General features: G+C 65.2%; 27 protein-coding genes (2 of these 27 running past the window's edge). 11 read left to right on the top strand and 16 right to left on the bottom strand.

What is annotated here, in order from left to right; all coding sequences use genetic code 11:
* The 9 genes from ccoG to ccoN (IF103_RS16040) form a co-directional block, all read right to left on the bottom strand.
* Nucleotides 1-214: the 5' portion of a cytochrome c oxidase accessory protein CcoG gene (gene ccoG / locus IF103_RS16080; protein WP_104881444.1), read on the bottom strand. The gene continues 1,202 nt to the left of window position 1, outside the view; only the first 214 of its 1,416 coding nucleotides appear in the window; its start codon is at nucleotides 212-214; the stop codon falls past the left edge of the window.
* Nucleotides 215-504: 290 nt separating this feature from the next.
* The gene (gene ccoP, locus IF103_RS16075) at nucleotides 505-1,482 is read right to left on the bottom strand and encodes a cytochrome-c oxidase, cbb3-type subunit III (protein WP_023381409.1); all 978 of its coding nucleotides are present in this window, start codon (nucleotides 1,480-1,482) and stop codon (nucleotides 505-507) included.
* Nucleotides 1,479-1,676 (bottom strand): CcoQ/FixQ family Cbb3-type cytochrome c oxidase assembly chaperone, encoded by a 198-nt coding sequence (locus tag IF103_RS16070; protein ID WP_023381408.1) that lies wholly within the window; start codon nucleotides 1,674-1,676, stop codon nucleotides 1,479-1,481. The genes ccoP (IF103_RS16075) and IF103_RS16070 overlap by 4 nt, the downstream gene beginning before the upstream one ends.
* A 5-nt stretch (nucleotides 1,677-1,681) precedes the next feature.
* Complete coding sequence (ccoO, locus tag IF103_RS16065) at nucleotides 1,682-2,290, bottom strand: cytochrome-c oxidase, cbb3-type subunit II (RefSeq protein ID WP_023381407.1); 609 nt, start codon at nucleotides 2,288-2,290, stop codon at nucleotides 1,682-1,684.
* Entirely contained in the window at nucleotides 2,290-3,732 is a 1,443-nt protein-coding gene (ccoN, locus tag IF103_RS16060) for a cytochrome-c oxidase, cbb3-type subunit I (RefSeq protein ID WP_023381406.1), read from the bottom strand. The genes ccoO (IF103_RS16065) and ccoN (IF103_RS16060) overlap by 1 nt, the downstream gene beginning before the upstream one ends.
* A 597-nt stretch (nucleotides 3,733-4,329) precedes the next feature.
* Nucleotides 4,330-5,271: a cytochrome-c oxidase, cbb3-type subunit III gene (gene ccoP / locus IF103_RS16055; protein ID WP_023381405.1), complete on the bottom strand. Its 942-nt coding sequence runs from the start codon at nucleotides 5,269-5,271 to the stop codon at nucleotides 4,330-4,332.
* Complete coding sequence (locus tag IF103_RS16050; RefSeq protein ID WP_023381404.1) at nucleotides 5,268-5,459, bottom strand: cbb3-type cytochrome oxidase subunit 3; 192 nt, start codon at nucleotides 5,457-5,459, stop codon at nucleotides 5,268-5,270. Before IF103_RS16050 ends, ccoP (IF103_RS16055) begins: the two co-directional genes overlap by 4 nt.
* 5 nt (nucleotides 5,460-5,464) lie before the next feature.
* The gene (gene ccoO / locus IF103_RS16045; RefSeq protein WP_023381403.1) at nucleotides 5,465-6,073 is read right to left on the bottom strand and encodes a cytochrome-c oxidase, cbb3-type subunit II; all 609 of its coding nucleotides are present in this window, start codon (nucleotides 6,071-6,073) and stop codon (nucleotides 5,465-5,467) included.
* Nucleotides 6,074-6,086: 13 nt separating this feature from the next.
* The gene (gene ccoN / locus IF103_RS16040) at nucleotides 6,087-7,511 is read right to left on the bottom strand and encodes a cytochrome-c oxidase, cbb3-type subunit I (protein ID WP_023381402.1); all 1,425 of its coding nucleotides are present in this window, start codon (nucleotides 7,509-7,511) and stop codon (nucleotides 6,087-6,089) included.
* Between the two features lie 49 nt (nucleotides 7,512-7,560).
* Here ccoN (IF103_RS16040) and IF103_RS16035 point away from each other — a divergent pair, with 49 nt between their 5' ends.
* Nucleotides 7,561-8,253: an alpha/beta family hydrolase gene (locus IF103_RS16035; RefSeq protein ID WP_104882349.1), complete on the top strand. Its 693-nt coding sequence runs from the start codon at nucleotides 7,561-7,563 to the stop codon at nucleotides 8,251-8,253.
* A gap of 105 nt (nucleotides 8,254-8,358) precedes the next feature.
* Here the strand turns inward: IF103_RS16035 and ppnP are convergent, their stop codons facing one another.
* Together ppnP and IF103_RS16025 are read right to left on the bottom strand one after the other, a co-directional pair.
* Entirely contained in the window at nucleotides 8,359-8,643 is a 285-nt protein-coding gene (gene ppnP / locus IF103_RS16030; RefSeq protein WP_023381400.1) for a pyrimidine/purine nucleoside phosphorylase, read from the bottom strand.
* Nucleotides 8,644-8,720: 77 nt separating this feature from the next.
* Entirely contained in the window at nucleotides 8,721-9,272 is a 552-nt protein-coding gene (locus IF103_RS16025; protein WP_023381399.1) for a 3'-5' exonuclease, read from the bottom strand.
* Between the two features lie 163 nt (nucleotides 9,273-9,435).
* On the opposite strand from IF103_RS16025, the gene IF103_RS16020 reads away from it, so the two are divergent.
* Both IF103_RS16020 and IF103_RS16015 read left to right on the top strand, forming a co-directional pair.
* Entirely contained in the window at nucleotides 9,436-10,236 is an 801-nt protein-coding gene (locus tag IF103_RS16020) for a substrate-binding periplasmic protein (protein ID WP_023381398.1), read from the top strand.
* Between the two features lie 65 nt (nucleotides 10,237-10,301).
* Complete coding sequence (locus IF103_RS16015; RefSeq protein ID WP_023381397.1) at nucleotides 10,302-11,315, top strand: GNAT family N-acetyltransferase; 1,014 nt, start codon at nucleotides 10,302-10,304, stop codon at nucleotides 11,313-11,315.
* 106 nt (nucleotides 11,316-11,421) lie between these two features.
* Here IF103_RS16015 and IF103_RS16010 read toward each other — a convergent pair whose 3' ends face one another.
* Entirely contained in the window at nucleotides 11,422-11,952 is a 531-nt protein-coding gene (locus IF103_RS16010; protein WP_023381396.1) for an RNA polymerase factor sigma-70, read from the bottom strand.
* Between the two features lie 339 nt (nucleotides 11,953-12,291).
* Here IF103_RS16010 and IF103_RS16005 point away from each other — a divergent pair, with 339 nt between their 5' ends.
* Nucleotides 12,292-25,245: a non-ribosomal peptide synthetase gene (locus IF103_RS16005; protein WP_202675474.1), complete on the top strand. Its 12,954-nt coding sequence runs from the start codon at nucleotides 12,292-12,294 to the stop codon at nucleotides 25,243-25,245.
* 212 nt (nucleotides 25,246-25,457) lie between these two features.
* Here IF103_RS16005 and dsbG read toward each other — a convergent pair whose 3' ends face one another.
* Genes dsbG through dsbD form a run of 3 tightly spaced genes read right to left on the bottom strand, consistent with a single transcriptional unit; the run spans nucleotide 25,458 to nucleotide 28,766 of the window.
* Nucleotides 25,458-26,216, bottom strand: a complete 759-nt coding sequence (gene dsbG, locus IF103_RS16000) for a thiol:disulfide interchange protein DsbG (protein ID WP_104883443.1) — start codon at nucleotides 26,214-26,216, stop codon at nucleotides 25,458-25,460.
* A gap of 1 nt (nucleotide 26,217) precedes the next feature.
* Nucleotides 26,218-27,054, bottom strand: coding sequence for a TlpA disulfide reductase family protein (locus IF103_RS15995; RefSeq protein ID WP_104883444.1), 837 nt, complete (start codon nucleotides 27,052-27,054; stop codon nucleotides 26,218-26,220).
* Complete coding sequence (gene dsbD, locus IF103_RS15990; protein WP_023381392.1) at nucleotides 27,054-28,766, bottom strand: protein-disulfide reductase DsbD; 1,713 nt, start codon at nucleotides 28,764-28,766, stop codon at nucleotides 27,054-27,056. The genes IF103_RS15995 and dsbD overlap by 1 nt, the downstream gene beginning before the upstream one ends.
* Nucleotides 28,767-28,944: 178 nt before the next feature.
* Here dsbD and IF103_RS15985 point away from each other — a divergent pair, with 178 nt between their 5' ends.
* The 3 genes from IF103_RS15985 (at nucleotide 28,945) to IF103_RS15975 (ending at nucleotide 32,517) form a co-directional block, all read left to right on the top strand.
* Nucleotides 28,945-29,628, top strand: coding sequence for a response regulator (locus IF103_RS15985; protein ID WP_023381391.1), 684 nt, complete (start codon nucleotides 28,945-28,947; stop codon nucleotides 29,626-29,628).
* Nucleotides 29,625-30,947 (top strand): ATP-binding protein, encoded by a 1,323-nt coding sequence (locus IF103_RS15980; RefSeq protein ID WP_023381390.1) that lies wholly within the window; start codon nucleotides 29,625-29,627, stop codon nucleotides 30,945-30,947. Before IF103_RS15985 ends, IF103_RS15980 begins: the two co-directional genes overlap by 4 nt.
* Nucleotides 30,948-31,125: 178 nt before the next feature.
* Nucleotides 31,126-32,517, top strand: a complete 1,392-nt coding sequence (locus IF103_RS15975; protein WP_202675473.1) for an aspartate aminotransferase family protein — start codon at nucleotides 31,126-31,128, stop codon at nucleotides 32,515-32,517.
* An 84-nt stretch (nucleotides 32,518-32,601) separates the two neighbouring features.
* Here IF103_RS15975 and IF103_RS15970 read toward each other — a convergent pair whose 3' ends face one another.
* The gene (locus IF103_RS15970) at nucleotides 32,602-33,573 is read right to left on the bottom strand and encodes a siderophore-interacting protein (RefSeq protein ID WP_202675472.1); all 972 of its coding nucleotides are present in this window, start codon (nucleotides 33,571-33,573) and stop codon (nucleotides 32,602-32,604) included.
* A 166-nt stretch (nucleotides 33,574-33,739) separates the two neighbouring features.
* Here IF103_RS15970 and IF103_RS15965 point away from each other — a divergent pair, with 166 nt between their 5' ends.
* The 4 genes in view from IF103_RS15965 to IF103_RS15950 are tightly spaced (at most 28 nt apart) and all read left to right on the top strand, a layout consistent with a single transcriptional unit that may run on beyond the window.
* Nucleotides 33,740-41,644, top strand: coding sequence for a non-ribosomal peptide synthetase (locus IF103_RS15965; RefSeq protein ID WP_202675471.1), 7,905 nt, complete (start codon nucleotides 33,740-33,742; stop codon nucleotides 41,642-41,644).
* Nucleotides 41,645-41,672: 28 nt separating this feature from the next.
* Nucleotides 41,673-44,996, top strand: a complete 3,324-nt coding sequence (locus IF103_RS15960; RefSeq protein ID WP_502709918.1) for an amino acid adenylation domain-containing protein — start codon at nucleotides 41,673-41,675, stop codon at nucleotides 44,994-44,996.
* Between the two features lie 14 nt (nucleotides 44,997-45,010).
* The gene (locus tag IF103_RS15955) at nucleotides 45,011-51,484 is read left to right on the top strand and encodes a non-ribosomal peptide synthetase (RefSeq protein WP_202675469.1); all 6,474 of its coding nucleotides are present in this window, start codon (nucleotides 45,011-45,013) and stop codon (nucleotides 51,482-51,484) included.
* On the top strand, nucleotides 51,484-57,671 hold the 5' portion of the coding sequence (locus tag IF103_RS15950) for a non-ribosomal peptide synthetase (RefSeq protein ID WP_202676174.1). 5,650 nt of this gene lie beyond the right edge of the window; 6,188 of the gene's 11,838 nt are visible here — the first part of the coding sequence; the start codon lies at nucleotides 51,484-51,486; its stop codon lies beyond the right edge, outside the window. Before IF103_RS15955 ends, IF103_RS15950 begins: the two co-directional genes overlap by 1 nt.

Below are 57,671 nucleotides of genomic sequence, written 5' to 3'. Positions count from 1 at the left end.
GGTTCCACCACACGGCCTGGTGCCCGCCCCAGTTCAACCACACGGCGCCAAAGTACAGCAGGAACAGTACCGCGCCGCCAACCATGCGCAGCCTGCGGAACACACCGGTGAAGGCGCGGGTGTAGATTTTCTCTCGGGAGGCGTAGAGGTCGACGGAATCCTTCCCTTTGCTGGCAGGCGGGGTGACGTCATGTACCGGAATTTGCTTGCTCATCATCAAGTCCCACGGCAGTGGAGAAATGCCTCGGCCAGTGCTTGCCGGCCGCGGTCTCGCGCATTCTGCTAGCGCTCTGCGCCCCATGATACGCCGCTGATGGCGCGCCGGGGTCGCGCTGCGACACTTAGTCGCGTTGGGTTCGTGGTATGAATCGTGTTATGGCGGGTGTCAATTGATCCAGATCATCAGCTTGCTAGAAATGCGGTACCTGCGGCGGCCTCTTCGCGGGTGTGCACGATCCCTGTGGGAGCGGTTTCACCCGCGAAGAGGCCAGCCCTGCTTATTGCTTATTCAGCCTTGGCCGGTTCCGCTTGGTGCGACAGGCTGTACACATAAGCCGCCAGCAAGTGCACCTTGTCATTGCCCTGCAACTGCTCCTGGGCCGGCATCTGTCCCTGGCGACCATAGCGAATGGTTTGTTGCAGCTGGGCGAAGCTCGAACCGTAGATGAACGCCTGAGGGTGGGTCAGGTTAGGCGCGCCCATGGCCGGTGTACCCTTGCCTTCAGGCCCGTGGCAGGCCACGCAGTTGGCGGCGAAGATCTTCTGGCCGTTCTCTGCATCGGCTTTGACACCTTCAGGCAACGCACGGCCATCGAGTTTGCTGACCACGAATGCGGCCACGTCGGCCACGCCCTGCTCACCGATCACCTCGGCCCAGGCCGGCATTACGCCGTGGCGGCCGCCCATGATGGTGGTCTTGATGGTCTCGGGCTCGCCGCCCCAGCGCCAGTCGCTGTCGGTGAGGTTGGGGAAGCCGTAGGCGCCCTTGGCGTCGGAGCCGTGACACACCGAGCAGTTGGAGGCGAACAGTCGCGCGCCCATTTTCAACGCTTGCGGGTCCTTGGCCACTTCCTCGATGGGCATCGCGGCGAACTTGGCGAAGATCGGCCCGAAGCGGGCATCGGCCTTGGCCATTTCCTTTTCCCATTCGTGCACGCCGGTCCAGCCTGCCTGGCCATTGGCGAACTCGGTCTTCTTGTCGTTATCCAGGTATGAATAGCCTGGCAACACGCCCTTCCAATTGCCCAGCCCCGGGTAGAGCACCAGGTAACCGAGGGCGAAGATGATGGTGCCGACGAACAGCCAGAACCACCACTTGGGCAGTGGGTTGTCGTATTCCTCGATGCCATCGAAGGCGTGTCCGACGATCTCGTCGGTGACCTCTTCGCGCTGGCCCTTGCGGGTCGACAGCAACAGCCAGGTCAGCGAGAAGATGGTGCCCAGGGTCAGGACGGTGACGTACAGACTCCAGAAGGTTGTCATTGTTGTTTGCTCCCAGAAGCTTTCTCTTGCGCTTGTTCGACGTGCCGGGTGGCCTCTGGATCATCCGCGAAGGGCAACAGGGTCGCCTCGTCGAACTCCCGCTTGCGCCGTGGGCTGAATACCCACAGCGCCAGGCCCACGAAGGCCACCATCACCACGACGGTGCCCAGGCCGCGAATCATCCCGATATCCATCAGCGTCACCGTTTGCTCTTGATGATGGTGCCAAGGCCTTGCAGGTACGCGACGATCGCGTCCATCTCGGTCTTGCCCTTGACCGCGTCGCGGGCGCCGGCGATGTCGGCATCGGTGTACGGCACGCCGAGGGTGCGCAGTACTTCCATCTTCTTCGCGGTGTCTTTGCCGTCGAGTTTGTTCTCCACCAGCCACGGGTAAGAGGGCATCTTCGACTCAGGCACTACGTTGCGTGGGTTGTAGAGGTGCGCGCGGTGCCAATCATCCGAGTAGCGACCGCCGACACGGGCCAGGTCCGGCCCGGTGCGCTTGGAGCCCCACAGGAACGGGTGGTCCCAGACGCTCTCGCCTGCGACCGAGTAGTGGCCATAGCGTTCGGTTTCGGCGCGGAACGGGCGGATCATCTGCGAGTGGCAACCGACGCAACCTTCGCGGATGTAGATGTCACGGCCTTCGAGTTCCAGCGCGGTGCGCGGCTTCATGCCCTCAACGGGTTTGTTGGTGACGTCCTGGAAGAACAGCGGGACGATCTGGGTCAGGCCACCGACACTCACGGCGATGACCATGAAGAAGGCCAGCAGGCCTATGTTCTTCTCGACTGCTTCATGCTTCATCAGTGCGCTCCCACGACGACGATCTTGGCGGCTTCTTCAGCCTGCGCCGGGTTGGCGGCGCGTACGGTGCGGAACACGTTGTAGGCCATCAGCAGCATGCCGGAGGCGAAGAACGCACCGCCCAGGGCACGGACGATGTAGCCCGGGTGACTGGCTTGCAGGGCTTCGACGAACGAGTAGGTGAGCGTGCCGTCGTCGTTGATCGCCCGCCACATCAGGCCCTGGGTGATGCCGTTGACCCACATCGAGGCGATGTACAGTACGGTGCCGATGGTGGCCAGCCAGAAGTGCGCGTTGATCAGGCCGACGCTGTGCATCTGCTCGCGGCCATACAGTTTGGGGATCATGTGGTAGACCGCGCCGATAGAGATCATCGCTACCCAGCCAAGGGCGCCGGCATGGACGTGGCCGATGGTCCAGTCGGTGTAGTGCGACAGCGAGTTCACGGTCTTGATGGCCATCATCGGGCCTTCGAAGGTGGACATGCCATAGAACGCCAGCGATACCACCAGGAAACGCAGGATCGGGTCGGTGCGCAATTTGTGCCAGGCGCCGGAGAGGGTCATCATGCCGTTGATCATGCCGCCCCAGCTCGGTGCCAGCAGGATGATCGACATCACCATGCCCAGCGACTGGGCCCAGTCCGGCAGGGCGGTGTAGTGCAGGTGGTGCGGGCCTGCCCAGATGTACAGGGTGATCAGCGCCCAGAAGTGGACGATCGACAGGCGATACGAGTAGATCGGCCGCTCGGCCTGCTTGGGCACGAAGTAGTACATCATCCCCAGGAAGCCGGTGGTGAGGAAGAAGCCCACCGCGTTGTGGCCGTACCACCACTGGATCATCGCATCGGTGGCGCCGGAGTAGGCCGAGTACGACTTGAACAGGCTTACCGGCAGGGACATGTGGTTGACGATGTGCAACATCGCGGTGACCACGATGAAGGCACCGTAGAACCAGTTACCGACGTAGATGTGCTTGGTCTTGCGCTTGACGATGGTGCCGAAGAACACCAAGGCGTAGGTGACCCAGACGATGGCCAGCAGAATCGCGATCGGCCATTCCAGCTCGGCGTATTCCTTGGTGGTGGTGTAGCCCATCGGCAAGGTCACCAGTGCCCCGATGATCACTGCCTGCCAGCCCCAGAAGGTGAAGGCGGCCATGCTGTCGGAGATCAACCGCGTCTGGCAGGTTCGCTGCACCACGTAGTAGCTGGTGGCGAACAGTGCACAGCCGCCGAAGGCGAAAATCACCAGGTTGGTGTGCAGGGGGCGCAGGCGGCCGAAGCTCGTCCAGGGCAGGTCGAGGTTCAGCTGTGGCCATACCAGCTGCGAGGCGATGTACACCCCAAGCCCCATGCCAAGGATCCCCCAGACCACCGTCATGATGGCGAACTGGCGGACGACCTTATAGTTATAAGCAGTCGGACTGATTGCTGTGCTCATTGCTAAGGTTCCACGGTTTTGGTGTTCTTGTTGGTTGAAAAAATCGGCGCCAGTATCAATAACCACCTGGGTTATGGCAACGCAAGGATCCTTGCGCCGACCCGTGTCCACACCCGTCCACCGATGTCCCGCGGTGTTGGGGCTTGGTCGATTGTACACAAATAAATATTTGTAATGTGTACCATTTTTCGCTTTTTTCTGATCGAACGGTCAAGCTTTTTCTGCTGGCGGCGTCAGGCTGTGCGTCGCGTCTGTCTCGCTGGATTGGCAGCGAGGGCTACTGAGGCAACAAGCTTAGTTCTGATCGGAGGGGGTGCAAGGGAGGGGCTGCGGCTTGGGGCGTGGGAAGGGGAAGGGGAAGGGGAAGGAGAGAGGGGGCTTGGTTTTTGCTGAGAGGCGTAGATCGAGCGCCGCCCGCGCGGCGCATCGCGAGCAAGGCTCGCTCCTACGTTTGTTTCAGGCCAGTTATTCCCGCGAGGGTTGCGCGGGACGCTATGACGCTTGGCTCGATGTCGCAGACGTGGGTGCTAGGCTTGCTCGCGATGCGCCGCGCGGGCGGCACTCGATCTCACTGGCGCGAGATTTCCCGCAAGGTAATTACTTGGCACTCACCGTTTCGGTACCGTTGCCCTGCGACAGGCTGTACACATAAGCCGCCAGCAGATGCACCTTGTCGTTGCCCTGGATCTCGGCCTGCGCCGGCATCTGGCCCTGGCGACCATAGCGAATGGTCTGCTGCAACTGGGCAAAACTCGACCCGTAGATGAATGCCTGCGGATGATTCAGGTTCGGCGCGCCCATGGCGGGAGTACCGTTGCCCTCAGGCCCGTGGCAGGCCACGCAGTTGGCGGCGAAGATCTCCTTGCCCTTGGCTGCGTCGGCCTTGATACCCTCGGGCAGGCTGCGGCCGTCGAGGTTGGTCAGCACGTAGGCCGCCACATCGGCCACGCCTTGCTCGCCGATCACCTCGGCCCAGGCCGGCATCACGCCGTGACGGCCGTTCATGATCGAGGCCTTGATGGTCTCCGGCTCGCCGCCCCAACGCCAGTCCTTGTCGGTCAGGTTGGGGAAGCCATACGCGCCCTTGGCATCCGAGCCATGGCAAACCGAGCAGTTGGAGGCGAACAGACGACCGCCCATCTTCAGGGCCTGCGGGTCCTTGGCCACTTCTTCCAACGGCATCGCGGCGAACTTGGCGAAGATCGGACCGAACTTGGCGTCCGCCTTTTCCATTTCCTTCTGCCATTCGTTGGCGCCGGTCCAGCCGTTCTCGTAACCGGGCAGGATGCCTTTCCAGTTACCCAGGCCCGGATACAGGATCAGGTACCCCACGCCAAAGGCCAGGGTGCCGACGAACAGATAGAACCACCACTTGGGCAGTGGGTTGTCGTACTCCTCGATGCCATCGAAGCTGTGGCCCATGGTCTGGTCGGTAGTGTTGTTGCTCTGACCCTTGCGGGTGGCCAGCAGCAGCCAGGCCAGACCGACCAGGCTGCCAAGGGTCAGTACGCTGATGTAGGTACTCCAGAAGGTGGTCATTGCCGTTCATTCCTCATGGCAGGTTCCTGCCCGGCCGGGGGCAGGCGGTCGTCGACGAAGGGCAGAAGGCGCGCTTCGGCGAAATCACGGTCGCGGCGGCGGTTGAATACCCAGAGCGAGAGGCCGATGAAGGCGATCATCACCACCAGGGTGCCCAAGCCGCGGATCATGCCGATGTCCAGTTCCATCGCACTTACCTCTTGTTCTTGATGGCGGTGCCCAGCACCTGCAGGTAGGCGACCAGGGCATCCATCTCAGTCTTGCCCTTCACTGCGTCACGGGCACCGGCGATGTCTTCGTCGGTGTACGGCACGCCGAGGGTGCGCAGGGTGCGCATCTTGGTGTCGGTATGGCTGTTGTCGACCTGCTGGGCGACCAGCCATGGGTACGACGGCATTTTCGATTCAGGTACCACGTTGCGTGGGTTGTAGAGGTGCGCACGGTGCCAGTCGTCCGAGTAGCGACCGCCGACGCGGGCCAGGTCCGGGCCGGTGCGCTTGGAGCCCCACAGGAACGGATGGTCCCAGACGCTCTCACCCGCGACCGAGTAGTGGCCATAGCGCTCGGTCTCGGCGCGGAACGGGCGGATCATCTGCGAGTGGCAACCGACGCAACCTTCGCGGATGTAGATGTCGCGGCCTTCCAGCTGCAGCGCGGTATAGGGCTTCATGCCTTCGACCGGTTTGTTGGTAACGTCCTGGAAGAACAGCGGGACGATCTGGGTCAGGCCGCCGATGCTGACGGCGAACACCATCAACAAGGCCAGCAGGCCAACGTTTTTCTCGATGACTTCATGTTTCATCAGGCAGGTCTCCTCAGGCCAGCTGGGCGTTGGCAGGGGTGGCTTCAGCAGCCGGCGCGCGCACGGTGCGCCAGGTGTTCCAGGCCATCAGGAACATGCCACTGAGGAAGATCGCGCCACCGACGAAGCGAACGATGAAGCCTGGGTGGCTGGCAACCAGGGTCTCGACGAACGAGTAGGTGAGCGTGCCGTCGCTGTTCACCGCGCGCCACATCAGGCCCTGAGCGATGCCGTTGACCCACATCGAGGCGATGTACAGCACGGTGCCGATGGTCGCCAGCCAGAAGTGCGCGTTGATCAGGCCGATGCTGTGCATCTGCTGCTTGCCGAACACTTTGGGAATGGTGTGGTAGAGCGCGCCGATGGAGATCATCGCGACCCAGCCGAGGGCGCCGGCATGGACGTGGCCGATGGTCCAGTCGGTGTAGTGGGACAGGGCATTGACCGTCTTGATGGCCATCATCGGGCCTTCGAAGGTGGACATGCCGTAGAACGCCAGGGATACCACCAGGAAACGCAGGATCGGGTCGCTGCGCAATTTGTGCCAGGCACCGGACAGGGTCATCATGCCGTTGATCATGCCGCCCCAGCTTGGTGCCAGCAGGATCAGCGACATCACCATACCCAGCGATTGTGCCCAGTCGGGCAGAGCGGTGTAGTGCAGGTGGTGCGGACCGGCCCAAATGTACAGGGTGATCAGCGCCCAGAAGTGCACGATCGACAGGCGATAGGAATACACCGGGCGTTCGGCCTGCTTGGGCACGTAGTAGTACATCATCCCCAGGAAGCCTGCAGTCAGGAAGAAGCCCACCGCGTTGTGGCCGTACCACCACTGCACCATCGCATCGGTGGCACCGGCGTACACCGAGTACGACTTGGTCAGGCTCACCGGCAGTTCCAGGTTGTTGACGATGTGCAGCATCGCCACGGTGAGGATGAACGCCCCGAAGAACCAGTTGCCCACGTAGATGTGCTTGGTGGTGCGCTTGATCAGCGTGCCGAAGAACACGATGGCGTAGCAGACCCAGACGATGGTGATCAAGATGTCGATCGGCCATTCCAGTTCGGCGTACTCCTTGGAACTGGTGTAGCCCAGCGGCAGGGTGATGGCCGCGAGCAGGATCACCAGTTGCCAGCCCCAGAAGGTGAACGCAGCCAGGCCCGGAGCGAAGAGGGTGGTCTGGCAGGTGCGTTGCACCGAATAATAGGAGGTGGCGAACAGCGCGCAGCCGCCGAAGGCGAAGATCACCGCATTGGTATGCAGGGGTCGCAGGCGGCCGAAGCTGGTCCAGGGGAGGTCGAAGTTGAGGGAAGGCCAGGCGAGCTGGGCGGCGATGAAGACGCCGAGCCCCATCCCGACGATTCCCCACACCACCGTCATGATGGCGAATTGGCGGACCACCTTGTAGTTATAGGCGGTACTGCTGGTTGTGTTCATGTATGGGTTCCCATCCACGGTTATTGGCAGGCTATACAGCGAGGCAAGCATGAGTAATGGGCAAAGTGCCGGTATTGACGGGGATCAATGGGCGAATATCGGAAATGTCCCAGGCTTGCGCTGCAATCCTCCGCGCCCAGGGCTGGGTGAAGGCCCCGCGGGCGGCCTGATCCTGGCCCATGGCGCGGGCGCGCCAATGGACAGCACGTTCATGGAGGACATCGCGCAAAGGCTGGCGGCGCTTGGGGTAGGCGTGATCCGCTTCGAGTTTCCCTACATGGCCGAGCGCAGGGTGAGTGGCGGCAAACGACCGCCCAATCCTCAGAAGGTATTACTGCAATGCTGGCGCGAGGTGTACCAGCAGGTGCGACCTTTGGTCGCGGGCAGGTTAGCCATTGGCGGCAAGTCGATGGGCGGGCGCATGGCCAGTCTGTTGGCCGACGAACTGGGGGTCGATGCGCTGGTATGCCTGGGGTATCCGTTCTATGCCGTGGGCAAGCCGGAAAAGCCCAGGGTCGAGCACTTGGCTGGGTTGCGTACGCCAACGCTGATCGTGCAGGGCGAGCGGGATGCGCTGGGTAATCGGGAAGCGGTGCAGGGGTATGCGCTGTCGCCTTCGATCGAAGTGAGCTGGCTGGTGGCGGCGGATCATGACTTGAAGCCGCTTAAGGCTTCCGGGTTCAGCCATGAGCAGCATTTGCAGGCGGCGGCTGAGCGGGTGGCGGGGTTTCTGAAGGGATAGTCTTGGTTTCATCGCCGGCAAGCCGGCTCCTACAGTTATTTCCGAAGTCGGCGCGATCCCTGTAGGAGTCGGCTTGCCGGCGATGAGGCCAGTGCGGACTAACGCTTAGTCGCGGTACTCACACAGGTAGGCAGTGTCCACCGCCACTTTCAACTGGAACTTGCTGTCGGCCTGCACGTTGAACTTGTCGCCAGCGTTGAAGGTTTCCCAGTTGTCGCTGCCTGGCAGCTTGACGGTCAGGGCGCCGGAAACGACATGCATGATCTCGCGCTTGGCGGTGCCGAACTCGTATTCGCCCGGTGCCATGACGCCAACCGTGGCCGGACCTTCAGTGCCTTCGAAGGCGATCGACTTGACGGTGCCATCGAAGTACTCATTGACCTTGAACATAGGGCGACTCCTGAAATGAGGGGGGATGAAAAAGGGCTGGCCAGTATGCCCAAGGCCACTGGCGCCGTCATCTGCTTTCAGGTGCCGTGGGCCGGCAGTGTCAGGGGCAGCAGGCGCGCCGTATTGCGCGCATCTTCCAGGGCCCGGTGCTGTTGACCGCAAAATTGCAGCCCGGCCAGTTGCAAGGCACCGTTGAGCCCGGTCGGCCGCTGCAGGTGGCGAGCCTTGGCGAAGCGTTGCTTGAGGTTGATGTGCGGCAGGTCTCGCAGCAGGCTGTCGACCTTGTGCTGTTGCCATTCCTGCAATAATTGCTGGCGATCGTAGTCGCCCCAGCTGACCCAGGCCTGCAGCTGGCCCCGATGGTGCCCCAGCCAGCGTTCGAAAGCGACCCACACTTCGGCGAAACCGGCGGCGCTGTCCACGCTGGCCTGGCTGATGTGCGTAAGCTCTCGGCAGAACGGCGTCAGCTGCGGGCGCCGTCTGGGCTTCACGAAGCGCTGGAAATGGTCGACCTCGCGGCCTTCGCGGGTCACCAGGCTGGCGCCGATTTCAATGACTTCCATCTCTGTGACCGGCCAGCCACCGTCATCGGTGGTGGCTTCCAGGTCGATCACCAACCAGTGGCCCATACCAGGCTCCCTTGCCATTCATGCCAAAGCAGCGTAGCCAATGTCTGCCCCCACGGCATCCCCTGGCAAAATGCCGTCACTTTGGCATAACCAGCGGTTGTGCGCCGCTGGGAAAACGCCTAGTTTAGGCGCATCCAGGTACGAACCGTGATGAGTGTCCGTCTTGACTCCAGCGCCCGGCCTAAAAGTGTTGTCTTCCCTGTTGGTACTCGCCGCGCTGTGGCTGGTCACGCCTGCCTGCGTTGCCGGGGCCATCGAAGTGAAGATCGGCGCCGCGCATTTCCCTCCTTATACGGTCCGCCCCGAGCAGGGCGCGGACACCGGCTTGCTGCCACAACTGGTGGAAGCGCTCAACCGGCTGCAGCAGGACTACCGCTTCGTGCTGGTGCCGACCTCCATTCAGCGGCGCTTCGGCGACTTCCAGCAAGGTCGCACCGACATGGCGATTTTCGAGAACCCGCAATGGGGCTGGCAAAGCATTCCGCATCAGACCGTGGACATGGGCCTCGAGGATGCCGAGGTATTCGTCGCCAAGAAGCTCGACAACCGTGATCAGCGCTACTTCGATGACCTGAGGGGGAAGCGGCTGGCGCTGTTCAATGGCTACCACTACGCATTCGCCGCTTTCAACCCCGACCCGAACTACCTACGCAAGACCTACAACGCGACGCTGACCTATTCCCATGACAGCAACCTGTTGATGGTTCAGGCCGGCCGCTCCGACATCGCCCTGGTGACCCGTTCCTACCTGAGCGATTTCATGGTGCGCAACCCGGAAAGCCTGGCGCAGTTGATGGCCTCGGAGCGGGTCGACCAGGTCTACCACCACTACGCGTTGCTCCGCCCCGATGCCCCCATCAGCGACAAGGCGTTCGCCGGGTTGCTGCGTGACCTGCGAGAGACCGGCGAACTGTCGCGGATCTTCCAGCCATACCGCATTACCGTGGAAACCCCCGGCGACTAAATTCCTGCAGCGTGGTCACGTTTTCAGGTGTGAGCCTTTCTATTCTCTACCTGTGAGCCATGACCATGCCGTTCGATGCCGCTTCGCAGCCCTTGTCCCTGCCACGCTGGCGCAGCCTGAGCGCCGATGAGGGAGACTGCTGGCTGAGCCTGACCCTTGAAGGTCGCCCGTTGATCCGGGTGCGCCTGGAGCCGGCTGAAACCCTGCACGTTCACCTCGAACGCCTTTGCCCGGAGCGTCCGTACCAAGCCTTGTGGGCCGCGTGCTATTGGTTGCTGTCGCGCGACCCCGCGCGCCAGCGCCTGGCCTGGCGTCTGCCCGAGCCTGTGCCGCAGGCATTGACCAGCGGCCTATTGCTGAGTGCCGACCAGCCGGGGCACTACCTGTGCGAACGCACCCTGTTCTGGCAATTGCCCCAGCCCTGGCTGGGCCAGGTCGCCAGCGAGCCCTATCCGCAGCAGATGCAGATCAGCCATGGCAAGCGTCACCCCCGCCGTGCACCGAAACCCCGTGGTGAGGTGTATCGCCGTTTCGATGCCCGCCTGGGCAGCTGGGTATCGTTGCGCACCCTGGAAATCGACCAGGACCTGGAGCGCTTCAACCGCTGGCAGAACAATCCGCGCGTCGAGCGGTTCTGGCAGGAGGGCGGCTCCCTGGAGCAGCATCGCGAATACCTGACCAAGCTCGACGCCGACCCTCATACCCTGACGCTGATCGGCTGTTTCGATGACCAGCCTTTTGCCTACTTCGAAGCCTACTGGGCGAAAGAGGACCGCATCGCTCCGTTCTACCCTGCGGACGATTACGATCGAGGCGTGCATATGCTGGTGGGCGAGGAGACGCACCGAGGGCCGCACAAGGTCGCGAGCTGGTTATCGGCCCTGGTGCATTACCTGTTCCTGGACGACCCGCGTACACAGCGGGTGGTGGCCGAACCACGCGCCGACAATGGCAAGATGATCGGCTACATGCACGACCAGTGCTTCCACTGCGAGAAAGAGTTCGACTTCCCGCACAAGCGTGCGGCGCTGATGATCCTGGGGCGCGAGCGCTTCTTCGATCATTGCAAGCTGGTTTGACGGTATCTCAACAAGAACTGCGCAGCCCGGGTGGGAGCGCCGGGTGGGAGCGGCCTTTTATCGCGAAGAGGCCGCTCCCCGGGGGGCGGAAAACGGCCTGAAAAACTCAGGCCTGTCGGCTGGCCGTCTTGCGGCAATGTACCAGGGCGTCGCGAATCATGAAATTCACCAGCGTTGGCGACACGCCCAGTTCCTTGGCGATGTCCTTCTGTGGCACGCCGTGCAGGCGGTACATCTCAAAGGCGTAGCGAGTGCGCTGCGGCAGTTCGTTGAGCGCATCGGCAATGTGCTCCAGGGTGGCGAGGTTGATGTGCGTAGCTTCCGGCGAGGCGTTCTGGAGGACCACATTCAGGCCTTCCTCTTCACTCCCGGAGTACTTCAGTTCCATCGCCTGCTTGCGGTAGTGGTCGATGGCCAGGTTACGCACGATCTGAAACAGGTAGCTGAGCTGGGCCTTGAATGACGAGGTGATCTGCGGAGCAGCGCTCAGACGGAAGAAAGCGTCCTGTACGACATCTTCAGCGCGTGAGCGACAACCCGTGATGCGGGCGGCGATCTTCACCAGAATGCTGCGATTGTCGACGAATGCCTGGAGTAATGGTGAATCGCACTTACTTGTGGATAGTTGTTCCGCCATGGAAATCACCTTGTCTCAGATGGGAGAGGTCGCACCCCATGTGGGGTAGCTTCCTACGACGTGCGACAAGCTATTCGTAATGATAATTAATGTCAAATACGAAACGTAATTAGTAAATATAACCTTCGGGAATATCCGCTACGAAGCCGCCGTGGGCGCGAGCGTGCTCACGATGCGCCGTGGGCGGTGTTCTGCCCGCGCCCTATTTCCATCCCTCCCGACGCTAATTTCTTCCCCCACCAATCCGTTCACCTGTGTACATCCGGCCGCCGAGCGCTGCCCGCCGACCACCGCGTGGGCAGCTGGCCCGACTTACCCAGACACTGGCAGGAACCCCCCATGACGGACGCCTTCGAACTCCCGCTCACGCTGGTCCAGGCCCTGGCGCAACGCGCCGCGCAGACACCGGACCGCATCGCCTTGCGCTTTCTGGCCGATGACCCCAGCGAGCAGGCCGTGCTTAGCTACCGGGACCTGGACGCGCGCGCTCGCACCATAGCCGCCGCCCTGCAGGCGCGAACCGCACGAGGGGACCGCGCCGTGCTGCTGTTCCCAAGCGGCCCGGATTACGTTGCGGCGTTCTTCGGTTGCCTGTATGCCGGCGTCATCGCCGTTCCGGCCTACCCGCCGGAGTCATCGCGCCGCCATCATCAAGAGCGCCTGCTGTCGATCATCGACGACGCCGAGCCGCGCCTGCTGCTGACCGTCACTGCGCTGCACGACAGCCTGCAGGGCCTGGAAGCCTTGAGCGCGGACAATGCTCCGGCACTGTTGGCGGTGGACAGCCTGGACCCTGCGCTGGCGGCGTCCTGGCGCGAACCTGCGCTGGCGTGCGATGACATCGCCTTCCTGCAGTACACCTCCGGCTCCACCGCCCTGCCCAAAGGGGTCCAGGTCAGTCACGGCAACCTGGTGGCCAATGAGCAACTCATTCGCCATGGTTTCGGCATCGACCTGAACCCGGACGATGTGATCGTCAGCTGGCTGCCGCTTTACCACGACATGGGCCTGATCGGCGGCCTATTGCAGCCGATCTTCAGCGGTGTGCCGTGTGTGTTGATGTCGCCAGGCTACTTCCTCGCCAGGCCGCTGCGTTGGTTGCAGGCGATCAGCGCGTACGGCGGCACCATCAGTGGCGGCCCTGACTTCGCCTACCGACTGTGCAGCGAGCGGGTCAGCGAGGCGGCCCTGGCCGGGCTCGACCTCAGCCGGTGGCGCGTGGCGTATTCCGGCTCCGAGCCCATCCGCCAGGACAGCCTCGCCACCTTCGCCGACAAGTTCCAGTCATGCGGTTTCCAACCGAGCAGCTTCTTTGCCAGTTACGGCCTGGCCGAGGCCACGCTGTTCGTCAGCGGCAGCCGTCGTGGCCAGGGTATCGCTGCGTTGGAACTGGACGCCGAAGCGTTTGCCGCCAACCGCGCCGAGCCGGGCGAGGGCAGTGTGCTGATGAGCTGTGGTTATCCGCAGCCTGGACACGCTGTGCGTATCGTCGAGCCACAACGGCTCGAGGTGCTGAGTGACAACCAGGTGGGCGAGATCTGGGCGGGTGGCCCGAGCATCGCCCTGGGCTACTGGCGCAACCCTGAGGCCACTGCCCGGACCTTCGTCGAGGCGGACGGCCAGACCTGGCTGCGCACCGGCGACCTGGGGTTCATGCGCGATGGCGAGGTGTTCGTCACCGGTCGCCTGAAGGACATGCTCATCGTCCGTGGGCAGAATCTGTACCCGCAAGATCTGGAAAGAACCCTCGAGCGTGAAGTGGCGGTGCTACGCAAAGGTCGCGTAGCGGTGTTCGCCGTCGACGATCAGGGCGAGGAGGGCATTGGCGTTGCGGTAGAGGTCAGCCGCAGCGTGCAGAAGGCCGTCGAGCCTCAGGAACTGATCAAGGCCCTGCGCCAGGTGATCGCTGATGCCTGCCGTCAGGCCCCCGCCGTGGTGTTGCTGCTCAATCCCGGCGCGCTGCCCAAGACCTCAAGCGGCAAGCTGCAACGCTCGGCCTGCCGTCTGCGCATGAGCGACGGTAGCCTGGACTGCTATGCGCGTTACCCGGCACCTGCCGAGCCGGCCATCGCCACGGCCGTTGGCGACGCTCTGCAGGCGCGCATCGCGACAGCCTGGCGCGAGGTGCTCAAGGTCGAAGCGGTGGCCGCGGACGATCACTTCCTGCTGCTGGGCGGCAACTCCATCGCTGCTACCCAGGTGACTGCACGCCTGGCCGACGAGTTGGGCATCGACCTGGGGCTGCGCACGCTGTTCGAAGCGCCCATCCTGGCAGACTACCGTGCTGCCGTGGCGGCCATCCTTGCCCAGGGCAGTGCCAAGGCGACGGTTATCAGCAGCCTGAGCCGTGGCCAGGCGCTGCCACAGTCGCTGGCGCAGAACCGCCTGTGGTTGCTGTGGCAGCTGGCGCCGCAGTCGGCGGCCTACAACATTCCCGCCGGCCTGCACTTGCGCGGCGAGCTGGACGTCGCTGCACTGGAAGCTGCGTTCCAGGCCCTGGTGGCCCGCCATGAATCGCTGCGTACGCTGTTCAGCGAAGAAGGCGGCCAGGCGTTGCAACGGATCCTGCCCGAGCGACCGTTCACTCTAAAGCGCGTGGACCTCCAAGGGCTGAGCGCCGATGACATGGCGAGGCTGCGTGAGGAGGAGGCCCAGCATCCGTTCGACCTGACCGGCGACCCGCTGTTGCGGGTGACCCTGGTGCGCCTGGATGACGAGGACCATCAGCTGTGGGTGACCCTGCACCACATCATTGCCGATGGCTGGTCGCTGAACATCCTGCTCGATGAGTTCGCCAAGTTGTATGCCGCACATTGCCAGGGCCTGCAAGCCAACCTCGCTCCCCTGTCGCTAGGCTATGCCGACTACGGCAACTGGCAGCGGCAGTGGCTGGCCGATGGCCAGGCGCAGCGCCAGTTGGCGTACTGGAAGGCCCGTCTGGGCGATGAACTGCCGGTGCTCGACCTGTGCACCGACCATCCGCGCTCCGCCCTGCGCGACCGGCGCGCCGCGCGCCTCAATCTCAAGGTGTCGGCCAAGTTGGGCGACGCCATCAAAGGCCTGGCCCGAGAGCAGCAGGCGAGTCTGTTCATGGTCCTGCTGGCGGCATGGCAAGGCCTGTTGCACCGCTACAGCGGCCAGAACGACCTCTGCGTCGGCGTGCCCAATGCCAACCGTCCGCGCCTGGAAACCCAGGGCATGGTCGGCTTCTTCATCAACACCCAGGTGCTGCGCGCCAAGCTCCATGGCCGTCTGCCGTTCCAGCAGTTGCTGGCGCAGGTGCGCCAAGCGACCCTTGAAGCCCAGGCCAACCAGGACCTGCCGTTCGAACAACTGCTCGAAGCCTTGCCCGAAGCGCGCGAGCAAGGCCTGTTCCAAGTCATGTTCAACCACCAGCAACGCGACCTGTCTGCCCTGCGCCGCCTGCCCGGCCTTCTGGCCGAAGAGCTGCCGTGGCATAGCCGCGAAGCCAAGTTCGACCTGCAACTGCACAGCGAGGAAGACCACCAGGGCCGCCTGAGCCTGGCGTTCGACTACGCTGCCGAACGGTTCGAAGCCAGCACCATCGAGCGCCTGGCCCAGCACCTGCTGGCGTTGTTGGAGCAAGTCTGCGCCCAACCGCGGATGGCCTTGGGCGAGGTCCGTTTGCTGGATGAGCAGGGCCGCGAGCAACTGCTGGGTTGGGGCCAGGCCCCGATGCCAGCCCCTAAGAGCCTGCTGTTAGGGCAACTGAACGAGCAGGCCCGGCTGACCCCGCAGCGCACGGCGCTGGTGTGGGAGGGCGGTAGCCTCGATTACGCCGAACTGCACCAGCAGGCCAACCGGCTGGCCCACTACCTGCGCGACAAAGGCGTCGGCCCGGACACCTGCGTTGCCATTGCCATCGAGCGTTCACCGCAACTGCTGATCGGCCTGTTGGCCATTCTCAAGGCCGGTGGCGCCTATGTGCCGCTGGATGTCGATTACCCGGCCGAGCGTCTGGCCTACATGCTCGAAGACTGCAAGGCCGGCCTGCTGCTCAGTCACAGTGGCCTGCTCGACAGGCTGCCGCAGGTGGACGGCGTCAGCGCCATTGCACTCGACCAACTGCACCTGGACAGTTGGCCAAGCCAGGCGCCTGGCCTGCATCTGGATGGGGATAACCTGGCCTACGTGATCTACACCTCCGGCTCAACCGGACAACCCAAGGGCGTCGGCAATACCCACGCGGCCCTTGCCGAACGCCTGCAATGGATGCAGGCCACCTACGGCCTGAACGACAGCGACGTGCTGATGCAAAAGGCGCCGATCAGTTTCGATGTGTCGGTGTGGGAGTGCTTCTGGCCGCTGGTCACCGGCTGCCGCCTGGTGCTGGCCGGCCCCGGCGAGCATCGCGACCCGCACCGCATCGCGGCGCTGGTGCAGCAGCATGGCGTGACCACGCTGCACTTCGTCCCGCCGTTGCTGCAAGTGTTCGTGCAAGAGCCGCTGACTGCCGGCTGCACCAGCCTGCGGCGAGTGTTCTCCGGTGGCGAGGCGCTGTCGGCGAACCTGCGTGACCGTGTGCTGCAAGTGCTACCGCAGGTGCAGTTGCACAACCGTTATGGCCCGACCGAAACTGCGATCAACGTTACCCACTGGCATTGCCAGGCAGAGGATGGTGAGCGTTCACCCATCGGCCGCCCGCTGGGGAATGTGATCTGCCGGGTGCTGGATGACGAGATGGAACTGACCGCCCCGGGTGTGCCGGGCGAACTGTACCTGGGCGGTGCGGGTCTGGCGCGGGGCTATCTGGGCCGTCCGGGCCTGACCGCCGAACGCTTCGTGCCCCAGGTCGATGGTAACGGCGAACGCTTGTACCGCAGTGGCGACCGTGCCCGCTGGCAGATGCAGGTCCAGGCGCTGGAGTACCTGGGTCGCCTCGATCAGCAGGTGAAAGTGCGCGGGTTCCGCGTCGAGCCCGAAGAGGTCCAGGCCTGCCTGCTGAGCCAGTCCGGTGTCGACCAGGCCCTGGTGCTCATCCACAAGGATGGGATCAGTGCACGACTGGTCGGCTACTACAGTGGCACCGCCCAGCCTGAAGCGCTGGTGGCGGCCCTGGCAGAGCGGTTGCCGGCCTACATGGTCCCTGCGCAGTTGATTGCGCTGGCGCACCTGCCGCTGGGCCCCAGCGGCAAGGTCGATCGCAAGGCCTTGCCAGCGCCGGTCTGGCAGCAGCGCGAACATATCGAGCCACGAACTGCGTTGCAGCAGGAGGTGGCGGCGATCTGGCGCGCGGTGCTCAACCTGCCACGTATCGGCCTGCAGGACGACTTCTTCGACCTTGGCGGCCACTCGCTGCTGGCTACCCAGATCGTCTCCCGCACCCGCCAGGCCTGCGATGTCGAGCTGCCGCTCAAAGCCTTGTTCGAAGCCAGCGAGCTGGGCGCTTTCTGCGCCGAGATCGCTCGCATCCGCGAGGCTGGCGAGCGCAACCTGCAAGGCGAGATCGCACGTGTCGACCGCCGTCAGGCCGTGCCGCTGTCTTACTCTCAGCAGCGCATGTGGTTCCTCTGGCACATGGAGCCGGACAGCCCGGCCTATAACGTCGGTGGTATGGCCCGGCTGCGTGGCACTCTGGATGTGGAGGCCTTCGAGCGTGCCTTGCAGGCGCTGATCGTGCGCCATGAAACCCTGCGTACCACCTTCCCGAGCATCGACGGCGTGCCGTACCAGTGCGTTGCCGAGCACAGCGGCCTGCAGCTCGATTGGCAAGACTTCAGCACCTTGCCTGCCGATTCCCGCCAGCATCGTTTGCAGCAACTGGCCGATGCCCAGGCGCACCAGCCGTTCGACCTGGAGCGCGGCCCGTTGCTGCGTGCGTGCCTGGCCAAGACTGAGGTGCACGAGCACTTCTTCGTCCTGACCTTGCACCACATCGTCACCGAAGGCTGGGCCATGGACATCTTCGCCCGCGAGCTGGGCGAGCTGTACGAGGCCTTTGTCGACGCGCGCGAATCGCCATTGGCGCCGCTGCCGGTGCAGTACCTCGACTACAGCGTGTGGCAACGCCAGTGGCTGGAGAGCGGTGAGGGCACCCGTCAGCTGGCCTACTGGAAAGCCCGCCTGGGCGATGAACACCCGGTGCTGGCCCTGCCGTCCGACCGCCCGCGCCCGGCCGTGCAGAGCCACCGGGGGGAGCTGTATCGCTTCGACCTCGACCCGGCGCTGGTGGCCCGCGTGCATGCCTTCAACAGCCAACGTGGCCTGACGTTGTTCATGACCATCACCGCCACGCTGGCCGCATTGCTGCACCGCTACAGTGGCCAGCGCGACCTGCGCATCGGCGCGCCGGTGGCCAACCGTATTCGTCCCGAGAGCGAGGGGCTAATCGGCGCCTTCTTGAACACCCAGGTGCTGCGCTGCGAGATGGACGGACAGATGACCGGCACCGCGCTGCTCGATCAGGTGCGCCAGGTCGCCATCGAGGCCCAGTCGCACCAGGACCTGCCGTTCGACCAACTGGTCGAAGCCCTGCAGCCGCCGCGCAGCAGTGCCTACAACCCGCTGTTCCAAGTCATGTGCAACGTCCAGCGCTGGGCCTTTCAGCAGCGCCGCGAACTGGCGGGCATGCAGGTGGACTACCTGGTCAACGACGCCAGTGCCACCAAGTTCGACCTTTATCTGGAGGTCACCGACCTGGACGGCCGCCTCGGCTGCTGCCTGACCTACAGCCGCGACCTGTTCGACGAACCGCGCATCGCGCGCATGGCCGAGCACTGGCAGCAGTTGCTGGTCGGCCTGCTCGACGATCCTCAACGACGTCTGTGCGAGTTGCCGATGCTGAGCCACACCGAGCAGCAGGTGCTGGTGGGCCATTTGCAGGGCGAGCCGGACCACGGACTCAACCAGACCCTTCACGGCCTGTTCGCCATCCAGGCCGCCAGTACCCCGCAAGCCCTGGCACTGACCTTCGCCGGCCAGCACCTGAGCTACGCCGAGCTGGACCAACGGGCCAACCGCCTGGCCCGGGCCCTGCGCGAGCGCGGTGTCGGCCCGCAGGTACGGGTGGGCCTGGCCCTCGAGCGCTCGTTGGAGATGGTCGTCGGCCTGTTGGCCATTCTCAAGGCCGGCGGTGCCTATGTGCCGCTGGACCCCGAATACCCGCTCGACCGTTTGCACTACATGATCGAGGACAGCCGCATCGGCCTGTTGCTGAGCCAGCGCACGCTGCTGGAGGCGCTCGGCGAGCTGCCCGATGGCGTGGCCCGCTGGAGCCTCGAAGATGATGCCGTCAGCCTGTCCGCCTACAGCGATGCGCCGCTGGACAACCTCAACCTGCCACAGCACCAGGCGTACCTGATCTACACCTCCGGCTCTACCGGCAAGCCCAAGGGCGTGGTGGTCAGCCACGGTGAAATCGCCATGCACTGCCAGGCGGTGATCGCCGCCTTCGGCATGCGTAGCGACGACTGCGAGCTGCACTTCTATTCGATCAACTTCGACGCAGCCAGCGAGCGCCTGCTGGTGCCGCTGCTGTGCGGTGCCCGCGTGGTGCTGCGCGCACAGGGGCAGTGGGGCGCCGAGGACATTTGCCAACTGGTGCGCGAACAACAGGTGAGCGTGCTGGGCTTCACCCCGAGCTATGGTAGCCAGCTGGCCCAGTACCTGGCGGGGCGGGGCGAGCAACTGCCGGTGCGCCTGGTCATCACCGGCGGCGAGGCGCTGACCGGCGAGCACCTGCAACGCATTCGCCAGGCCTTCGCGCCGCAACAGTTCTTCAACGCCTACGGGCCGACCGAAACGGTGGTGATGCCGCTGGCCTGCCTGGCGCCGCAGACCCTGCCCGCCGATGCCGGCAGCGTGCCGATCGGCCGGGTGATCGGCGCACGTAGCGCGTACATTCTCGACGAGGACCTGGCGCTCCTGCCCCAGGGCGGCATCGGCGAGCTGTACATCGGTGGTGCGGGTTTGGCCCAGGGTTACCACGACCGCCCCGGGCTCACTGCCGAACGCTTCGTCGCCGACCCATTCAGCCATGATGGCGGTCGCCTGTACCGCACCGGCGACCTGGTGCGCCTGCGTGCCGACGGGTGTGTGGAGTACATCGGGCGTGCCGACCAGCAAGTGAAGATCCGCGGTTTCCGGATCGAGCTTGGCGAGATCGAGAGCCGCCTGCAGGAGCATGCCGATGTCGACGACGCGGTGGTCCTGGCAATCGACCTGCCCGGTGGCAAGCAACTGGTGGGCTACCTGGTGTGCAGGCAGGCCACGGCGAGCGCCGAGGCCCAGGCCTCGCTGCGCGAAGCGATCAAGGCCGATGCCCGCCAGCACCTGCCGGACTACATGGTACCGGCGCACCTGGTGCTGCTCGACAGCCTGCCACTGACGGGCAACGGCAAGCTCGATCGCCGCGCACTGCCGCTGCCGGATCTCCAGCAAGCCCAACAGCATTACCTGGCCCCGAGCAACGAAGTCGAGGCACAGTTGGTGCAGGTCTGGTGTGAGGTGCTCAATGCTGCCCGCGTGGGCGTGCAGGACAACTTCTTCGAACTGGGCGGCGACTCGATCCTGTCGATCCAGGTGGTCAGCCGTGCCCGTCAGCTGGGCCTGCAGTTCACCCCGCGCGACCTGTTCCAGCACCAGACCATCCAGACCCTCGCCGCCGTGGTCAGCCGCAGCGCAGCGCCAAGCGACATCGAGCAGGGCTTGCGGCAGGGGCGTAGTGGCCTGACGCCGATCCAGCACTGGTTCTTCGACAGCCAGGTCACCCAGCCACAACACTGGAACCAGGCTGTGCTGCTGCAAGCTCGCCAAGCACTGGACAGCACGGTGCTGGAGCGCGCCCTGGCCGGCCTGGTGGAACACCACGACAGCCTGCGCCTGCGCTTCGTCCAGGCCAATGGCCGTTGGCAAGCCGAGTATGCGGCGTCGGCCAGCCAGCAGTTGCTGTGGACCGCCACGGTCAGCGACTTCGACGACTGCCAAGCGCTGTACACCGACGTGCAGCGCAGCCTCGACCTGCACCAAGGCCCACTGCTGCGCGCCTTGCTGGTGAGCGATGGGCAGGGCGCACAGCGCCTGTTGCTGGCGATCCACCACCTGGTGGTCGACGGTGTGTCCTGGCGTGTCTTGCTCGAAGACCTGCAAGCGCTCTACCGTGGCCAGACGCTCGCTGCCAAGACCCATGCCATGGGCGACTGGGCAGCACGCTTGGCCAGCTACGCCGGCAGTGACTCGCTAAGAGACGAGCTGGATTGGTGGCAGAGGCAACTCGGCAATGTGCGCCACGAGTTGCCATGCGATCACCCTCAGGGCGGTAACCTGAACCGGCATGCGCGCACGCTGGCCATCGGCCTGGACGTGGAGCAGACCCGTCGGTTGCTTCAGCAGGCCCCGGCGGCTTACCACACCCAGGTCAATGACCTGCTGTTGACCGCGCTGGCCCGTGTCCTGTGCCGCTGGAGCGAGGACGAAACCGTACTGGTGCAGCTCGAAGGCCATGGCCGTGACGGGCTGTTCGAGGACATGGACCTGACTCGCAGCGTCGGCTGGTTCACCAACGCCTATCCGCTGTGCCTGAAGCCAGCGGTAGGCGACGACGAAAGCGCCCGCGCCACGTCCATCAAGCACATCAAGGAACAACTGCGCCAGGTACCGCACAAAGGTCTGGGTTACGGCGTGCTGCGCTACCTTGCCGATGACGTCGGGCGCGAGCGCATGGCGGCCCTGGCGCAGGCACGCATCACCTTCAACTACCTCGGGCAGTTCGACCAGCAGTTCGATGCCGCCGCGCTATTCCAGCCGCTGGATGCGCCAGCGGGCCTGGCCCATGACCTCGATGCGCCGCTGCCGAACTGGCTCAGCGTCGACGGCCAGGTCTATGGCGGCGCCTTGCAACTGCGCTGGACCTACAGCGCCGAGCGCTACGACGACTCGACCATCGCCCGTCTGGCCGAGGCCTATCGCCAAGAGTTGCTCGCACTGGTCGAGCATTGCCTGGCCGATGGCAACGGCAGCTTCACCCCATCAGATTTCCCCCTGGCTCGCCTGACCCAGGAGCAGATCGACGCCTTGCCGGTACCCGCCGACGAGATCGAAGACGTCTACCCGCTGACGCCGATGCAGGAAGGCCTGCTGTTGCACACGCTGCTGGAACCCGGCACCGGCATCTACTACATGCAAGACCGCTACCGCATCAACAGCGCGCTGGACCCTGAACGCTTCACCCAGGCCTGGCAGGCCGTGGTGGCGCGCCACGAAGCCTTGCGCGCATCGTTCAGCTGGAACGCTGGCGAGGCGATGCTGCAGATCATCCACAAACCCGCCAGAACGCCGGTGGATTACCAAGACTGGCGTGGCCTGGACGACGCCACCCAGGAGGCGCGTTTGCACGCCCTGCACAAGCAGGAGCGCGAGGCCGGTTTCGCGCTGCTGCGCGAGGCGCCGTTCCACCTGCGTCTGGTGCGGGTTGCCGACGAGCGCTACTGGTTCATGATGAGCAACCACCACATCCTCATCGACGCCTGGTGCCGTTCGCTGCTGATGAACGACTTCTTCGAGCTCTACCAGGCCCTCGGCGAAGGTCGCCAGGCCCAATTACCGGTACCGCCGCGCTACCGCGACTACATCGGCTGGCTGCAGCGCCAGGACCTGGACGAAGCCCGTGCCTGGTGGCGGGCCAACCTGGCCGGCTTCGAGCGCGCCACCGCCATCCCCAGCGATCGCCCGCTGCGCCATGATCGTGCCGGCGACGGCATGGTGGTCGGCGATTGCTACACCCGCCTTGAGGTCGGCGAAGGTGTGCGCCTGCGTGAGCTGGCCCAAGCCCATCAGCTTACCGTCAACACCTTCGCCCAGGCGGCCTGGGCCCTGGTGCTGGCGCGCTACAGCGGCGACCGCGACGTCGCCTTTGGCGTGACCGTGGCCGGACGCCCGGTGAGCATGCCGCAAATGCAGCGCACCGTTGGCCTGTTCATCAACAGTATCGCCCTGCGCGTACAGCTGCCCGACGCGGGCCAGCGCCGCAGCGTGCGCCAGTGGCTGCAAGGGCTGCTTGAGCGCAACATGGAGCTGCGCGAGTACGAGTACCTGCCGTTGGTGGCGATTCAGGAATGCAGCGAACTGCCCAAGGGTCAGCCGCTGTTCGACAGCCTGTTCGTGTTCGAGAACGCCCCGGTGGAAACCGCCGTGCTTGACCACGCCCAGCACCTGAATGCCAGCTCCGACTCGGGCCGCACCCACACCAACTTCCCGCTGACCGCCGTGTGCTATCCAGGCGATGACCTGGGCCTGCACCTGTCGTTCGACCAGCGCTACTTCGACTATCCGACCGTCGAACGCCTGCTGGCCGAGTTCAAGCGTCTGCTGCTGGCCTTGGTCGAGGGCTTCGAAGGCGATGTCAGCGAGCTGCCGTTGCTGGGGGTCGAAGAGCAGCGCTTCCTGCTTGAAGACTGCAACCGCACCGAGCGTGCCTACGCCCTTGATCAGAGCTATGTCGAGCTGTTCGAGGCTCAGGTCGCCGCCAGCCCTGAGCGAACCGTCGCCCGCTGCCTGGAGGCGTCGTACGACTACGCCGGCCTGAACCTGGCGGCCAACCGGCTGGGCCATGCATTGGTCGCCGTCGGCGTGGCCATCGACCAGCCAGTGGCCCTGTTGGCCGAGCGCGGCTTGCCGCTGCTGGGCATGATCGTCGGCAGTTTCAAGGCCGGGGCAGGCTACCTGCCGCTGGATCCGGGCCTGCCGACGACGCGGCTGCAGCGCATCGTTGAACTCAGCCGCACCCCGGTGCTGGTGTGCAGCGCGGCCTGTGCCGAGCAGGCGCGTCAGTTGCTCGATGAGCTGGGCGGCGTGATGCGGCCGAAGCTGTTGGTCTGGGAAGAGGTGCAAGCCAGCCGTGTCGCCAGTCATAACCCCGGCATTCACAGCGGGCCGGACAACCTGGCCTATGTGATCTACACCTCCGGTTCCACCGGTTTGCCCAAAGGCGTGATGGTCGAGCAGCGCGGCATGCTCAACAACCAGCTGAGCAAGGTGCCGTACCTGGCACTGAGCGAGCAGGACGTGATCGCCCAGACTGCCTCGCAGAGCTTCGACATTTCGGTCTGGCAGTTCCTGGCCGCGCCGCTGTTCGGGGCCAGGGTCGAGATCGTGCCGAATGCCATTGCCCATGACCCGCAAGGCTTGCTGGCCCACGTTCAAACCACCGGTATCACTGTGCTGGAAAGCGTGCCTTCGTTGATTCAGGGCATGTTGGCCAACGACCACCAGACCCTGGATGGGTTGCATTGGATGCTGCCCACTGGCGAAGCCATGCCACCGGAGCTGGCGGCGCAGTGGCTGCAGCGTTACCCGGCCATTGGCCTGGTTAACGCCTACGGCCCGGCGGAGTGTTCGGACGATGTGGCGTTCTTCCGCGTCGATGCTGACTCCGCCCGCGGTAGCTACCTGCCCATCGGAACGCCGACTGACAACAACCGTCTGTACCTGTTTGGAGAAGACCTGACACTGGCGCCACTGGGCGCGGTGGGTGAGCTGTGTGTTGCCGGTACCGGCGTCGGTCGTGGTTATGTGAGCGACCCGGTGCGCACAGCGCAGGCCTTCGTCCCGCATCCCCATGGCGCGCCGGGTGAGCGCCTGTACCGCACCGGCGACCTGGCGCGCCAGCGGCCGGATGGCGTGTTCGAGTATGTCGGGCGTATCGACCACCAAGTGAAGATCCGCGGTTTCCGCATCGAGCTAGGCGAGATCGAGGCGCGTCTGCACGAGCAGGCCGAGCTTCGAGATGCCGCTGTCGGTGTCCAGGACGGCGTCAACGGCAAGCACCTGGTCGGCTACCTGGTCGCCCATCAAGGCGTCGTCGCCGACGCTGCTTTGCTTGAGCAGGTCAAGCAGCGCCTGCGCAGCGAACTGCCGGAATACATGGTGCCGCTGCACTGGGGCTGGTTCGACAGCCTGCCGCACAACGCCAACGGCAAGCTTGACCGCAAGGCCCTACCGGCTATCGATATCGGCGGCCAGCACAGCCAGGCCTATGTTGCACCGCGCAATCCGCTGGAAGAGACACTGGCCGGCATCTGGGCCGATGTGCTCAAGGCCGAACGGGTAGGGGTGTGCGACAACTTCTTCGAGCTGGGCGGGCATTCGCTGCTGGCCACGCAGATCGCTTCGCGGGTGCAGAAGCAGTTGCAATTGAACGTGCCACTGCGGGCGATGTTCGAGTGCAGCACGGTGGAGGCGTTGGCTGAGTATGTGCAAGGGCTGCGCGACAGTGCGCTTGATGACGACAAGGTCGACCGGCTGAGTGATCTGATGGCGGAGCTGGAGGGGCTTTAAGGTGGGGGGCGCTTGGCGCCCCTTTTCATTGGCGTATGTTCATGCGTGCATCCTTCGATATCACGGCGGTCGCGCGCGCCTGTGGCAGGCGTTATTGGCCCGAAACTAGCGTAGGAGCGAGCCTTGCTCGCGATGCGCCGCGCGGGCGGCGCTCGATTTGCGCAACACCACCAAACCCAGGGCAAGCGCCGCACAGCCCCCCCTCTACGCATTTACCGCTTACCCAGAATCTTCCCTAACATCTCCGGCCGCGGCGCCCCTTGCTGGCTCTGCAGATTCCCTTGCTCGTCCTGATAGAAAATCGCCGGCGTAGCCTGCAACCCCATTTCCTCCATCAAGGCGAGATGCGCCTCCAACTGCTTCTGTACCTTCTCAGGCACGTTCTCCAACGGCTTGAGCGTACTGCCCTTGCCGGCCCTCTCGTGCTCGGCCAGCGCCTTGGCCGGGTCCTTGGCGGCCAACAATGCAGCTGACTTGCCCGGGCTGTCCTCGCGGATGATGCCGACCATGATATGGCGCAACTGCACCTTGCCCGACTCGACCCAGGGCCGCGCCTGTTCCCAGAACATGTTGCAGTACGGGCAGTTGGGGTCGCTGAACAGGTACACCTTGCGCGGCGCATTGTCCTTGCCATCGGCGATCCAGGCGGTTTTCTCCATCTTCACCCAAATTTCCTTGCTCATCGGCGCATAGACCAGCTTCTGCAAAGGCTCGGCGCTGAGGTCCTTGCCCTGTTCGTCGAACAGGCTGCCGACCAGCACGTGCTTGCCATCAGGGGTGAGGTACAGGGCCAAGCCGTTGTTCTGGTATTCGGCGGCGTAGCCGCGCAGGCCGTTGGGGGCGTCGAAGCTGCCCTTGATCTCGGCGCCCTTGGCCTGGATCTGTTGGATCGCCTTGGGCAGCTCTTCTGCCTGCAGGATCGGGGCGGCCAGGAGGGCCAGGCTCAGGGGCAGCAGTGCAGTCGATCGCATGTCATTTTCCTTGTGCGGCAGGGGCGGGCGCGCTGGCCCGTTCGAAAGGTTCCAGGGCATGGCGCAGGCTGGCGCGCGACAACTCGCCCAGGTGGCTGCCGATCAACCGGCCATCGGCGTCATAGAACAACGTGGTGGGCAGGGCCATGGAGCCGACCCGCTGGGCCAGCAGGCCGGTGCCGTCAAAGAGCACGTGGGTCAGGCTCAGGCCGGTGGTGGCGAGGAAGGTGCTGACGTTTTCCGGCGTCTCGCCCTGGTTGACGAACAGGAAGGTCACATGCGGATAGTCGCCCTGGGCCTGCTGCAGCACCGGCATTTCCCGGCGGCATGGCGGGCACCAAGTGGCCCAGATGTTGATCACCAGCGGCTTGCCTCGGTAGCTGTGCAACGCCACGGCTTGCCCGCCGGCATTGGTCAGGCTCAGATCCGGCAACTCCGTGCCCTTGCTGTACAGGTGGCTGCCCAAGCTGGCCATGCCCCAGAACAGCGCGCCGCTGAACAATGCCCAACCCAGCGGGCGACGTAGACCAGGCTGGCGCCAGCCCTGCCACAGGGCGGCCAGGACGATACCGACCAAACCGGACCAGAACAGGAAGCCGCCGTCGCGAATGTCGATGATCTGCACCCAGTCATCGCGGTACATCGGCCAATAGGCCAGGACGAAGCCCAGGCGTGCGCACAGCAGGCCGATCAGGAACAGGTTGAACAGCGCCGACTCGGGGCTTTGGCCACCACGCCGGGCGACCCACCAGCCGATCAGACAGGCAACGGCCAGGGCGGCAAGCATCAGCAGATGGTTGAGGGCCATGGTCAACGGCCCGAGGGTGATGGTCAGCATCAACCTTGGCTCCTGGTCTGGGTCCAGTGTTGCACGAATGCCGGCGCGTCCACTTCACCGGTAATACGCCGGGCGCGACGTTCCTGGCCTTCCGGACCGATCCAGATGATGCTGGGCGGGCCGGGTACCTGGTAGCGTTGCAGCAGTTCGCGGCTGGCCGGTGAGTCGGCGGTCACGTCCAGGCGCAACAGGTGCACTCCGGCCAGGCTGGCCCGCACATCGCCACGGGCAAATACCTGTTTCTCCATGACCTTGCACGACACGCACCAGTCGGCATAGTAGTCGAGCATTACCCACTGGCCGCGCGCCTTGGCGGCATCCAGTTCGCGTTGCAGGTCCTCGGGGCGGCTTACGGTGGTGAAGGTATCCGCGTTGTGCGGTGTCGCGCTCACGGCGGTGCCTACGGTAAAGGGTCGCAGCGGTTGCCATGGGTCGTCACCACCGGCGGCGGCACCGACCAGTAGCAGGCCGCCCCATAGCGCGCCAAGCAAGGGTACCGCGCGCAGTGCAGGCAGGCGCTGCAAGGCTGGCCAGGCGGCCCAGGCCAGCGCGATCAGCCAGGCACCGCTCAGCGCCAGCACCAGCGTTTCAGCCAGCAAGCTGCGCACGGTGTACAGCGCCATGGCCAGGAACACGAAGCCGAACACGCCTTTGACGCGGTTCATCCAGGCGCCGGGGCGCGGCAGGTAACGGTTGCCCAGCGTCACCAGCAGCAACAGTGGCACACCCATGCCCAAACCCAGGGTGAACAGCACCAGACCGCCTTCGATGACATCGCCGCTCTGGGCGATGTACAGCAGCGCGCCGGCCAGTGGAGCTGTCATGCAGGGGCCCAGCAGCAACCCGGAAAGCGCGCCCAGCAGCGCGGCGCCGTACAGGTTGCCGCCACGGGTGCCTTGCCCGGCACGGTCCAGGCGGTCGCGCAGCGCGGCAGGCAGTTGCAGTTCGAATGCGCCGAACATGGGCAGGGCAAGGATCACGAACAGCCCCGCCAGGCTACCCAGCAACCAGGGTTGTTGCAGCCAGGCTTGCAGGCTGGCACCCAGCAGCGCGGCGACAACGCCAAGCGCCGCGTACACCAGCGCCATGCTCAGCACGTATACCCCCGCCAGTACCCAGCCACGGCGGACGCTTGCACCGTTGCCGAGTACCAACCCAGCCAGAATCGGCAGCATCGGCAACGAGCACGGGGTGAAGGCCAGCAACAGGCCAAGGCCGAAGAAGGCCAGCAGGCTCCAGGCCAGGCCAGCTTGCTGCAGGTTGCTGGCCAATGCCTGGTCGCTGGCCTGATCGGCCACGGCCGTGGCGCTGCCGCCAAGGTCTATGGCCGTGGTTTGTGGCGGGTAGCACAAGCCGGCATCGGCGCAGCCTTGCCAACCCAGGCGCAGCTCACCCTTGGCGCTGGCCGGGATCAGCAGCTCCAGTTGGTCGCGATACACCGCGCTGTCACCGAAAAACGCGTCGTGGTGGTTCAGGGCAGGGGGCAATTGTGGGTGTTGGTCGGCCGCCAGGCCGTCGAACTTCAGGCGCTTCTGGTAAAGGTAGTAGCCCTGCTTGATCTGGAAGAACAGGCGCATCTGGCCATCGGCCTGGCGGTCCTGGGTCAGGACGAAGGCCTGGTCGACCGGCAGAAAGTCGGGTTTGACGTCAAACGGGTTGGCCTGCAGCGGGCCAGCCAGGAGAAATGTCAGGAAGAGCAGGAGAACGCGCATGTCTTCGCCTTGGCAATGCTTGGGATGCAGCCATGCTGGCCTGGGTTTATTAACTAAGGGTTAACGTAGCCCAGCCGGCGCGACAACCCGCTATCGCCGCCGGAAAACCCAAGGTCCATAATCCCCTCTTAATCGCGCCATAGTGCAATGCCTGTTACACCATCCTGGGAGCCCCACCATGCACGTTCTGCTCTGCGAGGACGACGATCTGATCGCCAGCGGCATCTGCGCCGGCCTCACCGCCCAGGGCCTGACCGTGGACCGAGTGGCCAACGCAGCTGGCGCCCGTGCCATGCTCCAGGCCGCGCAGTTCGACGTCATGATTCTGGACCTGGGCCTGCCTGACGAAGACGGCCTGAAGTTGCTGCGTCGCCTGCGCCAGCAGGGCGAGAACTTGCCCGTGCTGGTGCTCACCGCGCGCGATGCGGTCACCGACCGGGTCGACGGCCTGCAGGCCGGTGCCGACGACTACCTGCTCAAACCCTTCGACCTGCGTGAGCTGGCTGCGCGTTTGCATACCCTGCTGCGACGGGTGGCCGGGCGCGCAGTGAATGTCATCGAGCATGGTCCGCTGCAGTATGACCCCAGCAGCTGCGAAGCGACCCTGGCCGGCAAATCGGTGGATCTGTCGCGGCGCGAGCAGGCCTTGCTCCAGGCGCTGCTGCAGAACCCCGGTCGGGTGTTGTCCAGCGAGCAGCTCAAGGATTGCGTGTACGGTTTTAGCGACGAGGTCGAAAGCAACGCATTGAACGTGCATATCCATCACCTGCGTCGCAAGCTCGGCAATGGCATCGTCGAAACCGTGCGTGGCCTGGGTTACCGTCTGGGGCCGGCCCAGGCGCCTGAAGAGGTTGCGCCATGAGCCTGCGCGTGCGCCTGAGCCTGATCCTGGGCAGCGCTTTCATTATCATCTGGGCCTTGGCTGCCGCCTGGATGCTGCGAGACCTGCGCCAGCAGATGATGTTCTCCCTCGACCAGCGCCTGGTGGCGTCTGCGCGGATGGTCGCCGGCCTGGTCGACCAGTTGCCGCAGCCTCTGACCGCCAAGGGCGAAGATGCACATTTTTCGGCCGATCAGTTCAGCGTGCCGGACGGCATGGCCTGCCAGGTCAGTTCGCTGCGAGGGGAGATTCTCGCCAGCAACCACAAGCACGACGGCGCCATGGATGACCAGCGCAGTGGTTTTCGCGATCAGACCATCGACGGAGCTTCGTGGCGTACCTTCACCTATAACCACGGCGACATACGTATCACCACCGCCGATCGCCATCAGGAGCGTGAGGCGCTGAACCAGTCGATTCTGCTGGCGGCATCAGCGCCGGTATTGATGGCATTGCTCGGCAGCCTGGGCTTGCTGTGGATCGGTTTGGGCAAGGGCCTGGAGCCGCTCAACCGCATGCGCGATGCCTTGCGCAGGCGTCGCGCCGACAGTGTCGAGCCGCTTCAGGTGGCGGGCTTGCCCAGCGAATTGCAACCTTTGCTGGAGACGCAGAACCAGCTGTTCCTGCGCATCGCCCAGACCATCGAGCGCGAGCGGCGCCTGACCGATGATGCCGCCCATGAACTGCGCAGCCCGCTGACCGCCATCAAGACCCACCTGCAGGTGGCGCGGATGACCGATGGCGCGGTTCGCGAGCAAGCGCTGGAGCACGCCGAGCAGGGCACTGACCGCATGCACCGCACGCTGGAGCAACTGCTGATGCTGGCCCGGGTGGAAGGCAGCCTGTCATTCGAGGATGGCGTGCAGTGCAGCGCCGAGCAAGTGGCCCGCCAAGCGGTGCAGGATGCTGGGGGAGGGGACAATCGGCGCATCGTCTTGCGCCTGCCCGATGAAGCCGCGCAGATCTACCTGGGCATGCCCGCGCCGCTGGCCGTGGCGGCGCTGCGCAACCTGCTGGACAACGCCCTGCGCCATGGCGGTGAGGCGGCGGTGGAGCTGGATGTCCACATGGCCGATGGACAGGTGGGTTTCATGGTCCGCGACCACGGGCCGGGCATTGCCGAGCAGGACCTGGAGCACCTGACCGAGCGTTTCTGGCGCACTGGCAAGAGCGGCGGCTGCGGGTTGGGGCTGGCCATCGTGCAGGCGATCGTTCAGCGTTGTGCCGGCAGCCTCAGGTTCGACAGTCGCAGCGATGGGCTGCGGGTGCTGCTGCAGGTGCCAGCACGCTCGGGTAGCTGATCTTCCTTGGCCTCATCGCCGGCTTGCCGGCGATGAGACCGTCGAACCCTGCACAATTTCGCACATCAAACGCTAAATCCTCCTCGCGCCAAAGCGTTTCCCAAGCGACTACTACCCGACACACATCCGGTTACAGGGGCGTGACGGGGTACATTCGCTTGCTTGCGAGGATTTACCGATGTCGACCGCTTCCAGCCTTGCCCAGGTCCTACCGACCAGCGCGCCGCAACCCCTGTATGAGTTCGCCGATTCCCCTTTGCTGCAGCGCCAGCAACAGCAGGAATCCAATGCCCGCAGCTATCCACGACGCCTGCCGCTGGCGCTCAAGCGCGCCCGTGGCATTCACGTCGAGGACATTGAAGGCCGCCAGTTCATCGACTGCCTGGCCGGAGCCGGCACCTTGGCCCTGGGTCACAATCACCCGGTGGTGATCGAAGCGATCCAGCGCGTGCTGGCTGACGAACTGCCGCTGCACACCCTGGACCTCACCACCCCGGTCAAGGACAGCTTCGTCCAGGACCTGTTCGGCGTGCTGCCGGAGGCGCTGCGCCGTGAAGCGAAAGTGCAGTTCTGCGGCCCGACCGGCACCGATGCGGTGGAAGCGGCCCTGAAACTGGTACGTACGGCCACCGGACGCAGTACGGTGCTGGCGTTTCACGGTGCCTACCATGGCATGAGCCAGGGTGCGCTGAGCCTGATGGGCAGCCACGGCCCGAAACAGCCCTTGGGCGCGCTGCTGGGGAATGGCGTGCAGTTCATGCCGTACCCCTACGATTACCGCTGCCCCTTCGGCCTGGGCGGCGAGGCAGGGGTGAAAGCCAACCTGCATTACCTGGAAAACCTGCTGCTCGACCCGGAAAGCGGTGTGCCGTTGCCTGCCGCAGTCATTCTGGAAGTGGTGCAAGGCGAGGGCGGGGTGATTCCGGCCGATATCGAATGGCTCAAGGGTGTACGCCGCATCACCGAGCAGGCCGGCGTGGCGCTGATCGTCGATGAAATCCAGAGTGGTTTCGCCCGTACCGGGCGAATGTTCGCCTTCGAACACGCCGGCATCGTTCCGGATGTGGTGACCCTGTCCAAAGCCATCGGCGGCAGCCTGCCGCTGGCGGTGGTGGTGTACCGCAACTGGCTGGACACCTGGAAGCCAGGCGCCCATGCCGGTACTTTCCGTGGCAACCAGATGGCCATGGCAGCGGGCTCGGCGGTGATCAACTACCTGAGCGAGCACCGTCTGGCCGAACATGCTGACGCCATGGGGCAGCGCCTGCGAGGCCATCTGCTGCGTCTGCAGCGGGACTGCCCGCAATTGGGCGATATTCGTGGCCGCGGTCTGATGCTGGGGGTGGAACTGGTCGACCCGCATGGCCGGGCCGATGCGCTGGGCCACCCGCCGGCCCACCGCGAACTGGCGCCGAAGGTGCAGCGCGAATGCCTCAAGCGTGGGCTGATTCTGGAGTTGGGTGGGCGTCATGGAGCGGTAGTGCGCTTCCTGCCGCCGCTGATCATCAGCGCCGAACAGATCGACGAGGTCGCCCAGCGATTCGCCGAGGCTTTGGCTGCGGCGCTCTGATAGTGCCTTGGGCTGCATGGCAGCCCCTTCGCCGGTAAGCCGGCGACTACAGGCGCGATACAGGGTGTACGGCACCCGAAACCATCACTCGAACGAACGCCCCCGACGCCAGTAGCCCATCAGCGTCAGGCAGGCGCGATCCATGTGTCGGTCGTTGATCAGGTGCCGACGGACCTGCATCACCGTGGCGGACTCCCCGGCTACCCACGCATAGAAATCACCGTGTCGTGCCTGGGCCAGCTCCCAGGGTCGGCGTTGCTCGATGTCGATCGCTTCCAGATGGCAGGCCGTACCCGGCGCCTTTACCTGCGGGAGGTCGGCCAGGTGCTCGACGGCATGACGCAGGGCGGCCCCGGGCTCGCTGCCCAGTGCGTCGCGCGGCAGCCAGTGCAGATGGGTATCGCGGGGGCATTGGAGCTCCAGGCAGTCCGCTTGCAAAGGTACTTCTATGAATGCCTGCACCTTCGCTGGCTGCTGGGTTGCGGCCAGGTCTTCGAGGATGCACGCGATGGCCGGCAGGGCGGTCTCGTCGCCCGCCAGCAGCACGCGGCCGACGCCGGCAGGTGGGTTCCACTCGTAACCGCCGGGGTCCTTGGGGTAGGCCAGGTTGGGCGCCAGCATCTGCAAGCAGTCACCGCTGCGGGCGCGGGTCGCCCAGGCTGAGGCGGGGCCGTTGACGCCGTGCATGACGAAGTCGATGTCCACCTGCGCCTGGGCCCGGCGCAAGGCTCGAATGGTGTAGGTGCGCATCGGCGGGCGGGAGGCCTCCGGGAGCTGTTTGCGCGCCTCGTTCCAGTGACTGTCATGGGGCAGGGCCGGCAGGCTGCCGTCCGCCGCGGGGAAGAACAGCTTGACCCGCTGGTCGGGCCCGGCGCAGTTCATGCTGGCCACATCGGGCCCGGTGAACACCAGGCGGCACAGTGAAGGGCTCAGCTCGATCTTGTGCACCAGTTGCAGGTCGAACAGCCGGTAGGGGCTGGGTTTCTGCCCCAGCCCGCCAGCCAGTTTGCGCAGGCCGCGCTGCATGGCGCTGGCGAGGGAGGAGGGGGTGGCCATGGTCGGTCCTTTGGCATCGGGTTCACCGAGTGGACGAGTCGTGCGCCCGGCAATTTAACCGTTACGCGGCCCACCGAGAGGCCGGCGCTAATTTTTCCGGTCTGGGTTCGTTCTATAGGGACGACCTGTCATCGGGTCATTCGACCCACGCTCCGGATGCCAAGAAATGAATGCTGAAGACGCCCTGAAACTCGCTCGCCGGTTCATCGGTCTGCCCGTGGAAAAACGCCAGGTATTTCTGGCGGCGTTGCGCAAGGAAGGGGTGGACTTCTCCCAGTTCCCGATTCCCTGTGATGTGCCTGCCGAAGACCGCCAAGCCCTGTCCTTTGCCCAGCAGCGGATGTGGTTTCTCTGGCACCTGGACCCACACAGCGGCGCCTATAACTTGCCGGCTGCGGTACGCCTGAAGGGCGTGCTCAACCGCCAGGCCCTCGAGCAGGCCTTCGCCAGCCTGGTCGAGCGTCACGAAACCCTGCGTACGGTGTTCCGCCAGATGCCGGACGACAGCCTGTGCCAGGTCCCGTGCGAGCAGGCGTTGAGCATTGCCTGGCGCGACCTCGGCCAATGGTCGCCCGAGCAGCGCGAAGCCGAAGTCGCGGCCGAGGCCGAAGCCCAGGCGCTGCAGCCGTTCGACCTGGCCCAGGGCCCGCTGCTGCGGGTGCGCCTGTTGCGTCTTGACGAGCAGGAACACGTGCTGCTGCTGACCCTGCACCATATCGTCTCCGATGGCTGGTCGATGAGCGTGCTGATCGATGAATTCTGCCGTTTCTACGACGCACACGACCAAGGCATCCAGCCGCAACTGGCGGCGCTGCAGGTCCAGTACAGTGACTACGCCCTGTGGCAACGTCGCTGGCTGGAGGCAGGCGAACAGCAACGCCAGTTGGATTACTGGAAGGCGCAGTTGGGCGACGAACACCCGGTGCTGGAACTGCCCACCGACCACCCGCGCCCAGTGCAGCCGACCTACCAGGGCCGTCGCCATGAACTGACCCTCGATGCGCAGTGGGTCGAGCAGGCGCGCGCGCTGGCGCGGCAGCAGGGGGTGACCCTGTTCATGCTGCTGTTGGGGGCTTTCAACATTGTCCTGCACCGCTACAGCGGCCAGGGCGACTTGCGCATCGGCGTACCCATTGCCAACCGCAATCGCAACGAAGTCGAGGGTCTGATCGGTTTCTTCGTCAACACCCAGGTGCTGCGCACCCGGCTGGATGGCATGACCACGGTGGCCGAGCTGCTGGCCCAAATCAAAGCCGCCTCGATGGGCGCCCAGGACCACCAGGACCTGCCGTTCGAATGCCTGGTCGATGCCCTCAAGCTCGAACGCAGCCTGAGCTACAACCCCCTGTTCCAGGTGATGTACAACCACCAGCCGGAAGTGGCCGACGTCACTCGCCTGAACGTCGGTCAGGGCCTGGAACTGAGCGTCATCGAATGGGAAAGCCGCACCACCCAGTTCGACCTGAGCCTGGACACCTACGAGCAGGGGGGGCGGCTCAATGCGGCCTTCACCTATGCCTGCGACCTGTTCCAGGCAGCCACCATCGAGCGCTTTGCACGGCACTGGCTGCGGGTGTTGCAGGCGATGGTCGGCAACCCGGGCCAACGTATCGGGGAGATCGCCCTGCTGGACGAGCAGGAACACCGCCAGGTGGTCGAAGGTTGGGGGCGCAACGAGGCCCGATACCCGAACGAGCTGACAGTGCATGAGCTGTTCCAGGCCCAGGCGGCGCGCGCGCCAGACGCGGTCGCTTTGATCTTCGAGGGCCGGCGACTGACCTACGGCGAGCTCAACGCCCAGGTCAATCGACTGGCCCGAACCCTGGTCGAGCGCGGTGTGGGTCGCGAGGTACTGGTGGGCATCGCCCTCGAGCGAGGCCTGGACATGGTGGTCGGCTTGCTGGCGGTACTCAAGGCTGGAGGCGGCTATGTGCCGCTCGACCCGCAATACCCGGCCGACCGCCTGCAATGCATGATCGAGGACAGCGGCAGCCGCCTGATACTGACCCAGGACAGCCTGTTGCAGCGCTTGCCGCTGCCACAGGGCGTGCAGACTCTGTGCCTGGACCACGACCAAGCCTGGGCTCACGACGACGACAGCGACCTGCCCAACCTGGCCCTGGCCGACAACCTCGCCTACGTCATGTTCACCTCTGGCTCCACCGGCCGGCCCAAGGGCGTCGGTATCAGCCACCGTGCCTTGGTGCGCCACGCCCACGTGTCGCTGGGTTTTTTCAACCTCAGCGCCGCTGACCGGGTGCTGCAGTTCGCGACCTTCAACTTCGACGGCTTCGTCGAGCAGCTTTACCCGGCCCTGATCTGCGGCGCCTCGGTCGTGATCCGCGGCAGCGAAATCTGGGACAGCGAAACCCTCTACCGCCAGCTGATCGAGCAGCGCATCAGCGTGATGGACCTGACCACAGCCTACTGGCACATGCTGGCCAAGGAGTTCGCCGCGGTCGGCCCGCGTGATTACGGCGTGCTGCGCCAGGTACATGGCGGCGGTGAGGCAATGCCGCCGGAAGGGTTGTTGGCCTGGCGTCAGGCCGGACTGGGCCATGTGCGTCTGCTCAATACCTATGGCCCGACCGAAGCGACGGTTACCGCCACCACCCTGGATTGCGACGACTATGTAAGCGGCCAGCGGCCGATTCCGCTGACCTTGCCGATCGGCACCGTGCTGCCCGGGCGCAACATCCTGGTGCTCGACGACAACGGTCTGCCGGCACCGGTGGGTGTAGTCGGCGAACTGGTGATCGGTGGCGAACTGCTGGCGCGGGGTTACTTCCAGCGCCCAGGCCTGAGCGCCGAGCGTTTCATTCCCGACCCCTACGGTGGGTGCGGTGCGCGCCTGTACCGCACCGGCGATTTGGCTCGGTTCAACGCCGAAGGGGTGATCGAGTACGCCGGCCGGATCGATCACCAAGTGAAGATCCGAGGTTTCCGCATCGAGCTGGGCGAGATCGAAGCCCGGCTGCTGGAGCGCGCAGAAGTCGCCGATGCCTTGGTGCTGGCGCTGCCGGGGGCCAACGGCCTGCAACTGGTCGGCTACGTGGTGCCGACCGACCGCGGGTTGGTCGATGCAGGCCCAGCCCCCCAAGCTGCGCTGCGTGAAACCATCCGCATTGGTTTGCAAGAGCAGCTGCCCGACTACATGGTGCCGACACAGGTGCTGTTGCTCGCCCAGTTGCCCCTTAGCCCCAATGGCAAGCTCGACCGCCAGGCCCTGCCACGCCCTGACACCCGCCAGCTGCAGCATGACCATGTTGCACCGCGCACCGCGCTGGAACAGCAAATTGCGGGCATCTGGCAGGATGTGCTCAAGCGTGAGCAGGTGGGCATCACCGACAACTTCTTCGAGCTGGGCGGCGATTCGATCATGTCGATCCAGGTGGTCAGCCGAGCGCGCCAGGGCGGGTTGCTGTTCACCCCAAAGGACCTGTTCCAGCACCAGACCGTGCAGGGGCTGGCCAGTGTCGCTCGTCGCGGTGAGGCGTGTGCGGTGGTCGACCAGGGGCCAGTTCACGGGCCGCTTGGCTTGTTGCCGATGCAGAGCGATTTCTTTGCCCAGGCGATTCCGGCGCGCCATCACTGGAACCAGGCGTTGCTGCTGCAGCCGAAACAGGCATTGCAGGCAGGGGCCTTGCGCCAGGCACTGGGCGCGATCGTCAACCATCACGATGCCCTGCGTTCGCGTTTCGTGGCGCAGGACGGGCGCTGGCAGGCGCAGATCGCCGAGCCGAGCGCGTGCGCTGATGACCTGTTGTGGTGCCGTGAAGGCCTCAGCGTCGAGCAGCTTGGTGAAGTGAACAGTCAGGCGCAGGCCAGTCTGAACCTTGCCCAGGGGCCAATGCTGCGTGCCGTGTTGGCGACCTTGAACGATGGCAGCCAGCGCCTGTTGCTGGCGATTCATCACCTGGTGGTGGACGGGGTGTCCTGGCGCATCCTGCTGGAGGACTTGCAGCAGGCCTATACCCAGCTGATCCAGGGCCGCTCGCCGCAACTGCCGGCCAAGACCAGTTCGCTCCAGACCTGGGCCGAGCGCCTGCACGCTCTCGCCCAGGCACCGGCCATGCAGGAAACACTGGGCTATTGGACCGACCTACTGAGTGATGTCCCGCTCGACCTGCCCTGCGATCGCCCACAGGGTAGCGTGCAAAGCCGTCATCGCCAGGTCGTGCGCAGCCGCCTCGACCGCGAGGGCACCCGCCAGTTGCTGCAACAGGCGCCTGCCGCCTACCGCACTCAGGTCAACGACCTGCTGCTGACCGCCCTGGCCCGTACCCTGCGTGGTTGGACTGGCCAGAGCGACGTGCTGATCCAGCTCGAAGGCCATGGTCGTGAAGACCTGTTCAACGATGTCGACCTGAGCCGCACCGTTGGCTGGTTCACCAGCCTGTTCCCGCTGCGTTTGACCGCCCACGAGGACCTGGGCACCTGCCTCAAGGGCATCAAGGAACAGCTGCGCGGCGTACCGGCCAAGGGGCTGGGCTTCGGCGTACTGCGCTACCTGGGGGCGCAGCCTGGGTGCGATGTGCTGGCAACCTTGCCGCAGCCTCGCGTGACCTTCAACTACCTGGGGCAGTTCGACGCCAGCTTCGACGCTGATGCGCTGTTGCTGCCGGCCCGTGAAAGCGCGGGTGCCGAATTGAGCGAAGACGCGCCGCTGGGCAACTGGCTGGAAGTGGAGGGCCAGGTCTACGACGGTGAGTTGGAAATGCGCTGGACTTTCAGCGGCGAGCAGTTCGACACGGCCACCATCGACCGCGTGGCCGCGGATTTCGATAGGCAGTTGCGTGCGGTGGTCGAGCATTGCTGTCAGCCCGAGGTCATGGGCCTCACGCCGTCCGACTTCCCGCTGGCGAACATCGACCAGGCCCAGCTGGATGCGCTACCCGTGCCCGCCAGCCAGATCGAGGACATCTACCCGCTTTCGCCGATGCAGCAGGGCATGCTGTTCCATAGCCTGCTGCAGCAGGGCAGTGGTGAGTACATCAACCAGTTGTGCGTGGATGTCGACGGCCTTGAGGTCGAGCGTTTTCGTGCTGCCTGGCAGGCGGCGATGGACAGCCATGACATCCTGCGCAGTGCCTTTGCCTGGCAAGGCGCTGGGCAGCAGTTGCAGATCATCCACCGCCAGCTGCCGCTGGATTTCAACCGCCTCGACTGGCGGGGTCGTGACGACCTGGCAGCCGCCCTGCAAGTGCTGGCCGAGCAGGACCGCGCCCGAGGTTTCGATCTGTCGTGTCCCGGCCTGCTGCGCCTGACCCTAGTGCGTACCGGCGAGCACAGTCATCACCTGATGTTCACCCACCACCACATCCTTATGGACGGCTGGAGCAGTTCGCAGTTGCTGGGCGAGGTGATGCAGCGTTACCACGGCCAGGCGTCTGAGCGCCCGGTTGGGCGTTACCGCGACTACATCCAGTGGCTGCAACAGCGCGATGCGCGGAGCAGCGAACGCTTCTGGAAAGAACGTCTGGCGGCATTCGAGGCACCGACGCTGTTGGCCAAGGCAGGCGACGAGCCGGCTAGCGGCAGCGGCCACGCACTGTTCCATCATGATTTCGACACGGTCGCGACGCAGCGCCTGAACGCCTTCGCCCGGCAGCAGAAAGTCACCCTCAACACCCTGGTTCAAGCGGCCTGGCTGTTGCTGTTGCAGCGGTACACCGGCCAGGACTGCGTGACCGTCGGCACGACCGTAGCCGGTCGCCCGGCCGACTTGCCTGGCGTGGAGCGCCAGTTGGGCCTGTTCATCAACACCCTGCCGCTGGCCGCCAGCCCGCGTGCGCAACAGACCGTGGCGCAATGGTTGCGCGGCCTGCAGGACCTCAGCCTGGCCATGCGCGAGCATGAGCACAGCGCGCTGTTCGAAGTGCAAGGTTGGGTCGGTCACAGCGGCGAGGCGCTGTTCGACAACATTCTGGTGTTCGAGAACTTCCCGGTCTCCGAGGCGCTGGAGCATGGGGCGCCGCAGGGCCTGCGCTTTGGCCCGGCCAGGCACAGCGACCTGACCAGCTATCCGCTGACCCTGGGGGTCACCTTGGGCGAGCGACTGGCGCTGCACTACAGCTTCGACCTGGCGCACTTCACTGCGCAGCGCATTCGCCGTATCAACGACCATATGGCCCAGTTGCTGGTCGCCCTGGCGCAGGATGCGCAGCGCACACTGGGCGAGCTGGACATGCTTGCGCCGCTCGAACAAGCGCAGGTGGTCGAACAGTGGAACGCCACCTTCGTCGATTACCCGTCGGATACCTGCGTCCACAACCTGATCGAAGCTCAGGCGCAGAACACCCCGGATGCGGTTGCGCTGGTGTTCGGCGACCGCCAGCTGAGCTATCGCGAGCTGGACCAGCAGGCTAACCAGCTGGCGCACCGACTGATCGAGCAGGGCGCAGGCCCTGACGTACTGGTGGGCATCGCCGCCCAGCGCAGCGTGGAGATGGTCCTTGGCCTCCTGGCGGTGCTCAAGGCCGGCGCTGCCTATGTGCCGCTGGACCCTGAGTACCCGCGCGAGCGGCTGGCCTATATGTTCGAGGACAGCGGTATCGCATTGCTGCTGACTCAAACCGAGCTACTGCCACAACTGCCGCTGCCAGCAGGCTTGCCCACCTTGTGCCTCGACAAGCAGGGGCACCTGGGCTACCCGCTGATGGCGCCACAGGTGCAGCCGCAGCCAGAAAACCTGGCCTACGTGATCTACACCTCCGGCTCCACCGGCAAACCCAAGGGCGCCGGCAACCGTCACAAGGCCCTGAGCAACCGCCTGTGCTGGATGCAGCAGGCCTATGGCCTGGATGCCACGGATGCCGTGCTGCAGAAAACCCCGTTCAGTTTCGATGTGTCGGTGTGGGAGTTCTTCTGGCCACTGATGGTCGGCGCCCGCCTGGTCGTTGCCGCGCCGGGCGATCACCGCGAGCCGGCGCGCCTGGTGCGGTTGATCGAGCAGCAGGGCATCACCACGCTGCACTTCGTGCCGTCGATGCTGCAGGTGTTCCTGCAGGATGAAGGGGTGTCGCGCTGCACCAGCCTGTCGCGCATCGTGTGCAGTGGCGAGGCATTGCAGGTCGATGCCCAGCAGCAGGTGTTCGCCAAGCTGCCCAACGCTGCACTGTACAACCTGTATGGCCCGACCGAGGCCGCCATCGACGTGACCCACTGGACCTGCCGCGACGAAGGCCTGGACAGCGTGCCCATCGGCCAGCCGATCGCCAACCTCAGCGTCTACGTGCTGGCCGACGATCTGTCGCCGCTGCCAGCGGGGCTGGTGGGCGAGCTGTACCTGGGTGGCGAAGGCCTGGCGCGAGGCTACCACCGCCGTCCGGGGCTGACCGCCGAGCGCTTCGTCGCCAGCCCGTTCGGCACCGGCCAGCGCCTGTACCGCACCGGCGACCTGGCCCGCCAGCGCGCCGACGGGGTGATCGAGTACAGGGGGCGCATCGACCACCAGGTGAAGATTCGCGGTTTGCGGATCGAGCTGGGCGAGATCGAAGCACGCCTGCTGGAGCAGGACGAAGTCCGCGAAGCGGCGGTGCTGGCGGTCGGCAGCGGTGCCGACACGCAGCTGGCCGCCTATGTGGTGGCGCACCAGCCAGATTCGCCGCAGTTGGGCGAGCAGCTCAAGGCGCGTCTGCGCAGTCTGCTGCCTGACTACATGGTGCCCACGTACCTGGTGCTGCTGACCAGCCTGCCGCTGAGCCCCAACGGCAAGCTCGACCGCAAGGCCCTGCCTGCGGTCGATGCTGCACCGACGTGTGCACGGTTCCGTGCTCCGCAGACTGAACTCGAACGGCAACTGGCGTTGATCTGGCAGGAGGTGCTGGGCCATGAGCGGGTTGGCCTGGATGACGACTTCTTCGCCCTTGGTGGCCACTCGCTGCAGGCGGTGATGCTGCTGTCGCGCATTCGCAGTGCATTCGGCGTCGAGCTGCCGGTCAAGGAATTCTACGAACTGCGCCAGCTCGGGCAGCTGGCGACGCATCTGCAAGGTGATGCCGGGCAGGCGGCCGATGAGCTCGACCTGATCTTCGGCGCGCTCGATGAACTGGAGGAAAGCAATGCCTGAGCACAAGCAGGACCGTACAGAGGAACTGGTGGCGCGCCTGCGCAACCTCGATGGCGAGCGCCGTCGGCAGCTGTTTGCCAAGCTGGCCCAGGCCGGTGTCAACGTAGCCCGCCTGCCGATCGTGCCGGCTCTGGAGCAGGGGCCGCAGCCGCTGTCCTACGCCCAGCAGCGCCAGCACTTCCTGTGGCAGCTGGAGCCGACCGGCAGCGCTTACAACATCCCGGCAGTGCTGCGTTTGCACGGTGCCCTCGACAGGGCTGCGCTGCAGGCCGGCCTTGACGACCTGGTGCGTCATCAGGGCAGCTTGCGCACACGCTTCATCGAGCACCAGGGACAGGTTTGCCAGGTGATCGACGAGGCACTGCGCCTGACGCTGGTGGTCGATGAACTGGGCGCGAACGAAGACACCGAGTCAGCGATCAAGGCCTATGCCGAACATTGCACCGGCCAGCCATTCGACCTGATGCAGGGGCCGCTGGCCCGGATCAATCTGCTGCGCGTCGGGTCGGACGACCATGTGCTGGTGCTGGCCTTGCACCACAGCATCGCCGATGGCTGGTCGGTCAACGTGCTGGTCGAACAGTGGCTTGCCTGCTACGCCAGCCGCTTGCAGGGCCAGCCCGCGCCACTGGACGATGTGCCGATCCAGTATCCCGACTATGCCGCCTGGCAACGCCAATGGCTGGAGTCGGGGGAGGGGGATCGCCAGCTGGCTTATTGGAAGGGCCACCTGGGCGAGGCGCCTGAAGTGTTGACCCTGCCCAGCGACCGGCCACGTCCGACCCAGGCCAGCCATCAGGGCGCGGTGCTCGACCTGAACGTTGCGCCGGCATTGCTGGATGGGCTCAAAGCGTTGGCGCAGCGCCAGGATGTGAGTCTGTTCATGCTGTTGCTGGCGTCGTTCCAGCTACTGTTGCACCGCTACAGCGGGCAGGCTGAAATCCTTGTGGGCGTGCCGGTGGCCAACCGTAACCGAATGGAGACCGAGCGACTCATCGGCTTCTTCGTCAACACCCAGGTGATGAAGGCGCGCATCGACGGTCTGCAGCCTTTTACAGCCTTGCTGGCGCAGGTGCGCGAAGCGGCCCAGCAGGCCCAGGCTCATCAGGACCTGCCCTTCGAGCAACTGGTCCAGGCGCTGCAGCCGCAGCGCAGCATGAGCCACAGCCCGCTGTTCCAGGTGATGTTCAACCATCAACTGGAGGGCGCTGGCCAGCGCCTGGCAGTGCCGGGACTGAAAGTGCGGCAGGTGACTCGCGATGAGCGCTCGGCACAGTTCGACCTGAGCCTGGATACCGTCGAAAGCCCCACCGGGCTGGTGGCCAGCCTGACCTATGCCACCGACCTGTTCGACCGCTGCAGCGCCGAGCGCCTGCTAGGTCATTGGCACAACTTGCTGCAGGGCATCGTGGCCAACCCCTGCGAACGGGTGCAAGCCTTGCCATTGTGCGATGCCAGCGAGTTGCAGCAGTGGGTGCAGGGCATCAACGCCCCCGTCGTCGATTACCCGTCGGACACCTGCGTCCACAACTTGATCGAAGCTCAGGCGCAGAACACCCCGGATGCGGTTGCGTTGGTGTTCGGCGACCGCCAGTTGAGCTACCGCGAGCTGGACCAGCAGGCCAACCAGTTGGCGCACCGACTGATCGAGCATGGCGTCGGCCCCGATGTGCTCGTCGGTATTTGCATGGAGCGCAGTGTCGAGATGGTGGTGAGCCTGCTGGCGGTGCTCAAGGCCGGTGGCGCCTATGTGCCGCTGGACCCTGAATACCCGCGCGAGCGCCTGGCCTATATGGTCGAGGACAGCGGTATCGCATTGCTGCTGACTCAATCGCACCTGCGCGCTCAACTGCCGGTGCCGACCTCGATGCGTGTCCTGAATGTGGATGAGCAGGACTACCTTGCGTGCTCCACCGAGGCTACCGGCGTACAGCCGCAGCCAGAAAACCTGGCCTACGTGATCTACACCTCCGGCTCCACCGGCAAACCCAAGGGGGCCGGCAACCGTCACAAGGCCCTGAGCAACCGCCTGTGCTGGATGCAGCAGGCCTATGGCCTGGATGCCACGGATGCCGTGCTGCAGAAAACCCCGTTCAGTTTCGATGTGTCGGTGTGGGAGTTCTTCTGGCCACTGATGGTCGGCGCCCGCCTGGTCGTTGCCGCGCCGGGCGATCACCGCGAGCCGGCGCGCCTGGTGCGGTTGATCGAGCAGCAGGGCATCACCACGCTGCACTTCGTGCCGTCGATGCTGCAGGTGTTCCTGCAGGATGAAGGGGTGTCGCGCTGCACCAGCCTGTCGCGCATCGTGTGCAGTGGCGAGGCATTGCAGGTCGATGCCCAGCAGCAGGTGTTCGCCAAGCTGCCCAACGCTGCACTGTACAACCTGTATGGCCCGACCGAGGCCGCCATCGACGTGACCCACTGGACCTGCCGCGACGAAGGCCTGGACAGCGTGCCCATCGGCCAGCCGATCGCCAACCTCAGCGTCTACGTGCTGGCCGACGATCTGTCGCCGCTGCCAGCGGGGCTGGTGGGCGAGCTGTACCTGGGTGGCGAAGGCCTGGCGCGAGGCTACCACCGCCGTCCGGGGCTGACCGCCGAGCGCTTCGTCGCCAGCCCGTTCGGCACCGGCCAGCGCCTGTACCGCACCGGCGACCTGGCCCGCCAGCGCGCCGACGGGGTGATCGAGTACAGGGGGCGCATCGACCACCAGGTGAAGATTCGCGGTTTGCGGATCGAGCTGGGCGAGATCGAAGCACGCCTGCTGGAGCAGGACGAAGTCCGCGAAGCGGCGGTGCTGGCGGTCGGCAGCGGTGCCGACACGCAGCTGGCCGCCTATGTGGTGGCGCACCAGCCAGATTCGCCGCAGTTGGGCGAGCAGCTCAAGGCGCGTCTGCGCAGTCTGCTGCCTGACTACATGGTGCCCACGTACCTGGTGCTGCTGACCAGCCTGCCGCTGAGCCCCAACGGCAAGCTCGACCGCAAGGTCTTGCCGACACCCGATAGCAGCCCGCGCCAACAGGCCTATGTGGCGCCGCAGACCCCCTTGCAGGAACAGTTGGCGCAGGTCTGGCAGACCCTGCTCAAGCTCGAACGGGTCGGCCTGTACGACAACTTCTTCGACCTCGGCGGCCATTCGCTGCTGGCGACCCAGATGTTGATGCAGATCCGCCAGCAGCTGGGGCTCGACGTGCCACTCAAGGTCCTGTTCCAGAGTGACAGCCTCGAGCAGTTCGCCGAGCAGGTGAAGCAGTTGCAAACAGACGTCCAGCCCGTCGAAGACGAGTTGGCTAAATCCTTGGAGGCCCTCAAACGTCTATCAGCACAAGAGCTTGAAAGTCTGATTTCCTAGTTTGGGGGTTGCGCGTGCAAAAGTTGATCGAGTCGGTGGAAGGGCTGTCCTTGACCGAGAGGAAAGCCCTCGCCGTGATGCTTGGGAAGAAAGGGATCAATCTGTTCGGCATAGCGCCGATCTTCAAGCGTGATGCCTCCCAGCCACTGCTTTTGTCCTATGCGCAGGAACGTCTGTGGTTTCTCTGGCAGTTGGACCCGCAGGGCAGCGCCTACACCATGTCGTCGGTGCTGCGTCTGCAAGGTGCGCTGGATGGTGATGCCTTGCAGGCTGCCTTCGACGAACTGGTCGCTCGTCACGAATCGCTGCGCACCCGGTTCACCGAGGTCGACGGGCAGGCCGTGCAGTTGGTCGATGCCCACGCCCGCATCCTGGTCGAGCAGCAGACGGTGGTTGACCCGGCAGGTGTGGCCGAACTGGTCGAGGCTCACGGCCAGCAGCCCTTCGACCTGCGCCAGGGGCCACTGCTGCGGGTGAAATTGCTGCGCGTGGATGACCAGCAGCATGTGTTGTCGCTGGTCCAACACCATATCGTTTCCGATGGCTGGTCGATGCGTATCATGATCGACGAGCTGATCACGCTGTACCGCGCCCGGGTGACGGGTACTCCGGCGGTACTAGCGCCTCTGCCGGTGCAGTACGCCGACTACGCCCTGTGGCAGCGTAGCTGGATGGATGCCGGCGAACGCGACCGCCAGCAGGCCTATTGGCAGCGACAACTCGGCGGTCAGCAGCCGGTGCTGGAGCTGCCCACCGACTTCCCACGGCCCCAGGCCCTAAGCTATCGCGGCGACCGCGTGGATTTCCGGCTGTCCATGGCGCTGACCCAGGGCCTCAAGGCGCTGGCCCGGCGCGAAGGCGTCACCCTTTATACTTTGCTGCTGGCTGCCTTCCAGGCCCTGCTGTACCGCTATAGTGGCCAGCAGGACGTGCGGGTCGGGGTGCCGGTGGCCGGGCGCAACCGGCCCGAGGTCGAGCGCCTGATCGGCTTTTTCGTCAATACCCAGGTGCTGCGTGCGCAGGTCGATGGCAGCCGGCCGTTCACCGAGCTGCTGGCCCAGGTGCGCCAAGCGACCCAGCAGGCCCAGCAATACCAGGACCTGCCGTTCGAACAACTGGTCGAACTGCTGCAGCCGCAACGCAGCATGAGCCACAGCCCGCTGTTCCAGGTCATGCACAACCACCGCGGCGAGGACGTCGACCCGGCATCGGTCACCCGCTTGCCTGGCCTTGAGGTGAGCAACTTCGAGGCCCGCCAGCAGACCGCCCAGTTCGACCTGACCCTGGAAACCGTCGAAACGCCTGAGGGCCTAGGTGCCTCGCTGGTGTTTGCCAGCGACCTGTTCACCCGCACCACGGTAGAGCGCCTGGGCCGCCATTGGCAGAACCTGCTGCACGGACTGCTGGCCGACGCCTCGGCGCGGGTCGATGCCTTGCCGCTGTTCGATGCCCACGACCTGCAACGGTTGATCGATGGCAACAACGCTACCGCCCTGGCCGTGCCGCCACTGACGGTACACCAACTGTTCGCGGCGCAGGCGGTGCGTACCCCGGATGCACCGGCGCTGGCGTTCGACGATAACCTGCTGAGCTATGCAGCACTCAACCGGCGCGCCAACCAGTTGGCCCACCGCCTGATCGCGCTGGGTGTGGGGCCCGAGGTGAGGGTAGGCCTGTCGGTTGAGCGCGGTTTGGACCTGGTGGTGGGCCTGCTGGCGATTCTCAAGGCAGGGGGGGCTTACATTCCACTGGACCCGACCTACCCGCAGGCGCGCCTGGACTACATGATCGACGCCAGCGGCATGGGCCTATTACTGACCCACCAGGCCCTGGCCCCCCGCTTCGAGGGCCGTGGCCCGCAGTTGCTGTGCCTGGACCGACTGCCCGAGGCAACGCTGGCACAGGATGACCCGCCACTGCTCCCGCCTGCCGAATCGGCGGCCTACGTGATCTATACCTCCGGCTCTACCGGCAACCCCAAGGGCGTGGTGGTCAGTCACCAGGCCTTGGCCAACTTCGTCGCCAGCATGGCGCAGCAACCTGGCCTGGAGGCGGGTGACCGGATGCTGTCACTGACGACCTTCTCGTTCGATATCTTTGGCCTGGAGCTGTACCTGCCGTTGACCCGTGGCGCCCAGGTGGTGCTGGCCGGCCAGGACATCGCCCAAGACCCGGCCGCTGCATTGGCGCTTGCCCGGCGCTGGTCGGTGACGGCCCTGCAGGCCACGCCCTCGACCTGGCGCATGTTGCTCGACCATGGCGACACTCAGGCGCTTCAGGGCTGCAAGTGCCTGTGTGGGGGGGAAGCCCTGTCGCCAGCGTTGGCTGCGCGCATGCTCGAAGCCATCGGCCCGGTATGGAACCTCTATGGACCGACCGAGACCACCATCTGGTCGGCCCGCTACCGGCTGGACGCCGAGCACCCACGGCCGCTGCTCGGTCAGCCGATCGGTAACACCCAGCTGTACGTGGTCGGTGCCGACTTCAGCCCGGTACCCGCGGGTGTGGCGGGTGAGTTGATGATCGGTGGCCAGGGCCTGGCCCGTGGTTATCTGTATCGCGCCTCGCTCACGGCCGAGCGCTTCCTGCCCAACCCGTTCTCCAACCAGGGCGAGCGGTTGTACCGTACTGGGGACGTGGCGCGGGTGAGTGCTGCCGGTGAGTACGAGTACATCGGTCGTGCCGACCACCAAGTGAAAATTCGCGGTTTTCGCATCGAACTGGGCGAGATCGAATCGGCCTTGCTGGCCTGCGAGGCGGTGCGCGAGGCAGCGGTGCTCGCCCAGCCTGGTATCGGCGGCGATCAGTTGGTGGGTTATGTCGTGGTGCACGATACCGCATTGGTCGACGCCGACAGCATCACCCAAAACACCGTTCGCGAGCAGCTCAAAGGCCAGCTCAAGGCGCAGTTGCCGGCGTACATGGTGCCGGCGCAAGTGATGTTCGTGGCGGCCATGCCGCTGACCCCAAACGGTAAACTGGACCGCAAGGCGCTGCCTGAACCGGACGCCAGCCAATCGCAACAGGACTATGTGGCGCCGCGTACCGCGCTGGAGCAGCAGTTGGCTGTGATCTGGCAAACCTTGCTCAAGCTCGAGCGGGTCGGCCTGCACGACAACTTTTTCGATCTTGGCGGGCACTCGCTGCTGGTCACGCAGCTGGTGTCGCGCATCCGTGACGAACTGGGCCGCGAGGCAAGCCTGCGCCAGGTCTTCGAAACCAGCACCTTGCAAGCCCAGGCCGCCATGCTCGACGCCTTGCAGACCAGGGGCGGCCCCGCAATCACCCGTGCACCGCGCGAAGGCGCGTTGCCGTTGTCGTATGCCCAGGAGCGTCTGTGGTTCCTCTGGCAGATGCAGCCTTACAGTGCCGCCTACCACTTACCGCGTGCCCTGCGTCTGCGCGGTACATTGAACATCCCGGCCTTGCGTGCCAGTTTCGACACGCTGGTCGCCCGCCACGAGCCGCTGCGGACCACCTTCGCCCATGACGCCGACGGCGTGCATCAGGTGGTGCATGCCACGCTGCCCGTGCAGCTTCAGGTCCATGCCCGCGCCCAGGTCGATGATAGTGTGCAAATCAGCCGCTTCATCGACGAGCAGGTGCGCCAGCCGTTCGACCTGGTCAGTGGGCCGTTGCTGCGCGTGGCGCTGTTGCCGCTGGGCGCGCAGGACCACCTGCTGGTGCTGACCCAGCACCACATCGTGTCCGATGGCTGGTCGATGCAGGTGATGGTCGATGAATTGGTGCGCAGCTACGCCGCCGAGGTCCAAGGCCGTGATCCAGGCTTTGCCGCCTTGCCGATCCAGTACGTCGACTACGCCCTATGGCAGCGCCACCGCATGGAGGGTGGCGAGCGCGAGCGGCAGTTGCAGTACTGGCGTTCACAACTGGGTGAGCGCCAACCCGTGCTGCAACTGCCGGGCGACCGTGCTCGCCCGGCGCAGCCGAGCCTGCGTGGCGGCCAGCGTGAACTGCGACTGGAGGCACCGTTGTGCGAAGGCCTGCGCCAGCTTGCCCAGCGCCATCAGGCGACGGTGTTCATGGTCTTGCTCGCCGGGTTCCAGGCGCTGCTGCACCGCTACAGCGGCCAGGACGATATCCGCGTCGGTGTGCCGGTGGCCAACCGTAACCGCCAGGAAACCGAAGGCCTGCTCGGCGTGTTCATCAACACCTTGGTCATGCGTGCCCATGTCGAAGGCCGCCTGCCTCTCGGGCAACTGATCGAGCAGGTACGCCAGACCACCTTGCAGGCCCAGGAACACCAGGACCTGCCGTTCGAGCAACTGGTCGAAGCCCTGCAGCCTGAGCGCAGCCTGAGCCATACCCCGTTGTTCCAGGTGCTGTTCAACCATCGCGCCCAGGCCACCCAGGCGCAGGTCCCGGTGGTCGATGGCTTGAACATCGAACCCTTGGCCGCCGACGTTCAGGAGGCCAAGTTCGACCTCAACCTTGAAACTGTCGAAACCCCTGAAGGCGTGATCGCCACCCTGGTATATGCTGCCGACCAGTTCGACAGTGACACCGCCGAGCGCCTGTTGGACGATTGGCACCGCCTGTTGCAGGCGATGGTGGCCGACGCTGCCCAGCCGGTCGGCGCGGTGCAGCTGGGCAGCGAGGCGTCGCGTCGCTCGCTGGCCACCCTGTGCCAGGGCGAGGTGCGCGCAGACAGCCAGGCGCTTCAGGTCGTGCAGCGGTTCGAAGCGCAGGCACGGGCCAATCCGTCCAGGGTCGCGCTGGTGTGGGGCGCGCAGCGCCTGAGCTACGGCGAACTCGACCAGCGCGCCGGCGACCTGGCCGTGTACCTGCAAGCCAACGGTGTCGGCCCGGAAACCGTGGTGGCGATTGCCGCCGAGCGCTCGGCGCACTTCGTGGTCGGCCTGCTGGCGGCATTCAAGGCCGGTGCCGCATTCCTGCCGCTGGACATGCGGGCACAACCTGCGCGTACCGGGCAAATGCTTGAGGACAGCCAGGGGTGTCTGTTGCTGGGCCCTGCCGCATGGTTGGCTGAACACGCCACCTTGCCCGCCCTGCGCAGCCTTGCCTTCGAACAGATAGCCCAGTTGCCCCAAGGCAGTTCACCGAGAGCCGTGCCGCGTGATGCCGACATGGCTGCCTACGTGATCTTCACTTCAGGCTCCACCGGTCGCCCCAAAGGTGTGCTGGTCAGTCAGGGGGCGCTGGCCGACTACCTGGTTTCGGCGCTGGCGGTGCTGCCACTGGAAGAGGTGGAGCACATGGCGCTGGCCTCCACCCTGGCCGCCGACCTGGGCTACACCACCTTGTTCGCGGCCCTGTGCAGCGGCCGCAGCCTGCACCTGCTCGACGAGCAACTGGCCATGGACCCGCAGGGCATGGCGCACTACATGAGTCGCGAAGCGATCGACTTGATCAAGCTGGTGCCTTCGCACCTGCAATCGTTGCTCAAGGTGGCAGAGCCGGGCACGGTGCTGCCGCGTCGCTGCCTGGTGCTGGGAGGCGAAGCCAGCAGTGTCGAGTTGATTGCCCAGGTTCGGCAACTGGCGCCAGCGTGCCGGGTGGTCAACCACTACGGCCCTAGCGAAACCACCATCGGTGTGCTTGCCATGGAACTGCCGGCCGCTGCGCACCAGCAGCCCGTGCCGTTGGGGCGCCCGCTGTTCAACGTGCGCCTGCAACTGCTGGATGCTGAGCTCAATGCAGTGGCCGAAGGGGTGCATGGCGAGTTGTACGTAGGCGGGCCAAGCCTGGCCCGCGGTTACCTGGGGCGGCCTGGGCTGACCGCCGAACGCTTCGTCCCCGACCCGCAGGCTCGCCAGGGCGAGCGGCTTTACCGCACCGGCGACCGAGTGCGTGTCCACCACGGCGCTATCCATACCCTTGGCCGTACCGACGATCAGCTGAAGATCCGCGGTTACCGGGTCGAACCCGCTGAAGTCGCCGCCTGCCTGCGCGGGATGGCGCAGTTGCTCGATGCCGCCGTGGTCGCCCGCGACACCCAGCAGGGCCAGCAACTGGTGGCCTACGTGGTGGCGTCGGCAGAGGCCGGCGGGCTGCGCGAGCACGTGCAGGCTTACCTGCGTCGGTACCTGCCCGAACACATGATCCCGGCCCATGTGGTCAACCTTGCGGCCTTGCCGCTGACCGCCAACGGCAAGCTCGACCGCCAGGCCCTGCCAGCCCCGGATCTGGACGCCGCCCACGTGGCGTACCTGGCGCCACAGACCCCGCTGCAGGAACAGGTCGCGCAGATCTGGCAAGACGTGCTCAAGGTCGAGCGGGTAGGGCTGGGCGACAACTTCTTCGAACTGGGCGGCCATTCGCTTTTGGTCATGGGCGTGCTGTCGCGCCTGCAACTGGAGCTGGGCATCAGCGCCGCACCGCAGTTGATGTTCCAGTTCCCGGTACTCAATGAATTCGTCGATCACCTGGAGCCGCCCGCTGGCGTACTGGATGCGGACCGTTTGAATCGACTGGAAAGTTTGCTGGATGAGGTGGATGAAGCATGATGGACAATAACGCAGCTGCACTGAAGATCGCCGAGCGCTTCATCCTGCTACCGCTGGAAAAACGCCGGATCTACTTGCAGAAAATGGCTCAGGAGGGCATTTCCCCGGCCAACCTGCCCATCCCCCGCACCCGTGGCCACTTCGAGCATGTACCGCTGTCGTTCGCCCAGCAGCGCCAGTGGTTCATCTGGCAGCTGGAACCGCACAGCAGCGCCTACGCCATTGCGCGCGCGCTACGCCTGCATGGCACCCTGGACCTTGCAGCGCTCGAAGGTGCCTTCGCCCACCTGATCGCCCGTCACGAGCCGCTGCGCAGCACGTTCCACGAACACGATGGCCAGGCGATACAGGTGATCGCCGAGCCGAGCGCGCCGAACATCGTCGCCGAGCCGCTGGCGTGCTCGGCCGACCCCGCGCAGCGCGACCAACAGATTCGCGCCGCGGTGCAAGCGGAAACCCTGCGGCCGTTCGACCTCGGCACCGGCCCCTTGCTGCGAGTCAAGCTGCTGCGCCTGGCCGCTGACGATCATGTGCTGGTACTGACCCAGCACCACATCGTCTCCGATGGTTGGTCGATGCAGATCATGGTAGACGAGCTGGTCCGGGTGTACGCCGCGCTCAGCAGTGGTGGCAGCATCGACTTGCCGGCGCTGCCGATCCAGTATGCCGACTACGCCATCTGGCAGCGTCACTGGATGGAAGCCGGTGAGCAGGAGCGCCAGTTGAGCTACTGGCGCGACCAGCTTGGTACGACCCAACCGGTGTTGGAGCTGCCGACCGACTACCCGCGCCCGGCAGTGCAGAGCCTGCAGGGCGCACGCTTGCAGGTACCCTTCAGCCGTGTACTCAGCGACCAGCTCAAGGCCCTGGCGCAGGCGCAGGGCGCCAGCCTGTTCATGGTGCTGCTGGCTTCGTTCCATACCCTGTTGTACCGCTACAGCGGCCAGCAGGACATCCGTATCGGCGTGCCGTTGGCCAACCGTAACCGGGTGGAAACCGAGCACCTGATCGGCTTTTTCGTCAACACCCAGGTCATCAAGGCCGAACTGCAGGGCGAGATGAGCTTCCTCGACCTGCTCGCACAGGTACGCGCCACCACCCTGCAGGCCCAGCAGCACCAGGAGTTGCCATTCGAGCAGTTGGTCGAAGCCCTGCAGCCTGAGCGCAGCCTCAGCTACAACCCGCTGTTCCAGGTGATGTACAACCACCAGAGCGCAGGCAACGGCGCCGGCCAGTCACTGGGCCGGCTACCGGGCCTGAGCGTGGAGGGCCTGGAGTGGGAGATTCGCAGTGCCCACCTGGACCTTACGCTGGACACCGTGGAAGGTCCCGAGGGGCTGTCGGCCAAGCTGATCTACGCCACCGACCTGTTCAGCCCGGCGACCGCCCAGCGCCTGGTGGATCATTGGCTCAACCTGCTGCATGGCATCGCTGCCAACCCTGGTCAAACCTTGGGAGCCTTGCCGCTGCTCAGCGACGACGAACAGCGCACCCTCCTGCTGGATGGCCAGCCACCCAGCGACGTCCAGGCGCCGCTGGTGCACCAGCGCATCGCCGAACACGCGCGGCTGAGCCCGGATGCGCCTGCCGTGGTGTTTGGCGGGCGGACCCTTTCGTTCGCCCAGCTCGATCAACAGGCCAACCGCCTGGCACATGCGCTGATCGCCCGGGGCGTCGGTCCTGAAACCCGGGTGGCGGTAGCCTTGCCGCGCAGTGAACAGATGATCGTGGCGCTGCTGGCGGTGTTCAAGGCCGGTGCCGCCTACGTGCCACTGGATACCCAGTACCCCCGCGAGCGCCTGGCCTATCTGATGGGCGACGCCGGCATTGGCCTGCTGCTCACCGATAGCCGCCTGCAAGCGCGACTGCCGGTGCCCGAGCAGGCCGCCGTGCTGCTGCTCGACTGCCTCGACCTGAGCGCCATGCCATCCCTGGCACCCGAGGTCGACGTCGACCCGCGCAACCTCGCCTATGTGATCTACACCTCCGGTTCCACCGGCCAGCCCAAAGGCGTGGCGGTCAGCCACGGCCCACTGGCCATGCACTGTCGCGCCATCGGTGAGCGCTACGAGATGGGTGCCGACGATTGCGAGCTGCTGTTCATGTCGTTCGCCTTCGACGGTGCCCAGGAGCGCTGGCTGACCGCCCTGACCCACGGCGCGCGCCTGCTGGTGCGTGACGACAGCCTGTGGACCCCTGAACAGACCTACCGGCAGATGCACCAACATGGCGTGACCGTGGCAGCGTTCCCTCCGGTGTACCTGCAGCAGTTGGCCGAACATGCCGAGCGCGAAGGCAACCCGCCGGCGGTGCGGGTCTACTGCTTTGGTGGCGATGCAGTACCGCAGGCGAGTTTCGAACTGGTCAAGCGGGTGCTGCGCCCGCGGTACATCATCAATGGTTACGGCCCCACCGAAACCGTGGTCACGCCGCTGATCTGGAAGGCTGCCGCCGACGATGTGTGTGCGGCGGCGTATGCGCCGATCGGTACGCGCATTGGCCACCGGCGCACCTGCATTCTCAACCTTGAACTGAACCTGCTGCCGCCCGGTGCCAAGGGCGAACTGTACCTGGGCGGGGAAGGGCTGGCCCGTGGTTACCTGGACCGGCCTTCGCTGACCGCCGAGCGCTTCGTACCCGACCCGTTCGATGGGCAGGGCGGGCGCCTGTATCGTACTGGCGACCTGGTCTGCCAGCGCCAGGATGGCGTGTTCGACTACCTCGGCCGGATCGACAACCAGGTCAAGATCCGTGGTTTCCGCATCGAGTTGGGTGAAGTCGAGGCGCGTCTGCAAGGCTTGGCCGAAGTTGCCGACGCCGTGGTCGCGGCCCAGGACGGCAATACCGGCAAGCAGTTGGTCGGCTATGCGATCGTCCAGCCTGGCACCGCTCGCGAAGGATTGGCCGAGCGCCTGCGCAGCCAGCTCAAGGCGTTGCTGCCCGACTACATGGTGCCGGCCCACATACTGTTCCTTGATCACTTCCCGGTCACGCCCAACGGCAAGCTCGACCGCAAGGCCTTGCCCAAGCCGGACGCCAGCATGTTGCAACACAGCTATGTGGCGCCGCGCTCCGAGCTTGAGCGGCGCATCGCCGAGATCTGGCAGTCGGTGCTCAAGCTTGAACGGGTCGGCTTGAGCGACAACTTCTTCGAGCTGGGCGGCGACTCGATCATCTCCATCCAGGTGGTGAGCCGGGCGCGGCAAATCGGCATTCGCTTCACGCCCAAGGACCTGTTCCTGCACCAGACCGTGGAAGGCCTGGCGACGGTGGCTCTGGTCGATGACGGCAGTGCCCGGGTCGACCAAGGGCCAGTGACCGGCCCGCTCACGCTACTGCCGGTACAGCAGGCGTTCTTCGCCGAGCCGATGGCCGAACGTCACCACTGGAACCAGGCCGTGCTGCTGCAACCTCGCCAGCCGCTTGACGCTGTAGCGTTGGGCCGGGCGTTGGACGCGCTGCTCGATCACCATGATGCCCTGCGCCTGCGTTTTGTCGAGCGGGACGGGGTGTGGAGTGCCAGCCATGGCGAGACGGGCCCGCGCCCGCAACTGCTGTGGCAGGTCAGCCCGGAGTCGCTGGAAGCGCTCGACGCCGTGGCCAACCAGGCCCAGGCCAGCCTCGACCTGGCCAGCAGCGAGCTGGTGCGAGCAGTACTGGCGACGTTGCCCGATGGCAGTCAGCGACTGCTGTTGGCCGTGCATCACCTGGTGGTCGATGGGGTGTCCTGGCGTATCCTGTTCGAGGATTTGCAAAGCGCCTATCAGCAGCTCGTCCAAGGCCAGGCGGTGCGCCTGCCGGCCAAGACCAGTGCATACCAGGCCTGGGCCGCCCAGCTTCAAGCGCATGCCCGCAGCCCACGGTTGCTGCAGGAGCTCGAAGGCTGGCAACAGCGCCTGCAGGGCGCCCCTGAAGGCCTGCCGTGCCGCAACCCGGCGGCCAGTCAGGAAAAACGCCACGCGGTGAGCGTGCATACCGTGCTCGACAAGCCGCTCACCCGCCAACTGCTGCAACGTGCCCCGGCGGCCTACCGGACCCAGGTCAACGACTTGCTGCTGACCGCCCTGGCTCAGGTGCTGTGCGACTGGAGCGGGGACGCCTCGGCGTTGATCCAGCTCGAGGGCCATGGTCGTGAGGGACTGGCCGACGATATCGACCTGACCCGCACCGTGGGCTGGTTCACCAGTGTGTTCCCGGTGCACTTGACCCCGGCCGCCGACATGGGCAGCTCGATCAAACGCATCAAGGAGCAACTGCGCGCCGCGCCCGACAAGGGGCTGGGCTTTGGCGTCCTGCGTTACCTTGCCGACGCTGAGGTGCGTCAGGCCATCGAGGCGCTGCCGGTGCCGCGGGTGACGTTCAACTACCTCGGCCAGTTCGACGGCAGTTTCGATGCCGAGCAGGGCGCACTGTTCACTCCAGCGCCCGAGTCGGCGGGCGAAGAGCAAAGTCCATCGGCGCCGCTGGGCAATTGGCTGACCGTCAATGGTCGTGTCTATGACGGTGAGTTGAGCCTTAACTGGTGTTTCAGCGGTGAGCGCTTCGAACGGCAGGACATGCAGGCGCTGGCCGATGCCTATGGCGCGGCCTTGCGGCGGGTGGTCGAGCACTGCTGCCAGGCCGGTAGCCAGGGCGTGACGCCATCGGACTTCCCGTTGGCCCGCCTGAGCCAGGCGCAGCTGGACAGCCTGGGCCTGGAGGCCGGGCAGATCGAGGACATCTACCCGCTGTCGCCGATGCAACAGGGCATGCTGTTCCACAGCCTTTATGAACAAGGCGACGGGCACTACATCAATCAACTGTGCCTGGAAGTGCGCGGGCTCGATCCGCAGCGTTTCGTCCAGGCCTGGCAGGCGATGCTCGATCGTCACGACATTCTGCGCACGGGCTTTGTCTGGGGTGGGCTGTTCGAGCAGCCGGTACAGGTGGTGCGCAAGCACCTGCAACTGCCATTCGCCGAGCACGACTGGCGCCAGGAGGCCGACCAGCCAGCGCGCCTGGCCGCATTGCTGGCCAGCGAGCGTGAACGCGGTTTTGACGTCGCCCAGGCACCTTTGCTGCGCCTGGTGCTGGTACGCACCGGCGAGGACAGCTACCAGGTGATCTACACCAACCACCACGTGCTGATGGACGGCTGGAGCAACTCGCAATTGCTGGGCGAGGTGCTGCAGGACTATTCCGGCCAGCCCGCGCAGCATCAGCCGGGGCGTTTCCGCGATTACATCGCCTGGCTGCAGCAGCGTGACGCGGAGCGTGGCAAGGCGTTCTGGGAGGGGCGACTGCGCCACCTAGGCGAGCCAACCCGGCTGGTGCCGGCCATGGCCGGGGGCAAGTTGCCTGGGCTGAGTGGCCAGGGTCACTGCGCCCGCCTGCTGGACTTGGCGAGCACCCAGCAACTGGCCGACTTTGCCCGCCAGCAGCGGGTGACCCTCAACACCCTGGTGCAAGCTGCCTGGTTGCTGCTGTTGCAGCGCTACACTGGCCTCGACACCGTGGTCTTCGGGGCCACCGTGGCGGGCCGCCCGGCAGAGCTCAAGGGCGTCGAACACCAGATCGGCCTGTTCATCAACACCCTGCCGGTGATTGCCCCGATTCGCCCGGACATGCCCCTGAGCGCCTGGCTGCAGGCGCTGCAGGACGACAACCTGGCCCTGCGTGAGCATGAGCACACCGCGCTGTTCGACGTGCAGCGCTGGGCCGGCCTGGAAGGACAGTCGCTGTTCGACAACCTGTTGGTGTTCGAGAACTACCCGGTGGCGCAAGCCTTGCAGGAAGGGGCGCCGCAAAGCCTGGTCTTCGGCGAGGTGGACGTTCATGAACAGACCAACTACCCACTGACCCTGGCAGTGAACCTGGGCCACACCCTGTCGCTCAACATCAACTACGACCGCGCCTGTGTCGGTGAAGCCAGCGTCGAGCGCTTGCTTGGTCAAATGGTGCGCCTGCTCTCGCAGATGACTGGCAACCCCGGGCGGGCCGTGGGCGAATTCCAGGTGCTGGACGCCGATGAGCACGAGTGTGTCATCCGTCAGTGGAACGCCACTGAGGTGCGTTACCCCGAGGAATTCGCCGTGCACCGGCTGTTCGAGCGTCAAGCCCAGGTGCAGCCCGAGGCGATCGCCGTGGTCAGTGGAGCGCACAGCCTGAGCTACCACGCACTCAACCAATGTGCCAACCGGCTGGCCTT

Source organism: Pseudomonas sp. SK2 (assembly GCF_016772395.1).
In the GTDB taxonomy this organism is placed as follows: domain Bacteria; phylum Pseudomonadota; class Gammaproteobacteria; order Pseudomonadales; family Pseudomonadaceae; genus Aquipseudomonas; species Aquipseudomonas taiwanensis.
This window is presented reverse-complemented; position numbering and strand designations above follow the sequence as displayed.

Bases quoted from the DNA above. Each gene is read 5' to 3' on its own strand.
- ccoP (WP_023381409.1), bottom strand. From the start codon at position 1,482: ATGACAACCTTCTGGAGTCTGTACGTCACCGTCCTGACCCTGGGCACC.
- IF103_RS16070 (WP_023381408.1), bottom strand. From the start codon at position 1,676: ATGGATATCGGGATGATTCGCGGCCTGGGCACCGTCGTGGTGATGGTG.
- ccoO (WP_023381407.1), bottom strand. From the start codon at position 2,290: ATGAAGCATGAAGCAGTCGAGAAGAACATAGGCCTGCTGGCCTTCTTC.
- ccoN (WP_023381406.1), bottom strand. From the start codon at position 3,732: ATGAGCACAGCAATCAGTCCGACTGCTTATAACTATAAGGTCGTCCGC.
- ccoP (WP_023381405.1), bottom strand. From the start codon at position 5,271: ATGACCACCTTCTGGAGTACCTACATCAGCGTACTGACCCTTGGCAGC.
- IF103_RS16050 (WP_023381404.1), bottom strand. From the start codon at position 5,459: ATGGAACTGGACATCGGCATGATCCGCGGCTTGGGCACCCTGGTGGTG.
- ccoO (WP_023381403.1), bottom strand. From the start codon at position 6,073: ATGAAACATGAAGTCATCGAGAAAAACGTTGGCCTGCTGGCCTTGTTG.
- ccoN (WP_023381402.1), bottom strand. From the start codon at position 7,511: ATGAACACAACCAGCAGTACCGCCTATAACTACAAGGTGGTCCGCCAA.
- IF103_RS16035 (WP_104882349.1), top strand. From the start codon at position 7,561: ATGAGTAATGGGCAAAGTGCCGGTATTGACGGGGATCAATGGGCGAAT.
- ppnP (WP_023381400.1), bottom strand. From the start codon at position 8,643: ATGTTCAAGGTCAATGAGTACTTCGATGGCACCGTCAAGTCGATCGCC.
- IF103_RS16025 (WP_023381399.1), bottom strand. From the start codon at position 9,272: ATGGGCCACTGGTTGGTGATCGACCTGGAAGCCACCACCGATGACGGT.
- IF103_RS16015 (WP_023381397.1), top strand. From the start codon at position 10,302: ATGCCGTTCGATGCCGCTTCGCAGCCCTTGTCCCTGCCACGCTGGCGC.
- IF103_RS16010 (WP_023381396.1), bottom strand. From the start codon at position 11,952: ATGGCGGAACAACTATCCACAAGTAAGTGCGATTCACCATTACTCCAG.
- IF103_RS16005 (WP_202675474.1), top strand. From the start codon at position 12,292: ATGACGGACGCCTTCGAACTCCCGCTCACGCTGGTCCAGGCCCTGGCG.
- dsbG (WP_104883443.1), bottom strand. From the start codon at position 26,216: ATGCGATCGACTGCACTGCTGCCCCTGAGCCTGGCCCTCCTGGCCGCC.
- IF103_RS15995 (WP_104883444.1), bottom strand. From the start codon at position 27,054: ATGCTGACCATCACCCTCGGGCCGTTGACCATGGCCCTCAACCATCTG.
- dsbD (WP_023381392.1), bottom strand. From the start codon at position 28,766: ATGCGCGTTCTCCTGCTCTTCCTGACATTTCTCCTGGCTGGCCCGCTG.
- IF103_RS15985 (WP_023381391.1), top strand. From the start codon at position 28,945: ATGCACGTTCTGCTCTGCGAGGACGACGATCTGATCGCCAGCGGCATC.
- IF103_RS15980 (WP_023381390.1), top strand. From the start codon at position 29,625: ATGAGCCTGCGCGTGCGCCTGAGCCTGATCCTGGGCAGCGCTTTCATT.
- IF103_RS15975 (WP_202675473.1), top strand. From the start codon at position 31,126: ATGTCGACCGCTTCCAGCCTTGCCCAGGTCCTACCGACCAGCGCGCCG.
- IF103_RS15970 (WP_202675472.1), bottom strand. From the start codon at position 33,573: ATGGCCACCCCCTCCTCCCTCGCCAGCGCCATGCAGCGCGGCCTGCGC.
- IF103_RS15965 (WP_202675471.1), top strand. From the start codon at position 33,740: ATGAATGCTGAAGACGCCCTGAAACTCGCTCGCCGGTTCATCGGTCTG.